The sequence below is a fragment of the Ferrimonas sp. genome (genome assembly GCF_048263965.1).
Taxonomy (GTDB): domain Bacteria; phylum Pseudomonadota; class Gammaproteobacteria; order Enterobacterales; family Shewanellaceae; genus Ferrimonas.
Genome location: NZ_JBLXDO010000023.1, coordinates 1 through 57,671, shown reverse-complemented (window position 1 = coordinate 57,671; position 57,671 = coordinate 1). Strand labels below are relative to the sequence as shown.

At 58.1% G+C, this 57,671-nt stretch carries 51 protein-coding genes (1 of these 51 running past the window's edge); 37 read left to right on the top strand and 14 right to left on the bottom strand.

Features of this window, described 5'->3' with window-relative positions; all coding sequences use genetic code 11:
* Both trkA and ACN0RV_RS16705 read left to right on the top strand, forming a co-directional pair.
* Positions 1-1,377 carry the 3' portion of a Trk system potassium transporter TrkA gene (gene trkA / locus ACN0RV_RS16710; RefSeq protein WP_028110338.1) on the top strand. The gene continues 24 nt to the left of window position 1, outside the view, so only the last 1,377 of its 1,401 coding nucleotides appear in the window; its start codon lies beyond the left edge, outside the window; the stop codon is at positions 1,375-1,377.
* Between the two features lie 9 nt (positions 1,378-1,386).
* The gene (locus ACN0RV_RS16705; protein ID WP_417349358.1) at positions 1,387-2,829 is read left to right on the top strand and encodes a TrkH family potassium uptake protein; all 1,443 of its coding nucleotides are present in this window, start codon (positions 1,387-1,389) and stop codon (positions 2,827-2,829) included.
* 23 nt (positions 2,830-2,852) lie between these two features.
* Here the strand turns inward: ACN0RV_RS16705 and hemG (ACN0RV_RS16700) are convergent, their stop codons facing one another.
* A complete protein-coding gene (gene hemG, locus ACN0RV_RS16700; protein WP_417349356.1) occupies positions 2,853-3,392 on the bottom strand; it encodes a menaquinone-dependent protoporphyrinogen IX dehydrogenase in 540 nt (179 codons plus the stop codon).
* 189 nt (positions 3,393-3,581) lie between these two features.
* On the opposite strand from hemG (ACN0RV_RS16700), the gene ACN0RV_RS16695 reads away from it, so the two are divergent.
* On the top strand, positions 3,582-3,896 hold the full coding sequence (locus ACN0RV_RS16695) for an ArsR/SmtB family transcription factor (RefSeq protein WP_084644024.1): 315 nt from the start codon (positions 3,582-3,584) through the stop codon (positions 3,894-3,896).
* Positions 3,897-3,944: 48 nt separating this feature from the next.
* Here ACN0RV_RS16695 and hemG (ACN0RV_RS16690) read toward each other — a convergent pair whose 3' ends face one another.
* From hemG (ACN0RV_RS16690) to pepQ, 4 genes are all read right to left on the bottom strand, one after another.
* Positions 3,945-4,469, bottom strand: coding sequence for a menaquinone-dependent protoporphyrinogen IX dehydrogenase (gene hemG, locus ACN0RV_RS16690; protein ID WP_417349354.1), 525 nt, complete (start codon positions 4,467-4,469; stop codon positions 3,945-3,947).
* A gap of 75 nt (positions 4,470-4,544) precedes the next feature.
* Positions 4,545-6,002, bottom strand: a complete 1,458-nt coding sequence (locus ACN0RV_RS16685; RefSeq protein WP_417349352.1) for a TrkH family potassium uptake protein — start codon at positions 6,000-6,002, stop codon at positions 4,545-4,547.
* A gap of 27 nt (positions 6,003-6,029) precedes the next feature.
* Entirely contained in the window at positions 6,030-6,641 is a 612-nt protein-coding gene (locus ACN0RV_RS16680) for a YigZ family protein (RefSeq protein ID WP_417349350.1), read from the bottom strand.
* Positions 6,641-7,960, bottom strand: a complete 1,320-nt coding sequence (gene pepQ / locus ACN0RV_RS16675) for a Xaa-Pro dipeptidase (RefSeq protein ID WP_417349348.1) — start codon at positions 7,958-7,960, stop codon at positions 6,641-6,643. Before pepQ ends, ACN0RV_RS16680 begins: the two co-directional genes overlap by 1 nt.
* A 196-nt stretch (positions 7,961-8,156) precedes the next feature.
* Between pepQ and fadB the strand changes: the two genes are divergently transcribed.
* The 4 genes from fadB (at position 8,157) to ACN0RV_RS16655 (ending at position 15,285) form a co-directional block, all read left to right on the top strand.
* Positions 8,157-10,310, top strand: a complete 2,154-nt coding sequence (fadB, locus tag ACN0RV_RS16670; protein WP_417349346.1) for a fatty acid oxidation complex subunit alpha FadB — start codon at positions 8,157-8,159, stop codon at positions 10,308-10,310.
* A gap of 11 nt (positions 10,311-10,321) precedes the next feature.
* Positions 10,322-11,485 carry an acetyl-CoA C-acyltransferase FadA gene (fadA, locus tag ACN0RV_RS16665; protein WP_417349344.1) on the top strand — a complete coding sequence of 388 codons (1,164 nt, stop codon included), beginning with the start codon at positions 10,322-10,324 and terminating at the stop codon, positions 11,483-11,485.
* A 147-nt stretch (positions 11,486-11,632) separates the two neighbouring features.
* Positions 11,633-11,878 (top strand): sulfurtransferase TusA, encoded by a 246-nt coding sequence (gene tusA, locus ACN0RV_RS16660; protein WP_417349343.1) that lies wholly within the window; start codon positions 11,633-11,635, stop codon positions 11,876-11,878.
* A 230-nt stretch (positions 11,879-12,108) separates the two neighbouring features.
* Positions 12,109-15,285 carry an amidohydrolase family protein gene (locus ACN0RV_RS16655; RefSeq protein WP_417349341.1) on the top strand — a complete coding sequence of 1,059 codons (3,177 nt, stop codon included), beginning with the start codon at positions 12,109-12,111 and terminating at the stop codon, positions 15,283-15,285.
* Between the two features lie 47 nt (positions 15,286-15,332).
* Here the strand turns inward: ACN0RV_RS16655 and ACN0RV_RS16650 are convergent, their stop codons facing one another.
* Positions 15,333-15,911 carry a DNA-3-methyladenine glycosylase I gene (locus tag ACN0RV_RS16650; RefSeq protein ID WP_417349340.1) on the bottom strand — a complete coding sequence of 193 codons (579 nt, stop codon included), beginning with the start codon at positions 15,909-15,911 and terminating at the stop codon, positions 15,333-15,335.
* Positions 15,912-16,033: 122 nt separating this feature from the next.
* Between ACN0RV_RS16650 and glyQ the strand changes: the two genes are divergently transcribed.
* The 3 genes from glyQ to ACN0RV_RS16635 all read left to right on the top strand — a co-directional run bounded on the left by glyQ (position 16,034) and on the right by ACN0RV_RS16635 (position 20,290).
* Positions 16,034-16,945: a glycine--tRNA ligase subunit alpha gene (gene glyQ, locus ACN0RV_RS16645; protein WP_417349338.1), complete on the top strand. Its 912-nt coding sequence runs from the start codon at positions 16,034-16,036 to the stop codon at positions 16,943-16,945.
* A 6-nt stretch (positions 16,946-16,951) separates the two neighbouring features.
* Positions 16,952-19,024, top strand: coding sequence for a glycine--tRNA ligase subunit beta (glyS, locus tag ACN0RV_RS16640; RefSeq protein ID WP_417349337.1), 2,073 nt, complete (start codon positions 16,952-16,954; stop codon positions 19,022-19,024).
* Positions 19,025-19,252: 228 nt separating this feature from the next.
* Positions 19,253-20,290, top strand: coding sequence for a GMP reductase (locus tag ACN0RV_RS16635; RefSeq protein WP_417349335.1), 1,038 nt, complete (start codon positions 19,253-19,255; stop codon positions 20,288-20,290).
* Positions 20,291-20,550: 260 nt separating this feature from the next.
* On the opposite strand, the gene gyrB is transcribed toward ACN0RV_RS16635, so the two are convergent.
* The 4 genes from gyrB to dnaA are packed head-to-tail and all read right to left on the bottom strand — an operon-like array spanning position 20,551 to position 26,536.
* Positions 20,551-22,965: a DNA topoisomerase (ATP-hydrolyzing) subunit B gene (gyrB, locus tag ACN0RV_RS16630; protein WP_417349333.1), complete on the bottom strand. Its 2,415-nt coding sequence runs from the start codon at positions 22,963-22,965 to the stop codon at positions 20,551-20,553.
* A 14-nt stretch (positions 22,966-22,979) separates the two neighbouring features.
* Entirely contained in the window at positions 22,980-24,044 is a 1,065-nt protein-coding gene (gene recF / locus ACN0RV_RS16625; RefSeq protein WP_417349331.1) for a DNA replication/repair protein RecF, read from the bottom strand.
* Positions 24,044-25,144 carry a DNA polymerase III subunit beta gene (gene dnaN / locus ACN0RV_RS16620; protein ID WP_417349329.1) on the bottom strand — a complete coding sequence of 367 codons (1,101 nt, stop codon included), beginning with the start codon at positions 25,142-25,144 and terminating at the stop codon, positions 24,044-24,046. The genes recF and dnaN overlap by 1 nt, the downstream gene beginning before the upstream one ends.
* 15 nt (positions 25,145-25,159) lie before the next feature.
* Positions 25,160-26,536 (bottom strand): chromosomal replication initiator protein DnaA, encoded by a 1,377-nt coding sequence (gene dnaA, locus ACN0RV_RS16615; RefSeq protein WP_417349327.1) that lies wholly within the window; start codon positions 26,534-26,536, stop codon positions 25,160-25,162.
* A gap of 415 nt (positions 26,537-26,951) precedes the next feature.
* On the opposite strand from dnaA, the gene rpmH reads away from it, so the two are divergent.
* The 19 genes from rpmH to ACN0RV_RS16520 all read left to right on the top strand — a co-directional run bounded on the left by rpmH (position 26,952) and on the right by ACN0RV_RS16520 (position 43,578).
* Positions 26,952-27,086 (top strand): 50S ribosomal protein L34, encoded by a 135-nt coding sequence (rpmH, locus tag ACN0RV_RS16610; protein ID WP_028110358.1) that lies wholly within the window; start codon positions 26,952-26,954, stop codon positions 27,084-27,086.
* 26 nt (positions 27,087-27,112) lie between these two features.
* A complete protein-coding gene (rnpA, locus tag ACN0RV_RS16605) occupies positions 27,113-27,505 on the top strand; it encodes a ribonuclease P protein component (RefSeq protein WP_157509243.1) in 393 nt (130 codons plus the stop codon).
* On the top strand, positions 27,457-27,675 hold the full coding sequence (gene yidD, locus ACN0RV_RS16600) for a membrane protein insertion efficiency factor YidD (protein ID WP_417349324.1): 219 nt from the start codon (positions 27,457-27,459) through the stop codon (positions 27,673-27,675). The genes rnpA and yidD overlap by 49 nt, the downstream gene beginning before the upstream one ends.
* A gap of 19 nt (positions 27,676-27,694) precedes the next feature.
* Positions 27,695-29,308: a membrane protein insertase YidC gene (gene yidC / locus ACN0RV_RS16595; RefSeq protein ID WP_417349322.1), complete on the top strand. Its 1,614-nt coding sequence runs from the start codon at positions 27,695-27,697 to the stop codon at positions 29,306-29,308.
* 78 nt (positions 29,309-29,386) lie between these two features.
* Positions 29,387-30,754, top strand: a complete 1,368-nt coding sequence (gene mnmE, locus ACN0RV_RS16590) for a tRNA uridine-5-carboxymethylaminomethyl(34) synthesis GTPase MnmE (protein ID WP_417349320.1) — start codon at positions 29,387-29,389, stop codon at positions 30,752-30,754.
* 327 nt (positions 30,755-31,081) lie between these two features.
* Positions 31,082-31,522 (top strand): FMN-binding protein MioC, encoded by a 441-nt coding sequence (gene mioC, locus ACN0RV_RS16585; RefSeq protein ID WP_417349318.1) that lies wholly within the window; start codon positions 31,082-31,084, stop codon positions 31,520-31,522.
* Positions 31,523-31,942: 420 nt separating this feature from the next.
* Positions 31,943-33,832 (top strand): tRNA uridine-5-carboxymethylaminomethyl(34) synthesis enzyme MnmG, encoded by a 1,890-nt coding sequence (mnmG, locus tag ACN0RV_RS16580; protein ID WP_417349316.1) that lies wholly within the window; start codon positions 31,943-31,945, stop codon positions 33,830-33,832.
* Between the two features lie 84 nt (positions 33,833-33,916).
* Complete coding sequence (gene rsmG, locus ACN0RV_RS16575; RefSeq protein WP_417349315.1) at positions 33,917-34,540, top strand: 16S rRNA (guanine(527)-N(7))-methyltransferase RsmG; 624 nt, start codon at positions 33,917-33,919, stop codon at positions 34,538-34,540.
* Positions 34,541-34,558: 18 nt separating this feature from the next.
* Positions 34,559-35,350 (top strand): ParA family protein, encoded by a 792-nt coding sequence (locus ACN0RV_RS16570; RefSeq protein WP_417349313.1) that lies wholly within the window; start codon positions 34,559-34,561, stop codon positions 35,348-35,350.
* Between the two features lie 9 nt (positions 35,351-35,359).
* Positions 35,360-36,271 carry a ParB/RepB/Spo0J family partition protein gene (locus tag ACN0RV_RS16565; protein ID WP_417349311.1) on the top strand — a complete coding sequence of 304 codons (912 nt, stop codon included), beginning with the start codon at positions 35,360-35,362 and terminating at the stop codon, positions 36,269-36,271.
* A gap of 396 nt (positions 36,272-36,667) precedes the next feature.
* Positions 36,668-37,084: an ATP synthase subunit I gene (locus ACN0RV_RS16560; protein ID WP_417349310.1), complete on the top strand. Its 417-nt coding sequence runs from the start codon at positions 36,668-36,670 to the stop codon at positions 37,082-37,084.
* Between the two features lie 3 nt (positions 37,085-37,087).
* The gene (atpB, locus tag ACN0RV_RS16555; RefSeq protein ID WP_028110368.1) at positions 37,088-37,897 is read left to right on the top strand and encodes a F0F1 ATP synthase subunit A; all 810 of its coding nucleotides are present in this window, start codon (positions 37,088-37,090) and stop codon (positions 37,895-37,897) included.
* Between the two features lie 43 nt (positions 37,898-37,940).
* Positions 37,941-38,162 carry a F0F1 ATP synthase subunit C gene (gene atpE / locus ACN0RV_RS16550; RefSeq protein ID WP_028110369.1) on the top strand — a complete coding sequence of 74 codons (222 nt, stop codon included), beginning with the start codon at positions 37,941-37,943 and terminating at the stop codon, positions 38,160-38,162.
* 77 nt (positions 38,163-38,239) lie between these two features.
* Positions 38,240-38,710 carry a F0F1 ATP synthase subunit B gene (atpF, locus tag ACN0RV_RS16545; RefSeq protein ID WP_286340981.1) on the top strand — a complete coding sequence of 157 codons (471 nt, stop codon included), beginning with the start codon at positions 38,240-38,242 and terminating at the stop codon, positions 38,708-38,710.
* Positions 38,711-38,725: 15 nt separating this feature from the next.
* Positions 38,726-39,259, top strand: coding sequence for a F0F1 ATP synthase subunit delta (atpH, locus tag ACN0RV_RS16540; RefSeq protein ID WP_286340980.1), 534 nt, complete (start codon positions 38,726-38,728; stop codon positions 39,257-39,259).
* Positions 39,260-39,272: 13 nt separating this feature from the next.
* Entirely contained in the window at positions 39,273-40,814 is a 1,542-nt protein-coding gene (atpA, locus tag ACN0RV_RS16535) for a F0F1 ATP synthase subunit alpha (RefSeq protein WP_417349305.1), read from the top strand.
* A 16-nt stretch (positions 40,815-40,830) separates the two neighbouring features.
* Positions 40,831-41,691, top strand: a complete 861-nt coding sequence (atpG, locus tag ACN0RV_RS16530; protein ID WP_417349304.1) for a F0F1 ATP synthase subunit gamma — start codon at positions 40,831-40,833, stop codon at positions 41,689-41,691.
* Positions 41,692-41,724: 33 nt separating this feature from the next.
* Entirely contained in the window at positions 41,725-43,128 is a 1,404-nt protein-coding gene (gene atpD, locus ACN0RV_RS16525; protein WP_028110374.1) for a F0F1 ATP synthase subunit beta, read from the top strand.
* A gap of 21 nt (positions 43,129-43,149) precedes the next feature.
* The gene (locus tag ACN0RV_RS16520) at positions 43,150-43,578 is read left to right on the top strand and encodes a F0F1 ATP synthase subunit epsilon (protein ID WP_286340977.1); all 429 of its coding nucleotides are present in this window, start codon (positions 43,150-43,152) and stop codon (positions 43,576-43,578) included.
* A 63-nt stretch (positions 43,579-43,641) separates the two neighbouring features.
* Here the strand turns inward: ACN0RV_RS16520 and ACN0RV_RS16515 are convergent, their stop codons facing one another.
* Positions 43,642-44,529, bottom strand: a complete 888-nt coding sequence (locus ACN0RV_RS16515) for a DMT family transporter (protein WP_417349301.1) — start codon at positions 44,527-44,529, stop codon at positions 43,642-43,644.
* 67 nt (positions 44,530-44,596) lie between these two features.
* Complete coding sequence (gene xapA / locus ACN0RV_RS16510; RefSeq protein ID WP_417349299.1) at positions 44,597-45,421, bottom strand: xanthosine phosphorylase; 825 nt, start codon at positions 45,419-45,421, stop codon at positions 44,597-44,599.
* Between the two features lie 132 nt (positions 45,422-45,553).
* On the opposite strand from xapA, the gene ACN0RV_RS16505 reads away from it, so the two are divergent.
* The 5 genes from ACN0RV_RS16505 to ACN0RV_RS16485 all read left to right on the top strand — a co-directional run bounded on the left by ACN0RV_RS16505 (position 45,554) and on the right by ACN0RV_RS16485 (position 51,487).
* Positions 45,554-46,462, top strand: coding sequence for a LysR substrate-binding domain-containing protein (locus ACN0RV_RS16505; RefSeq protein ID WP_417349297.1), 909 nt, complete (start codon positions 45,554-45,556; stop codon positions 46,460-46,462).
* 60 nt (positions 46,463-46,522) lie between these two features.
* Complete coding sequence (glmU, locus tag ACN0RV_RS16500; protein WP_417349295.1) at positions 46,523-47,884, top strand: bifunctional UDP-N-acetylglucosamine diphosphorylase/glucosamine-1-phosphate N-acetyltransferase GlmU; 1,362 nt, start codon at positions 46,523-46,525, stop codon at positions 47,882-47,884.
* A 115-nt stretch (positions 47,885-47,999) separates the two neighbouring features.
* On the top strand, positions 48,000-48,773 hold the full coding sequence (locus ACN0RV_RS16495) for a DeoR/GlpR family DNA-binding transcription regulator (protein ID WP_286340971.1): 774 nt from the start codon (positions 48,000-48,002) through the stop codon (positions 48,771-48,773).
* A gap of 13 nt (positions 48,774-48,786) precedes the next feature.
* The gene (gene glmS / locus ACN0RV_RS16490) at positions 48,787-50,619 is read left to right on the top strand and encodes a glutamine--fructose-6-phosphate transaminase (isomerizing) (RefSeq protein ID WP_417349293.1); all 1,833 of its coding nucleotides are present in this window, start codon (positions 48,787-48,789) and stop codon (positions 50,617-50,619) included.
* Positions 50,620-50,692: 73 nt separating this feature from the next.
* Complete coding sequence (locus ACN0RV_RS16485; protein WP_417349292.1) at positions 50,693-51,487, top strand: Mut7-C RNAse domain-containing protein; 795 nt, start codon at positions 50,693-50,695, stop codon at positions 51,485-51,487.
* A gap of 5 nt (positions 51,488-51,492) precedes the next feature.
* Here the strand turns inward: ACN0RV_RS16485 and ACN0RV_RS16480 are convergent, their stop codons facing one another.
* Together ACN0RV_RS16480 and ACN0RV_RS16475 are read right to left on the bottom strand one after the other, a co-directional pair.
* A complete protein-coding gene (locus ACN0RV_RS16480) occupies positions 51,493-52,476 on the bottom strand; it encodes a S41 family peptidase (protein WP_417349290.1) in 984 nt (327 codons plus the stop codon).
* A gap of 79 nt (positions 52,477-52,555) precedes the next feature.
* Positions 52,556-52,948, bottom strand: a complete 393-nt coding sequence (locus tag ACN0RV_RS16475; RefSeq protein ID WP_417349288.1) for a hypothetical protein — start codon at positions 52,946-52,948, stop codon at positions 52,556-52,558.
* 197 nt (positions 52,949-53,145) lie between these two features.
* Here ACN0RV_RS16475 and ACN0RV_RS16470 point away from each other — a divergent pair, with 197 nt between their 5' ends.
* From ACN0RV_RS16470 to ccoG, 3 genes are all read left to right on the top strand, one after another.
* Positions 53,146-54,324, top strand: coding sequence for an MFS transporter (locus tag ACN0RV_RS16470; RefSeq protein ID WP_417349286.1), 1,179 nt, complete (start codon positions 53,146-53,148; stop codon positions 54,322-54,324).
* A gap of 65 nt (positions 54,325-54,389) precedes the next feature.
* Positions 54,390-55,826, top strand: a complete 1,437-nt coding sequence (locus ACN0RV_RS16465) for an NAD-dependent succinate-semialdehyde dehydrogenase (RefSeq protein WP_417349285.1) — start codon at positions 54,390-54,392, stop codon at positions 55,824-55,826.
* A gap of 122 nt (positions 55,827-55,948) precedes the next feature.
* Complete coding sequence (gene ccoG / locus ACN0RV_RS16460) at positions 55,949-57,370, top strand: cytochrome c oxidase accessory protein CcoG (RefSeq protein ID WP_417349283.1); 1,422 nt, start codon at positions 55,949-55,951, stop codon at positions 57,368-57,370.
* The last annotated feature ends 301 nt before the right edge of the window (positions 57,371-57,671 follow it).

Sequence of the window (57,671 nt, the reverse complement as noted above, 5' to 3'; positions counted from 1 at the left end):
GGCCAGGTGGGCGGCACGCTGGCCGAAAACCTGGTTGGCGAAAACAACGACATCACCATAGTCGACAACGACCAGGTCACCCTGCGCTCTTTGCAGGATAAGTACGACCTGCGGGTGGTTCATGGTCACGCAGCCCACCCAGGTGTACTGCATGAAGCAGGCGCGGAGGACGCGGACATGCTGATTGCGGTGACCAACTCCGACGAAACCAACATGGTGGCCTGCCACCTGGCCTACACCCTCTACGGCACGCCGACCAAGATCGCCCGCATCCGCTCAGAGCAGTTTATGGCTCGCCAAGACGCTCTGTTTCAGCGCAGCGGCCAGGGCAACGACTGCCGGGGGCGCTTCTTCATCGATGAACTGATCGCCCCGGAGCAGTTGGTGACCCACTACATTCGCCGCCTGATTGAGTACCCGGGAGCCCTGCAGGTGGTGGAGTTCGCCGAAGGCCGGGTCAGCCTGGTGGCAGTAAAGGCCTACTATGGCGGCCCTCTGGTGGGGAACGCCCTCTCGGCGTTGCGGGAGCATATGCCCAACATCGACACCCGGGTCGCCGCCATCTTCCGTCAGGGGCGCCCCATTCTGCCTCGGGGCACCACGGTGATCGAAGCGGATGATGAGGTGTTCTTCGTCGCCGACTCCAAGCACATCCGAGCGGTGATGAGTGAGATGCAGGAGCTGGAGTCCAGCTACCGTCACATCATGATTGCCGGCGGCGGCAATATCGGTTTCGGCCTGGCCAAGGCCCTGGAACCCTACCATGAAGTAAAACTCATTGAGCGCAATGGCGAGCGTGCATCCGCCCTGTCGGAGTGGCTGGATTCCACCACGGTATTCCATGGCGACGCCTCAGATCAGGAGTTGCTCAATGAGGAGCAGATCAACCAGACCGATGTATTTATTGCCGTCACCAACGACGATGAAGCCAACATCATGTCCGCCCTGCTGGCCAAGCGCCTGGGCGCCAAAAAGGTGATGGTGCTGATTCAGAGGGAAGCCTACGTGGACCTGGTGAAGGACGCCAACATCGACATCGCCATCTCCCCTCAACAGGCCACCATCAGCTCACTGCTGACCCATGTGCGCCAGGGAGACATCACCAACGTCTACTCCCTGAGGGGCGGAGCCACAGAAGCCATCGAAGCTGTGGCCCATGGAGATGAGAACACCTCCAAGGTGGTGGGCAAGCAGATTCAGGACATCAAACTGCCCCCGGGCACCACCATTGGTGCCGTTGTCCGCAAGGAACAGGTACTGATCGCGCACGATCGCACCGTCATCGAGGCGGACGACCATGTGATCATGTTCCTGGTGGATAAGAAGTACATCACGGAAGTCGAGAAACTGTTCCAGCCCAGCGCGCTGTTTATCTAGACTTTAATCATGATCAATATCAGGCCACTCTCCTTCCTGCTGGGGCTCTTTCTGGCGGTGGTTGCCGGATTGATGCTGGTCCCGGCAGGAGTGTCTCTCTATCACGGTGAAGGACTGGCCGAGGACTTCTTTAAATCCGCTTCCCTGACCGCCATCGCCGCCCTGATGGCGGTCAGCAGTGGCTACCGAAGTCATCTGACCCTGAGCACCAGGGATCTCTACCTGTTCACCACCCTGACCTGGATCATCGTATCCATGTTTGCGGCGCTGCCCTTTACCTTCTACCACGGCATCAGCTACACCGACGCCTTCTTCGAGACCATGTCGGGAATCACCACCACAGGCTCTACGGTACTGTCCGGGCTGGATGACACCGCCTGGTCCATCCTGATCTGGCGCTCGCTGTTGCAGTGGCTGGGAGGCATCGGATTCATTGTGATGGGGGTGGCCATCTTCCCCATGCTGAACGTCGGCGGCATGCGGCTGTTTCGCACCGAATCCTCCGACTGGTCCGATAAATGGATGCCACGCACCCAGCTGATTGGCCGGGGTCTGGTGAAGGTCTACCTGCTTCTCACCGTCCTGTGCTGCATCGGCTATCTGCTGGCAGGCATGACCCCGTTCGAAGCGATAAACCACGCCATGACCACCCTGTCCACCGGCGGCTACTCCACCACCGACAGCTCCATGACCCACTTCAGCACCCTGGCCCACTGGAACGGCACCCTGTTTATGTTCCTCGGCGGCCTGCCGATGCTGATCTACCTGCAGATGGTGCATATGCGTTCCTTCAGCGTCTGGAACGATCAACAGGTGAAGGGGTACCTGAGTTTCGTGGTACTGGCCTCCCTGGCTCTGGGCTGGTGGCTGAGCAACGAGCAGCAGTTGCCCTTCTTCGACGCCCTCACCCTGGCCAGCTTCAACCTGGTGTCCGTGGTCACCACCACCGGCTTTGCCTCCACCGACTACAGTGCCTGGGGGCCGGCAGCCTGGGTGATCTTCTTCTTCCTGATGTTTGTGGGCGCCTGTTCCGGCTCCACGTCCGGCGCCATCAAGATCTTCCGCTTCCAGTTGGCCGGAGCCATCCTGCACAAGGCGCTGAAGCAACAGATTCACCCGTCGGCACTGTTTCCCCAGCGCTATAACCGGCGCACCATCAGCGAAGACATTGTCCGCTCGCTGGTGAGCTTCTCCATCCTGTTTATCGCCACCATCATAGTGCTGGCCCTGTTCCTGGTACTGGTGGGGGTGGATCCTGTGTCCAGCCTGACGGGCTCCATTACTGCGGTCACCAATGTGGGGCCGGGACTGGGAGAGGTGATTGGCCCGGCTGGCAACTTTGCCAGCCTGCCGGATTCGGCCAAGTGGGCACTCAGCCTGGGAATGTTGCTGGGAAGGCTGGAGATCATCACGGTGGCCGTGCTGTTCCTGCCCTCCTTCTGGCGTTACTAAGGGTACCAGCGCCCTTTAGGCACTTAGCCCGCCAAGGTGATCAGGTGGCGGCCATAGGCCTTCACATCCTCCCAGTCGGTGTAATCGATCACCGAATTCTTATCCGTGGGACCGTCGGTCATCTTCATGATCATCTGAATCATCAGGGTGTCCAGGGTTCCCCAGGAAGGGTAATCCACCTTACCGGCAATCACCTTCAGGTCCTGAGGCTTCCAGGGAGACAGCTCCAGGAACTTCTGCATGTAGCGATTGCCCTCTACCGTGGATTTCTCCGGTGTCCGCGCCACCACAGACAGGTTAAAGAAGCTGTTGGGCTTCGCCTGAATCAGCTCCTTATGATCGGCCACGAACTGCATAAAGCGCTTATCGTAATTGCCGTAGAGAACGGGTGCCCCCAGGACCACGGCATCATAGCTGTCCCAGGCCACCGGCTCATGAGTCGCCTCGACGATATCCATCATGTCGCATTGGTGCCCCTGCTCACGGACAGTATCCATGATCACTCTGGCTACCCGTGCGGTGTGTCCACCACGGCTCATATACAAAATTAAAAAACGCTTCACTTGGCCTCCGCCTTTATGGGCAAATCTCGACTAATGGATGATATAGGTCTGCCCACCTTCGCATCTATGGAGGAAGATCACACTTTTTTAAGGAGAATTTGTAAGAATTGGTTGAATCGGGATCTAGCACTGCTTAACAAAACGCCGCGTTCGGATTAATATTAGTCTCTTCTAAAGCCGAGGTAGATTATGGCACTGACAATTGACCTGGAGAATATGACAACGAACGCTCAGGAAGCGTCGAAGTTGTTAAAGACCATAGCCAACCCACACCGGCTGATGCTGCTGTGCCTGATCGGCAAGCAGGAGCTGACCGTGGGAGAGTTGAACGAGCAGGTACCCCTGAGCCAATCAGCCCTGTCTCAGCATCTGGCCGTGCTACGCAATGAAGGTCTAGTGAAGACCCGAAAGGAAGCGCAGCTGGTTTGGTACAGCCTGGACAGCAAAGAGGTCGAAGCGATCATCAACCTGCTGTACGACCTGTACTGCGGCGCCGAACAGTAATCCCTCCCGTAGCCCACCCTGTGGTTACCGGAGCGGATTGCTCCTCCTCTATTCGCCAGCCACCCTATCAGCGAACGCCTCTACTCTGCCCCAGTCGGTAAACTCCCGCACCGTCGACGGTTTCGTTGGTCCCTTGGTGATCCACATGATGAAACGGATGATGTTGCGGTCCCAGAACCCCAGTGCCGGGTAGTTCAGTGAACCGGCAAATACATCCAGCAGCTGAGGCTGCCAGGGCACCATCTTCAGAAACTTGGCCACATAGGGATTGGTGTCGGCACTGTTCTTCTCCGGCTTGCGTGCCACCAGGTTGACCGAGAAGAAGGCACTGCGCTTATGCTCCAGCATCCCCTGATTGGCCTTAACGAAATCGATGACCGAAGGGCGGTACTTGCCGTATCGGATGCTGGCCCCTATCACCAGGGTATCGAAGCCGCTCATCTCCTTCGGTGGATGATCGATCTCCGCCAGTTGCACCTGGTTTTCCGTGGCCTGCAGCCGTGACTGCATCCGTTGGGCTATCTTGCGGGTCTGGCCGTCCACGGTGGAGTAGAGAATCAGTATCCGCCTCACAACCTCTCCTTAGGGTCTGTTGACCTCTCGTGACTATCTTTGCGCCAAAACTTCACCACCGAAGGCCAACGCACCCTAGCTCTTCCAGAATGCCGGAGTAAACAGCACCAGCAGGGTAAAGATCTCCAGTCGGCCAAACAGCATGGCCAACACCAGAATCCATTTGGCAACGTCGCCAACATCACCGTAATGAGACGACACCGCGCCCAGGCCCGGGCCCAGATTATTGAGACAGGCCGCCGTGGCACTGAAGGCGGTGATGTCGTCCAGTCCAGTGGCCAACAGCGCCACCAGGCAGATGGCAAACACCAGGGCATAAGCCGCAAAGAAACCCCACACCGCATCGATAACCCGGTCCGGCACCGCCTTGTTATTCAGGCGGATGGAGAACATCGCCCTGGGATGGACCAGACGCTTGAGTTCACGGCCGCCCTGCAGCAGCAACAGAATAAAGCGCACCACCTTCATGCCACCGCCCGTGGAGCCGGCACAGCCCCCCACAAAGCTGGAAAGAATCAGCAGCACCGGCAGGAACAGCGGCCACTCGGAGAAGCTGTGGGTACCAAAACCGGCGGTGGTGGAGATGGAGACCGCCTGGAACAGGGCATAATCCAGGGTCGATTCCGGCGAATCGTAGATGCCACTGTCCAGCAGCACCATAAAGCAGAGCAGGGTCAGGATCAGCTGAAACAGCAGGAACACCCGCACTTCCGCATCACACCAGTAGTTCTTCAGATTGATGCCGCGACGGCTGAAAGCACCGAAGTGGAGGCTGAAATTCACCCCGGCGATCAGCAGGAACACCACACAGATGGTGTTGATCAGCTGGCTGTCAAAGGCGCCCATGGAGTCGTCGTAGCTGGAGAAACCACCGATGGAAACGGTGGAGAAGCTGTGCCCCAGGGCATCGAACGGGGTCATCCCCGCCAACCAGTATGCGCCGGCACAGGCCAGGGTCAGTGCCAGGTAGATGTACCACAACGCCTTGGCGGTCTCGGCGATGCGGGGGGTCATCTTGTTGTCCTTGACCGGCCCTGGGGTTTCGCAGCGATAGAGCTGCATGCCGCCAATGCCCAGCATCGGCAGTACTGCCACCGCCAGTACAATGATCCCCATGCCACCCAGCCACTGCAGCAGATGACGATAGAAGAGTATCGCCTTGGGCAGGTCCTCCAGGCCGGTGATCACCGTTGCCCCCGTTGTGGTCAGGGCGGAAAAGGCTTCGAAGAAGGCATTGGTGACCGTCAGGTCCGGCTCTGAGGAGAGCAGGAAGGGGATGGCCGCAATGGACCCCAGCACCGTCCAGAACAGCACCACGATCAAGAACCCTTCACGGGCCTTGAGCTCCTCCCTGGTATTGCGGTTCGGATACCAGGCAATCAGCCCTATCACCAGGCTGATCACCAGCGCCTGCATGAAGGTAGCACCCTCTCCATCCTTGTAGATAACGGCAACCAGGGCCGGTGGCACCATGGTGAGGCTAAAAAGCATCACCAACAGGCCGATGATTCGAATTATCGATCGATATTGCATCAGTGTGTCAGCTGTTCTTGTCCGGGGTCAGTCCCACTCAACCTGCAGTCGGCCCTGACTACTCTGGGCCAGTTGTAAAGCGAAGCGCTGCCTCTGTTCCTCGGGCAACGCCAGGCTATAAGTTACTTGCTGTTCAAAATCTTGGGAAATAATTTTGCCATCAAAGTGACCCAGCCAATGTTCCAGGGTGGGTTGATCGGCGTAATCCACCCTGATTCTGCCCTGCACCATGGGCACAAAGGCACAGGTGGGTAAGGTGTCCAGGGCCAGCTTTACCCCACCAGAGTAAGCACGTACTAACCCGCCAACCCCCAGTTTGGTGCCGCCGTAGTAGCGGATCACCACCACCGCCAACTGGCCCACGTCGGCGCCCAACACCACATTGAGCATGGGGCGCCCGGCGCTTCCCGCCGGTTCGCCATCGTCACTGGCTCCGATGTCCCTGGTATCCCCAGGGGGGCCCGCATTAAATGCCAGGCAGTGATGGCTGGCCTCCGGGTGCAGCTCACGGGCCCGTTGTTGCAGCTCACGGGCCTGTTTGCCCTCGGTGACATGGGCCACCCAGGTGATAAAGCGGCTGCGCTTAATCACCTCCTCCACCTCATAAAAGCGGGCGGGCACCTGAAATCCGGCGCTCATCAGGCCAGCCCAAGATCCCGGGTCAGGTTTTCGATTCGGTCGCCATGGACCACCACATCGTCTTCGATGCGGATGCCGCCATAGGGGCGCAGTTCATCGATCACCGAGGTGTTGAGCATCCCCTTGGCGCTGTCGTTCAGGCCACTGAGCAGGGAATCGATGACATAGAGGCCGGGCTCAATGGTCAGCACCATGCCGGGCTCCAACACCCTGGTGCAGCGCAGGGCCGGATGGGCATCCGGTGCCGCCAGGTGGGTGCCCTGCTCGTCCCGCATGAAGCCGCCCACATCGTGTACCTGCAGGCCAATCTGGTGACCCAGACCATGGGGGAAGAAAGCCGCGGTCACCCCTTCGGCGATCAGGGCTTCGGCTGAGCCTGTGGCCAGCTCAAACCGGCTCAACAGCTGGGCCACCCGCTGGTGCATATCCAGGTGCAGTTCGGTATAAGCCATCCCCGGCCTGATGGTGTCGATGATCGCCAACTGCTGCTCATTCATGGCCGCTACCAGCTCGGCAAAACGGCTGCCTGGCTCAAAGGCGTAGGTCCGGGTAATGTCGGACGCATAGCCGTGGAAGCTGGCGCCGGCATCCAGCAGGAAGCTGCGCATCTGCTTCGGCGCAACCCGCTCCAGGGCGGTGTAATGCAGGATGGCGCTGTTCTCATTGAGGGCAACGATGTTGCCGTAGGGCACCTCGTTTTCCCCCTGGGCGGTGGCGCTCAGGTAGGCCAACTGAATGTCGAACTCACTCTTCTGACCGAAGAAGGCATCACGGGCCGCCTCATGGCCGCATACGGCGATCTCACTGGCAATGCGCATGCAGGCCAGCTCATAGTCGGTCTTATAGGCACGGTGGTAGTGCAGATAGTCCATCACCGGCTGAGGGTTCACCTCTCCCATACCCCATTGACTCGCCAGCTCGGCGGGCTCGCCAATAAAGGCATAGGCGGACAGGTTGTCGGGCAACAAGGCTCTCGCCTGTTCCGGTTTCTCTATCACCTTGATGTCAAACGCATCGGTCCAGAATCCCTGAGGCAGCGGCGGTACCTTGTGCCAGAAGTCCACCGGACGGTAGAACAGCAGGGTCGGCCTCTCTGAAGGACGAATCAGCAACACACAGTGAGGGTTGTCGGTCACCGGCACCCAGTGTTTGAAATGGGGGTTCGCCTTGAACGGGTAATCCATGTCATCCAGGAAGATTCTCTGGGGCACACCGGCGTGTATCACCAACCCCTGCAGCCCTTCCCTGTCCAGCAGGGTTTCTGTGCGTCGGGTCAGGGTGGCCAGGTGATCCTGATAGAGGGGAGCGAAACGGTCCATGACTCTCTCTGTTGTTGTGATTGTGATCTGTGGCGGCAGTGTAACACAGTCCCCGTGGCAGCTCAGGAACTGAGCAGCCACAGATATCAAACAGGTGTTTTAAATAGGTGTTGCAATTTACTGTGACGCAGGACACACTTTGAGTAATCGGTCACCAAATCGGACGTGACCCCCCGCGGTAAAAAGGAAACCAAGCATGATTTATCAAAGCAGCACCATTAAGGTCAGCTGGCTGGAGCCCGGTATCGCCAACCTCTGTTTCGACGCTGAGGGTTCAGTGAACAAGTTCGACCGAACTACACTGAACGATTTCGATCAGGCCCTCACCGCACTGCAGCAGGAATCTGGCCTAAAGGGGCTGGTGGTCAGCAGCGGCAAGGATGTCTTTATCGTTGGCGCCGACATCACCGAATTCCTCGGCCTGTTTGCCGAGTCGGAAGAGGTTCTCGGCAACTGGCTGGTGGAAGCCAACGCCATCTTCAACAAACTGGAAGACCTTCCGGTACCCACAGTGGCGGCGATCCGCGGCTTCGCCCTGGGTGGTGGTTGTGAAGCGATTCTGGCCTGTGACCTGAGGGTGGGCGACATCAGTGCCCGCATCGGGCTACCGGAAACCAAGCTGGGGATCATCCCGGGTTTTGGCGGCACCGTCCGTCTTCCCCGCATCATCGGTGCCGACAATGCCATGGAGTGGATCACCACGGGTCAGGAAAACCGTGCCGATGCCGCCCTGAAGGTCGGCGTGCTGGACGCGGTCACCTCGCCCGAGAAGCTGATGGAATCCGCCGTTAAGATGGTGCAACAATCCATCGAAGGCGGCATCGACTGGCTGGCGCGCCGCCAGCGTAAGCAATCCCCGCTGAACCTGTCCAAGATTGAGGCCGCCATGTCCTTCACCACCGCCAAAGGGATGGTGGCCATGAAGGCCGGACCTCACTACCCTGCCCCACACGCCGCGGTAAAACTGCTCGAGCAGGTAGCTGGCTGTGGCCGTGCCGAAGCCCTTCAGGGCGAAGCAGCCGCCTTCATCAAGCTGGCCAAGAGCGACGTTGCCCAGGCCCTGGTGGGCATCTTCCTCAACGACCAGTATGTAAAGGGCAAAGCCAAGAAAGCAGGCAAACAGGCTCGTCCAGTCAACAGTGCCGCCGTGCTGGGTGCCGGCATCATGGGTGGCGGCATAGCCTACCAGTCTGCCCGCAAAGGGGTGCCTGCGGTGATGAAGGATATCGCCCAGCCCGCCCTGGAACTGGGTCTCAACGAAGCCTCCAAGCTGCTGGCCAAGCAAGTGGAGCGTGGCCGCATGAAGCCTGCCCAGATGGCCGGTGTCCTCAACAACATCGTCCCCAGCCTGGACTACTCCGCCATCAAGCACGCCGACGTCGTCGTGGAAGCGGTGGTGGAGAATCCCAAGGTGAAGGGGATCGTGCTGGCGGAGGCGGAGGAGATTCTGCGTGATGATGCGGTGCTGACCTCCAACACCTCCACCATCTCCATCAATGCCCTGGCCAAGAATCTGAAACGCCCTGAGAACTTCTGCGGCATGCACTTCTTCAATCCGGTGCATCGCATGCCCCTGGTGGAGATCATCCGTGGCGAGCACAGCAGCGAAGAGACCGTCTCCACTGTGGTGGCCTACGCCGCCAAGATGGGCAAGACCCCCATCGTCGTGAACGACTGCCCCGGCTTCTTCGTCAACCGGGTGCTGTTCCCCTACTTCTTCGGCTTCAACCTGTTGCTGCGCGACGGCGCCGATTTCCAGCAGGTGGACAAGGTAATGAGCAAGCAGTTTGGCTGGCCCATGGGCCCCGCCTACCTGTTGGATGTCGTCGGCATCGATACCGCCCACCATGCGGTGGCGGTGATGGCCGAAGGCTTCCCCACCCGCATGAGCAAGACCTTCCGCGACGCCGTGGACATCATGTTCGAGGCGGAGCGCTTCGGCCAGAAGAACGGCAAGGGCTTCTATCAGTACGCCCCTGACCGCAAGGGCAAGCCTAAGAAGAGCGTGGACGAGTTCACCATTGCCGCCCTCAAGGAGGCCTATGGCGACACCAAGGCGTTTGAGGCGGAGGAGATCATCGCCCGCACCATGATCCCCATGATCAATGAAACCGTGCGCTGCCTCGAAGAGGGCATTGTGGCCACCCCGGCAGAAGCGGACATGGCCCTGGTCTACGGCATCGGTTTCCCTCCCTTCCACGGTGGCGTCTTCCGCTACCTGGATACCCTGGGGCTGGACAAGTTCGTGGCCATGGCTGATCGCTTTGCTCACCTGGGCGAGATGTACCAGGTTACCGACAAACTGCGCGAGATGGCCGCCGCCGGCGACCGTTTCTACCCCGCTAAATAAGGAGATTGGCAATGAAACATGCGGTAGTCGTCGATTGCATCCGCACCCCCATGGGACGATCCAAGGGTGGGGTGTTCCGCAACGTTCGTGCTGAGACCCTGTCAGCGGAACTGATGAAACAGCTGCTCAAGCGCAACCCCAAGGTGGATCCCAACGAGATTGAGGATGTGATCTGGGGCTGTGTGCAGCAGACCCTGGAGCAGGGGTTCAACATTGGCCGCAACGCCGCCCTGCTGGCGGGTCTGCCCAAGAGCGTTGGCGCCGTCACCGTCAACCGACTGTGTGGCTCCTCCATGCAGGCGATTCACGATGCAGCCCGGGCCATCATGCTGGACCAGGGCGACATCTTCATCGTCGGTGGTGTCGAGCATATGGGCCATGTGCCCATGAACCACGGCGTGGACTTCCACCCCGGCCTGGCCAATAACGTGGCCAAGGCTGCGGGAATGATGGGCCTGACCGCCGAGATGCTGGGTAAGATGCATGGCATCAGCCGCCAGGCTCAGGATGAGTTCGGTGCCCGCTCCCACCAGTTGGCCCATCAGGCCACCCTGGAGGGGCGCTTCGCCAAGGAGATCGTGGCCATCGAGGGACACGATGGCGACGGGACCCTTGTCCAGGTCACTCAGGATGAGGTGATTCGCCCGGAAACCACCGTCGAAAGCCTGTCCGCTCTGCGTCCGGTGTTTGACCCGGTCAATGGTACCGTCACCGCAGGCACCTCCTCCGCCCTGTCCGATGGCGCGTCCGCCATGCTGCTGATGAGCGAAGAGAGGGCCAAGGCCCTGGGCCTGCCCATTCGCGCCCGCATCCGCGCCATGGCCATCGCCGGCTGCGATCCCTCCATCATGGGCTACGGCCCGGTGCCCGCCACTCAGAAGGCGCTCAAACGCAGCGGCCTGACCATGGCGGACATTCAGCAGGTTGAGCTCAATGAAGCCTTTGCCGCCCAGTCCCTGCCCTGTGCCAAGGACCTGGGGCTGCTGGATAAGATGGATGACATGGTCAACCTCAACGGTGGCGCCATCGCCCTGGGGCACCCTCTGGGTTGCTCCGGTGCGCGCATCTCCACCACCCTGATCAACCTGATGGAGCACCGCGACGTCCAACTGGGCCTGGCCACCATGTGTATCGGCCTGGGTCAGGGGATCGCCACCGTCTTCGAGCGGGTATAACCGCCAACTCAGACCCTAGGGGAAGCCTGTGCTTCCCCTTTTTTTGTGATCCCTCTGCACAAATTATGTGCAGCCGGCCGCCATCTCTTGCGTCATCACGCCAGCGGCGTATCATTACCGCCCTGTTTATTGAATTTGGTAGACCCCATGTCCGACACCTTCACCGACGCCAAACACACTCTGGATGCCATCGGGCTGCGCTGCCCTGAACCGGTTATGATGGTGCGTAAGACGGTGCGGAATATGGCTCAGGGTGAGACCCTGCTGATCACCGCGGACGATCCCTCCACCACCAGGGACATCCCCAGCTTCTGTCGTTTTATGGACCACACCCTGGTGGCCAGCCAGACCGACCAAGCCCCCTATCAGTACCTGATTCGCAAGGGCGGTTAGTCCCAGCGCTCCTGAGAACACACCCCCTTGCAAAAAAGCCGTTTATCACGGCTTTTTTTGTGCCTGCTCAACAAAACCACCAGCCACACTCCAGTATTGAGCACCATAAATGGTGGATCTGGGGCACACCAGAGGATCTCCCTGAACCACCAACGACTCCTTGGTATTCACCATCCCGGCCATTCAGTAGACTCGGTCTCCAGCGAATAAAGACAAAGACAGGGAACCCTATGTCAGCTCTCAAACCCCTCTATGCCGCCCTGCTGGCGGTCGGCCTGACCTGCACCGGACCGGTCCTGGCCAATGAATCCCCTGGCTGGGAGGTCAATCAGCCCCAAGGGCCTCTGCAGAAGATCAACATCGATGTCACCCAGGGTACCTGGATGAACCTGGACATCAGTCCGGACGGTAAGACCCTGGTGTTCGACCTGCTTGGGGACATCTACGCCATGCCGATTGCTGGAGGGGAAGCCACCCCGCTGATGAAGGGCATTGCCTGGCACATGCAACCCAGATTCAGCCCAGACGGCAACTACATCGCCTTCACCTCAGACCAGGATGGCGGTGACAACCTGTGGATCATGAAGGCGGATGGCAGCGACCCTCGTCCGGTCTCCGAGGAATCCTTCAGGCTGCTCAACAGTCCGGCCTGGAGCCCCGATGGGCAGTATCTGGTGGGCCGAAAACACTACACCGCAGCCCGCAGCCTGGGGGCCGGCGAGGTGTGGATGTATCACATCCAGGGCGGCAGCGGGATACCACTGACCGAGCGTCCCAACGACCAGAAAGACCTGGGCGAACCCGCCTTCTCCCCCGATGGCCGCTACATCTACTTCTCTCAGGATGCCACCCCGGGCAAGACCTTCCACTACTCCAAGGATTCGGTCCAGGGGATCTACAAGATTAAGCGCTACAACCGCGAAAGCGGCGAAATCGAAGTGCTGCTCAGCGGCACCGGGGGCGCCATCCGCCCCACCCCGAGTCCGGATGGCAAGACCCTGGCCTACATCAGCCGGGATGGTTTCCAGTCCAGCCTCTATCTCTATGACCTGGCTTCCGGGGAGAAGCGCAAGGTTTACGGTAATCTGGACAGGGATATGCAAGAAACCTGGGCCATCCACGGGGTCTACCCCACCCTGGCGTGGACCCCGGACAGCGAAGCCCTGGTGTTCTGGGCCGGCGGCAAGATCCACAGGCTGGATCTCGACGATGGCGACAGCCAGGTGATCCCCTTCCACGTCAGTACCCACAAGCAAGTTCAACCGGCGGTGCGATTTGCCCAACAGCTGGATCCGGACCAGTTCCAGGTGAAAATGCTGCGCCAGGTTCAGGTGTCTCCAGACGGCAAGCGGGTGGTGTTTGAGGCCCTGGGCAAACTCTGGCAGCGCAGCCTGCCCGATGGCAAACCCAAGCGCCTGACCCGCGAGAAGGAGGCCTTCGAGCTGTTCCCCCGTTTCTCCCGCGATGGCAAATCCCTGGTGTTCGTCACCTGGCAGGATGACAAACAGGGCGCCATCAAAGTGATGAATCTGCGCCGGGGCAAGATCACCACCCTGACCGAGGAGCCGGGCAAGTACGTGGAACCCGCCTTCAGCCCGGATGGCAACAGCGTAGTATTCCGTAAAGCGACCGGCGGTTACATCACCTCCCCCACCTGGGACAGAGACCCCGGCATCTACGCCATCCCGGTCAAGGGCGGCACCCCCCGCCTGGTCAGCGACAGCGGCAGCATGCCTCACTTCGGTGCCAATTCAGACCGACTGTTTCTCACCGATCTAGCAGAGGGCAAACCCGCCCTGGTATCCATCAACCTCCAGGGGTTCGACAAGCGGGTGCACTTTACTTCCGACCACGCCACCGAGTTCCACGTTTCCCCCAATGGTGATCGCCTCGCCTTTGCCGAGCGATTCAACGTCTTTGTCACCCCCTTCGGCCAGCATGGTGAAACCCTGCACATCGGCCCGGATGGCGGCGGACTGCCGGTAAAGCAGCTTTCCCAGCGAGCCGGCGAGAACATCAACTGGAGCGGCGACAGTCAGTCTCTCTACTGGTCCCTGGGGCCGGAGTTGTACCAAGTGGGCATCTCCGAGCTCTTTACTCCGGGTTTCGAGGGTGACACCCAGGCTCAGATGACCGAGATCGGCTTTAGCTCGGACACCTATGTTCCACGTGGAACCATCGTCTTTTCCGGCGGCCGAGTTGTCACCATGGAGGGGGATAAGGTCATTGAAGATGGCGTGGTGGTGGTGAAAGACAACACCATCATCGCCGTAGGCCAACGCAGTGAAGTTCCAGTCCCCGAGGATGCCCAGGTGATCGACATCCGGGGGAAAACCCTGATGCCCGGACTGTTCGATGCTCACGCCCACGGAGGTCAGGGCAGCAACGAGATCATCCCCAGACAGAACCGCATCAACTACGCCAGTCTGGCTCTGGGAGTCACCAGTATCCACGACCCCTCCAACGACACCACCGAGGTGTTCTCCGCCAGTGAGCTGCAGAAGGCCGGCGAAGTGACCGGGCCCCGAATCTTCTCCACCGGCACCATACTCTATGGCGCCAACATCCCGGGCTACACCTCTCATGTGGACAGCCTGGATGACGCCAAATTTCACCTGGAACGCCTGAAAAAAGTAGGCGCCTTCTCGGTGAAGAGTTACAACCAGCCCAGGCGCAACCAGAGGCAGCAGATCATCGCCGCGGCCCGTGAACTGGAGATGATGGTGGTCCCGGAAGGGGGCAGTCTGCTGCAGCACAACCTGTCGATGATTGCCGACGGTCACACCGGCGTGGAACACGCCATACCCGTGGCAGCGGTCTATGACGACATCAAGCAGTTCTGGAGCCAGACCGAAGTCGGTTACACCCCCACCCTGGTAGTGGCTTACGGCGGCATCTGGGGCGAACACTATTGGTACGACAAGACCGAAGTGTGGAAGCACCCTCGCCTGTCCAAGTATGTGCCCCAGGAGATTCTCCGACCCAGATCCATGCGCCGCACCACGGCACCGGATGAGCATTACAACCACTTCAATGTGGCCCGAATAGCCAATGAGCTTGGCCAGCTGGGTGTTCATGCCAACATCGGTGCCCACGGCCAGCGTGAAAGCCTCGGGGCCCACTGGGAGATCTGGATGTTCGCCCAGGGAGGGATGAGCAACCTGGAGGCCCTCAAGACCGCCACCATCAACCCGGCGATGCACTTCGGCATGGACCATCAGCTGGGCAGCATTGAGCCCGGAAAGCTAGCGGACCTGATCGTTATCGACGGCAACCCACTGGAAAACATCCGCCACAGCGACAGGGTGACTCACACCATGGTAGGCGGCCGACTCTATGATGCGGTGTCGATGAATGAGCTCAATGGGCACAAACGGGAAAGGGCCCCCTTCTACTTTGAAAAGTAGAGACTCAAACTAAGACCAGAGGGCTCATCTGAGCCCTCTCTTTTTGGCTATCTCGCCAGCGTCAGGCACTCCTCATAGGAGGGACAGGTCACCAGGTGATCGTTCACCATCCCCACCGCCTGCATAAAGGCGTAGCAGATGGTGGTGCCCACGAACGAGAACCCCGCTTTCTTAAGTGCCTTGCTCATGGCGTCCGATTCCGGACTGGAGGTGGGGTAAGGCTGACCCGACTCCAAGGCATTCACCAGGGTCTTGTGACCGGTAAAGGACCAGAGAAACTCTGAGAAGTCGATGCCCTGCTCCTGCATTGTCAGGTAGGCCCGGGCGTTCTTGATGATGGAGTTCACCTTAAGCCGGTTGCGGACGATGCCCGGGTCCAGCAGCAGCTGTTCGACCCGCTCCTCATCGAACTGGGCGATGCGCGCCGGTTCGAACTGCTCAAACACCTCATAATAGCGTGGCGTCTTGCGCAGGATGATCAGCCAGGAGAGTCCCGCCTGTTGACCATCCAGGCACAATTTGGCAAAGAGTTCCCGACCATCGGTGACCGGCCTGCCCCACTGAGTGTCGTGATACTCGACATATTGGGGGTCCTCTCCACACCAGGAGCAACGTTGCTTATCCATCGATTCCCTATTCCTTACTCAAGACGACAAAATTTAGCCTACATACCCGGCCTCTAGGAAGGTATACTATTGCCCATTTCGCGCAAGTTTCACGCCATTTAGACGTATCCAGGTGATACCCCATGCAAAAGTTTGACGTCAAGACCTTCCAGGGTCTGATCCTGCAGTTGCAGGACTTCTGGGCTCGCCAGGGTTGCACCATCGTGCAGCCACTGGACATCGAAGTGGGTGCGGGTACTTCCCACCCCATGACCTGCCTGCGTGCCATTGGCCCCGAGCCAATCGCCACCGCTTATGTGCAGCCTTCCCGCCGTCCTACCGACGGTCGTTACGGCGAGAACCCAAACCGCCTTCAGCACTTCTACCAGTTCCAGGTGATCATCAAGCCCTCTCCGGCTGAGATTCAGGAGCTGTATCTGGAGTCCCTGCGCGAGCTGGGTCTGGACACCGAAGTGCACGACATTCGCTTCGTTGAAGACAACTGGGAGAACCCCACCCTGGGTGCCTGGGGTCTGGGCTGGGAAGTGTGGCTGAACGGCATGGAAATCACCCAGTTCACCTACTTCCAGCAGGTGGGCGGCCTGGACTGTCGTCCCGTCACCGGCGAAATCACCTACGGCCTGGAGCGTCTGGCCATGTACCTGCAGGGCGTAGACAACGTCTATGACCTGGTGTGGTCCGATGGTCCTCTGGGCAAGACCACCTACGGAGATGTGTTCCATCAGAACGAGGTGGAGCAGTCCACCTATAACTTCGAACACGCCGATGTGGACTTCCTGTTCACCCTCTTCGACCAGTGCGAGAAGGAAGCCAAGCACCTGCTGGAGCTGGAGGCGCCTCTGCCACTGGCAGCCTATGAGCGCATCCTCAAGGCGGGTCACGCGTTCAACCTGCTGGACGCCCGCAAGGCGATCTCCGTGACTGAACGTCAGCGCTATATCCTGCGTATCCGCACCCTGACCAAGTCCGTCGCAGAAGCCTATTACGCCTCCCGTGAGGCCCTGGGCTTCCCCATGTGCCAAAAGGAGCAGTAAGAGACAATGGCTACTGAAACATTTCTGGTAGAGCTGGGCACCGAAGAGCTGCCACCAAAGGCACTGCGACAGCTGGGCGAAGCGTTTCGCGACAACCTGGTAGAGCTGCTGGCCAAGGCGGAACTGCCCCATGGTCAGGTTGAGTGGTTTGCCTCCCCTCGCCGCCTGGCGGTCAAGATCGCCGAGATGACCCCGTCCCAGGCGGACAAGGTGGTTGAGAAGCGCGGCCCGGCGGTGAAAGCCGCTTTCGACGCCGATGGCAACCCCACCAAAGCCGCCGAAGGCTGGGCCCGCAGCAACGGCATCACCGTTGCCGAGGCCGACCGCATGGTCACCGATAAGGGTGAGTGGCTGCTGCATAAGGCCGAGGTTAAGGGCCAGGGCGCCGACGCTCTGCTGCCACAGCTGGTCAAGGAAGCCCTGTCCAAGCTGCCTATCCCCAAGGCGATGCGCTGGGGCAGCTCCGAGACTCAGTTTATCCGTCCTGTGCACACCCTGACTCTGCTGCTGGGTAACACCTCCCTGGACGCCGAGATCCTGGATGTGAAAAGTGGCCTGACGCTTAAGGGGCACCGTTTCATGGGCCAGCAAACCCTGACCATTGCCGACGCAGAGCAGTACCCGGCTTTGCTCGAGGAGCAGGGTAAGGTGATTGCCGACTACGAGGCGCGTAAAGCCAAGATCAGGGCCGACCTGACCGCCGCCGCCGCCGAGATTGGCGGTAACCCCGACATGGATGATGAGCTGCTGGAAGAGGTTACCTCTCTGGTGGAATGGCCGGTGGTGATGATGGCCTCCTTCGAAGAGAAGTTCCTCAACGTCCCAGCCGAAGCCCTGGTCTACACCATGAAGGGTGACCAGAAGTACTTCCCCCTCTATGACAACGACGGCAAGCTGATGCCCCGTTTCCTGTTTGTTGCCAACGTGGACTCCAAGGATCCCCGTCAGGTGATCGAGGGCAACGAGAAGGTGGTGCGTCCCCGCCTGGCAGACGCGGAGTTCTTCTTCGAGACCGACAAGAAGCAGCAGCTGGTGGATCAGCTGCCCCGCCTGCAGAGCGTGCTGTTCCAGAAACAGCTGGGCACCCTGCGCGACAAGACCGATCGCATCCTGGCCCTGTCCGAGTACATCGCCGGACAGATTGGTGCCAACACCGAGCACGCGGCCCGCGCCGGCCTGCTGTGCAAGTGTGACCTGATGACCTCCATGGTGTTCGAATTCACCGACACCCAGGGCATCATGGGCATGCACTACGCTCGCCACGACGGCGAGGCGGAAGAGGTGGCCATCGCCCTGAACGAGCAGTACATGCCACGCTACAGTGGTGACGATCTGCCCGCCTCCGGCGTGGCTCAGGCCCTGGCCCTGGCCGACAAGATGGACACCCTGGTGGGCATCTTCGGTATCGGTCAGGCCCCTAAGGGTGCCGCCGACCCCTTCGCCCTGCGCCGTGCCGCCATCGGTGCTCTGCGCATCATCGTAGAGAAGGCCCTGCCCCTGGATCTGGCCGATCTCATCGCCAAGGCCAAGGAGCTGTTCGGTGACAAGCTGACCAACGACAAGGTCGCCGATGACGTACTGGAGTTCATGCTGGGTCGCTTCCGCGCCTGGTACCAGGATGAAGGCTACCCGGTGGATGTGATTCAGGCGGTACTGGCCCTGCGTCCCAGCCGTCCACTGGAGTTCGATCGCCGCGTGAAGGCGGTTCAGGCCTTCCGTCAGCTGGATGCGGCCCAGGCTCTGGCCGCCGCCAACAAGCGGGTAGGTAACATCCTGGCCAAATCCGACGCCGCCATTGCCGACAGCATCGACGAAGCCCTGCTGCAAGAAGCCGCTGAGAAGGCCCTGGCTGCCGCCATCAGCGATACCAAGGGCAAAGTTGAGCCTCTGTTCGCCCAAGGCAACTACGGCGATGCCCTGGCCATTCTGGCCGGCCTGCGTGATACCATCGATAACTTCTTCGAAGAGGTGATGGTGAACGCCGAAGATCCAGCCCTGAAGGCCAACCGCCTGGCGATGCTCAAGCAGCTTCGCGGTCTGTTTATGCAGGCTGCCGATATCTCTCTTCTGCAGCAGTAAAACGCGGATTCAATCACACAGAGGGGCGCCCAGTGGGCGCCCCTTTTTTAATTGTTCCTGAACGGGAACGCTGTGTTCGAACGAATTTAGTTGTCTTTGGCGCAACTCGACATAGAATGTCGAAAACCGGTGCGTACGACCAATTTCATGGGTCAGTGTATCGGTGCACTCCTCAAAAGATCCCACCGATTCCTGTCCCCCCAATTTCGTAGTATTCGGGAATCGATCATGCATATTGAAGCTGACATCAAACTGGGTTTTAAAGACGTCCTGTTCCGCCCCAAGCGCTCTACTCTGGCCAGCCGTTCCCAGGTCAATATTGAACGTACCTTTATCTTCAAACACGCCCCACAACCCTGGACAGGTGTGCCCATCATTGCCGCCAACATGGACACCGTAGGCACCTTTGAGATGGCCGAAGCCCTGGCCCGCCATAAGATGCTCTGTGCGGTGCACAAACACTACAGCGAAGAGGAGTGGCAGCAATGGCTGGCTGACAAGGAAAGCGGCTTCTTCGAGCACATCATGGTCTCCACCGGTGTCTCCGATAACGACTTCGGCAAGCTGCAGCGCCTCCTTTGCCAGCACCCCGCGCTGAGGTTCGTCTGCATCGACGTGGCCAATGGTTACCAGCAGAGCTTTGTGGACTTCGTGCGCAAGGTGCGCCAACACTATCCAGACAAGGTGATTGTGGCAGGCAACGTGGTCACCGGCGAGATGGTGGAAGAGTTGCTGATAAGCGGCGCTGATATCGTCAAGGTTGGTATCGGCCCGGGGTCGGTATGCACCACTCGGGTAAAGACCGGTGTCGGCTACCCCCAGTTGTCCGCGGTGATCGAGTGCGCCGACGCGGCTCACGGCCTGGGCGGCCAAATCATCAGCGACGGTGGCTGCACCTGTGCCGGCGATGTCTCCAAGGCCTTTGGTGGCGGCGCCGACTTCGTGATGATAGGCGGTATGTTGGCCGGTCACGATCAGAGTGGCGGCGAAGCCGTGGAAAAAGATGGCAAACAGTACCGTGCCTTCTACGGAATGAGCTCGGCCACTGCCATGGGTAAATACGCCGGCGGTGTGGCCAATTACCGAGCCTCCGAAGGCAAGACGGTGATGGTTCCCTACCGGGGTGACGTAGAGGCGACCGTCCAGGATGTGTTGGGGGGCGTGCGCTCCACCTGCACCTATGTGGGCGCCGCCAAGCTCAAAGAGCTGTCAAAGCGCACCACCTTTATTCGGGTTCAGGAACAGGAAAACCGGGTCTTCAACTGATGTTCCACGTGAAACAATGATCAGAGAACAGGGGACAAATCGTCCCCTTTTTCATGGTCCTTTTTGGAAACTCTATTGCCCACTTCCATGTTCCACGTGGAACACTCCTTAGCCAATTTTCGCCATGTCCTGCAAAGTGACTCGTCGCCGTCGGCGACAGATCAGCGGTTGACGCCATAGGCCAGGGCTACCAGCGACGCCTAAGACCAATAAAAAAGGGCGCCATCGAGGCGCCCTTTTCTTTACTCTGTCGTGTGCGGTTACACGTCCAGGTTTGCCAACAGTGCGTTCCTTTCTATGAAGTCACGACGTGGTTCAACCTGGTCACCCATCAAGGTGGTGAACAGCTGGTCACAGGCGATGGCGTCCTCAATGGTCACCTTCAGCATACGACGGGCTTCCGGATCCATGGTGGTTTCCCAGAGCTGCTCAGGGTTCATCTCGCCCAGACCCTTATAACGCTGGATGTAGAGGCCACGCTTGGACTCGGTCATCAACCAGGTCAGCGCTTCTTCGAAGGAGGTCACCGGACGGGTACGCTCACCACGACGAACATACCCCCCCTCTTCCACCAGATCGGCAATCTCATTGCCCAGGGCAACGATGGCCTGGTAATCCGGGGACTGGAGGAAGTCGTAGGTCAACAGGTACTCGTGATCGATACCGTGCTGGCGCAATACCAGTTTCGGCTGCTGAACATTACGCTCGGCATCGAACACCACCTCGGCTCGGTAGTAGGAACCGTCACTGGTCTTGTCGTTAACCGCTTCGGCGACCGCATCACCCCAAGCCTTCATATCAGACTCAGACTGGAGTTGGGCCTCGGCAACGCCACCGGCGTAGATCAGCGCTGCCAGCAGCTCACGGGGGAAACGACGGCTCTGGCGATCCATCACCGCCTCAACGCCACGGTACTGGTTGACCAGAGATTCCAGGGCGGTGTCGGCGATACCAGGGGCCTCGGCATTCACATGCAGGGAGGACTTCTCCAGCGCCAGTGTGGTCAGATATTCGGTCAGGGCTGGCTCATCCTTGATGTAGCGCTCCTGCTTGCCCTTTTTCACCTTGTAGAGAGGTGGCTGGGCAATGTAGACGTAACCGCGCTCAATCAGCTCTGGCATCTGACGGTAGAAGAAGGTCAGCAGCAGAGTACGAATGTGAGAACCGTCCACGTCAGCATCGGTCATGATGATGATGTTGTGGTAGCGGGTCTTTTCAGGATTGTAGTCTTCCCGGCCAATGCCACAGCCCAGGGCGGTGATCAGGGTCGCCACCTCCTGGGAGGAGAGCATCTTGTCAAAGCGCGCCTTCTCGACGTTCAGGATCTTACCCTTCAGAGGCAGGATAGCCTGGGTCTTACGGTTACGGCCCTGCTTGGCGGAACCGCCGGCCGAGTCACCCTCCACAATGTAGATTTCAGAAAGTGCAGGATCCTTCTCCTGGCAATCCGCCAGTTTACCGGGCAGTCCGGCCAGATCCATGGCGCCCTTGCGGCGAGTCATTTCACGCGCCTTACGGGCGGCTTCACGAGCGCGGGCGGCATCGATGATCTTGTTGACCACCGACTTGGCGTCGTTGGGGTTCTCCATCAGGTAGTCGCTGAGCTTCTCACCCATGGTCTGCTCCACCGCAGACTTCACCTCGGAGGAGACCAGTTTGTCCTTGGTCTGAGAGGAGAACTTGGGATCCGGAACCTTCACGGAGATCACCGCGGTCAGACCTTCACGGGCATCATCGCCTGTGGCACTGGTCTTGTTCTTCTTATTGAAGCCCTCTTTCTCCATGTAGGAGTTCAGGGTCCGGGTCAGCGCGGCACGGAAACCGGCCAGGTGAGTACCACCATCGCGCTGAGGAATGTTGTTGGTAAAGCAGTAGATGTTTTCCTGGAAACCATCGTTCCACTGCATGGACACTTCAACAGAGATGCCATCTTCACGCTCACTGTTGAAGCTGAACGCGGTGGGGTGGATAGGCGTCTTGTTCTGGTTGAGATACTCAACAAACGCCTGAATGCCACCTTCATAGCAGAAGTGGTCACTCTTGTCGTCGCGCTCATCCACCAACCTGATGGAGACGCCGGAGTTCAGGAAGGAGAGCTCGCGCAGTCGCTTCGCCAGGATATCGTAGTGGAACTCGATATCGGAGAAGGTACCTGGGCTCGGCCAGAAACGGATGGCAGTACCCGTCTTGTCTGTTTCGCCGATGGCGCCCAGGGGCGCCTCAGGCTCACCCAAGTGATAGATCTGCTGGTGTACCTTACCCTGACGTCGAACCGTCAGTTCCAGCTTATCGGAGAGTGCGTTTACAACGGACACACCTACGCCGTGCAGACCACCGGACACCTTATAGGAGTTATCATCGAACTTACCCCCGGCGTGCAGCACGGTCATGATCACCTGTGCGGCGGACACCCCTTCTTCAGGGTGAATATCCACAGGAATGCCTCGGCCGTCATCCTGGACCGACACAGAGCCATCCATGTGGATGGTCACGATGATGTCGTTACAGTGCCCTGCAAGCGCTTCGTCGATGGAGTTATCCACCACTTCGAACACCATGTGGTGCAGGCCGGTGCCGTCATCCGTATCACCAATGTACATACCCGGACGCTTACGAACGGCGTCCAGACCCTTAAGGACCTTAATGCTCGAGGATCCGTAACTTTGCTCTGACATACGCTTGTCTCTGGTTAACTATCCTTTGTCGTGACCTTGCCATGTTCCACGTGGAACTTGCGCTGCCAACCTATCATGGTCAACTGCTCGGGATCGATGGCGGTCACAAAGACCTGGCTGCCGGTCTGCTCCAGTTGCCTGAGCAACAGAGTACGCTTCTCAGCGTCCAGCTCGGAGGCCAAATCATCAACTAAATAAATGCATTGCTTGTTGTGCTGTTTACTGAGCAGTACGCCTTGGGCAATCTTTAAGGCGCAGACCAGCAGTTTCAACTGGCCCCGGGACAGCACATCTTGTACCGGAATGTTGTTGACCCTGAGTCGCAGATCCGCCTTATGGGGACCGGACACCGTATACCCCAACTGTTTATCACGTTGGAGTTGCTCAGTAAGTAATTGTTCTATATCGGATTTAGAATCCCATCCCTGGCTGAACGATACACGAACAGGCACCTGGGGTAAAAACGTTCCTATTATACCCTCCAAGACGCCATTTAACGAATTTACCCACGACCTTCGCATCTCGGTCAAGGTCTGGCTGTATTGAGCTAACTGCTTATCCCAGATGGCGATCTGTCTGTCTTCCACCTGGTTTCTCAGAAGTTGGTTGCGTTGCTTCAGCAATCGGCGGCAACGAGCCCAAACAAGGTGAAACTGCGGATCGCTGTGGAAGGCCCCCCAGTCGATGTATTCACGCCTGGCCTTGGGGCCATCCAGCAACAGCGCGAAGCTCTCCGGGGTGATCAACTGCAGCGGCAGAAGCTTGGCAAGCTCAGCCATTCGTTCCGGTCGTTCGCCGTTGATTCTGACTTCCGCCTCTCCCTGGCGGTTACGTTGCAGCCCTACCCGCTCATCGCCAATGCGGGCGAACAGGGTAAAGGCGTCCTGTTGGTACTGAATCACCCTGTGGGACTGAAGGCTGCGAAAAGAGCGTCCCAGCCCCAGGAACCAGATCGCCTCCAGCACGCTGGTCTTGCCGCTGCCGTTGGCGCCGTGGATAAGATTAAGACCGCCGGCGGGTTGCAGGTCGGCGGCCTCGATATTGCGGAAGTGGGTTAGCCTTAGCTGACTGAGGGCCATTACAACCGCATCGGCATCACGACATAGAGGGCCTCATCGTCCTCCACGTTCTCAAACAGGGCACTGGAGTTTGCATCACTCATGATCAGCTTCACCTGCTCCCGCTTCAGGGCGTTGAGTACATCCAGCACGTAGCTGACGTTAAAGCCGATCTCCAGCTCGCCATGGGGATACTGAACGTCCAACATCTCCACCGCCTCCTCCTGCTCGGGGTTGTTGGCGGTGATCTTCAGTTCGTTGTTGTCCAGGTTCAGGCGAACACCACGAAACTTCTCGTTGGAGAGAATGGCCGCCCGGGCAAAGGCACTGCGAAGCACCTCCCGGTCCGCGATCAGTACCTTGTCTCCTCCCTGAGGCAGGACTCGCCGGTACTCGGGGAAACGACCATCCACCAGTTTGGAGGTAAAGATGGCGTCCTCGGTCACGGCACGAATGTTGCCGTTACCGATGCACAGGGTGATGTCGGCATCCTCTTCGTTAAACAGGCGAACCAGCTCGATCACCCCTTTACGCGGCACGATAACCTGCTTTTCGGGGAGGTTGGCGTCAATATTCCGGTAGGCCACTGCCAACCGATGACCGTCAGTGGCCACCGTCCTGAGGACGCTGCCCTCAGTCTCGAACAGCATGCCGTTCAGGTAGTAACGCACATCCTGATTGGCCATGGAGAACTGAGTGGCTTCAATCAACTGCTTCAGCACCCCTTGCTTCAGGGTGAACTGCTGCTCTTCATGCCAGTCCCCCATGTTGGGGTAATCTTCGGCGGGAAGCGTGGTCAAATTAAAGCGGCTACGACCAGAGCGAATCATCAGCCGGTTGTCCTGCTGCTCGATCTGAATCTCCACCAGATCAGGCAGACTGCGGCAGATATCGAGGAACTTGCGCGCGGGCACCGTGGTGCGACCGGGGATCACCTCACCTTCCAGGGCACACTGCCCCACCAGTTCCACTTCGAGGTCGGTGCCGGTCAGTTTAAGTAAGTGGTCACTTACTTCCATCAGCACATTGGAGAGGATTGGCAGGTTATGGCGCCGCTCAACGGCTCCGGAAACCAGCTGCAGAGGCTTTAACAGGGCTTCGCGGTTAATGGAAAATTTCATCTTTGTCTCTCTGGATTAAGAGGAAAGTGTCCGGATGAGGTTGGCGTAATCCTCTTTGATGTCGTGGCTCTCTTCCCGCAGTTGCTCAATCTTGCGGCAAGCGTGCAGCACCGTGGTATGGTCCCGGCCACCAAAGGCATCGCCGATCTCGGGCAAACTGTGGTTGGTCAACTCCTTGGCCAGGGCCATGGCCACCTGACGCGGACGGGCCACAGAACGGGAGCGACGCTTAGAGAGAATGTCCGCCACTTTAATCTTGTAGTATTCGGCCACTGTCTTCTGAATATTGTCGATGGTCACCAACTTCTCCTGCAGGGCCAGCAGATCACGCAGGGCCTCGCGGACGAAATCGATGGTGATGGGACGACCGGTGAAGTTGGCGTTGGCAATCACCCGGTTCAGTGCCCCTTCCAGCTCCCGCACGTTGGAGCGCAGACGCTTGGCAATGAAGAACGCCACCTCATCAGGCAGGTGAATCTTGCTCTCCTCCGCCTTGCGCATCAGGATCGCCACCCGGGTTTCCAGCTCCGGTGGCTCGATGGCCACGGTCAGACCCCACCCGAACCTGGACTTCAGTCTGTCCTCTACCCCATCGATCTCCTTGGGATAGCGATCCGAGGTCAGGATGATCTGGTGGTTGCCCTCCAACAGCGCGTTGAAGGTATGGAAGAACTCCTCCTGGGAGCGATCCTTGTTGGCGAAGAACTGGATGTCATCGATAAGCAGTGCATCCACACTGCGGTAGTAACGTTTGAATTCTGCGATGGCGTTATTCTGCAGAGCCCGCACCATATCCTGCACAAAACGCTCAGAGTGCATGTAGATCACCTTGGCGTTGGGGTTGTTCTTCAGGATGCCGTTGCCCACGGCGTGCAACAGGTGGGTCTTACCCAGGCCGGTTCCCCCATAAAGGAAAAGGGGGTTGTAGGCACCACCGGGGTTATCGGAAACCTGAGTGGCGGCCGCGCGGGCCAGCTGGTTGGATTTACCCTCAACAAAGTTGTCGAATTGGTAAGTGCGGTTGATGTTGCTGCGGTTGCCACCGGCCACAGGGGTCACCTGAGGTGGCTCCACATGACCCACCGCCGGGACGGGCACCGGAGAAGCGGGCTGAACGGGCTTGGGCACACTGGTCTTTGCCGCAGAGGGGCGACTGCCGATATCAAACTTCAGGGTGGGAGCCTGATCGCCCATGGCCCCCTGGAGATAGCTGTTGATCTGATCCAGATATTTGTCCCGGACCCAGTCGAGCACAAAGCGGTTTGGGGCATACAGAGTCAGTGTCTGATCTTCAAATTCAGCCTGAAGTGGACGTATCCACATGCTGAACTGTTGAGCCGGCAGCTCCTCCTGAAGGGTTGCTACGCATTGCTGCCAAACAGACAAAGTCACCGTAATTACTCCGAAAAAATTATCACCCAAGGGCGACAATTCTACCCTTCCTAAAGGGTGATCGCCAGCCATTTACCTAAGTTATCCCCAATTTTGATCCTTGATCTTTCACCCAAAGATCTGCCGCAAAGGATCCCGGAGATCCCTGCTCAATTGCCTGAGCCACAAGGACTGGAAAGGGATCGCAAAAAACACTATACTCCGCGTCCGCAGGATCCGATCGCGATCGTGCTGTCTATATCTTGGGGTGAGAACACAGTTTTATCCACAAGACATGGGGGTGAGGAGATTTATTGAAAAATACCCATCTCCAGATTGACTAAGTAGGTCGACTTTTTGTAGAATTCGGCCTCTTTTTTGAACCGATTCCACCGCCTTGTGCGGGAGTCGAAGCTTAACTAAACGGTAAGAAGCTATGAAACGTACTTTTCAACCGAGCGTTCTGAAGCGTAAGCGCAACCACGGCTTCCGTGCTCGCATGGCCACCAAGTCTGGCCGTCAGGTGCTGGCTCGTCGCCGCGCCAAAGGCCGCGCTCGCCTGTCTGCTTAATCGTTAAGATTATGCAAAGCGCATCAGTGGTGCGTTATACCTTTGAGCGGGAGTTACGTCTGTTAACTCCCGCCCAATTCAAATCTGTCTTTGCTAACCCTGTCCGGGCAGCACATCCCCATATGACCCTTCTAGCTGTAGTCAACGATCTGAACCATCCTCGGTTAGGATTGACTGTGGCCAAAAAGCATGTCAAAAAAGCGTGTCAACGCAATCGTATCAAGCGTATAGTCAGAGACGAATTCCGCTTGCATCAGCATAACCTTCCCGGCGTGGACATTGTTGCCATTGCCAAAAAGGGCGTTGATGACCTGGACAATGCCACTCTCCACAAGCTGGTAGAGAAGCTACTAAAAAAGCTTTCTAAACGATGCAAAAGTTGCTCATCGGATTCATCCGACTCTACCAAAAGCTGCTGAGCCCACTTCTGGGGCAAAATTGCCGCTTTCAGCCAACTTGCTCTCAATATGCGATTGAGGCCATTACTGTTCATGGCTGTTTGAAGGGAAGTTGGTTAGCATTAAGACGAATATTGAAATGCCACCCCCTGCACCCGGGTGGCCGTGACCCCGTACCTCCAGCGAAATAAAGGTAGAGCTAAACCGGCCATGGACTCTCAACGTAATCTTTTGCTGATCTGTCTCCTGTTTGTCAGCTTCCTGCTGTGGCAACAGTGGAATGCAGATCACAACCCTCAGCCTCAGCCTGTTGCTCAGCAGAGCAGCACCCAGGTATCTAATGAGGTGCCCACCGGCACCGGTGTCGAACCCCTGCCGGAGCAAGTCTCCACCTCAGGCAAACTGGTCACCGTGACCACCGACACCCTGAAGCTGGTTATCGACACCCAGGGTGGCGATGTTATCGAATCCTCCCTGCTGAAGTACCCCGTAACTCAGGACTCTGTCGAGCCCCTGAAACTGCTTCAGCGTCACAACGGCTACAACTACGTGGCTCGTAGCGGTCTGATCGGCGCCCAGGGCCCTGATTCTGCTGCCCAGCGTCCCGTTTACCAGGTAAGCGGTGACAGCTTTACCATGGGTGAGCAGGGCGAACTGGTGGTGCCCATGACCTTCGTGGACGCCAACGGCATTCGCTTCGAGAAGCGCTTTGTCTTCACCCGTGGACAATATGATGTCCGGGTCGAATATAAAGTGGACAACCCGACCGCGAACAACGCCTCCATGCAGCTGTTCACCGAACTGCGTCAGAGCATCACTGCCGATGAAAGCAGCATGATGATGCCCACCTATCGCGGCGCGGCCTACAGCACTTCCGAGACTCGCTACAGTAAGTACGACTTCGATGACATGAAGGATCGTAACCTGGGCCAGGTCACCCCTGGTGGCTGGGTAGCCATGCTGCAGCACTACTTTGTGACCGCCTGGGTTCCCTCCGCCGACAGCCAGAACGACATCTACTCCAAGGTGTACGGCAGCAGCGAAGGTGCCATCGGTGTGAAGCAGCCTGTGACCACCGTGGGTGCCGGCCAGACCGCGACCTTCGACGGTCATTTGTACATCGGCCCCAAAGATCAGCAAGCCCTGTCCACGCTGTCAGAGACTCTGAACCTGGTGGTGGACTACGGCTGGCTGTGGTTTATCGCCGTGCCTCTGCACTGGCTGCTGACCGCCCTGCAATCCGTTGTGGTGAACTGGGGTGTGGCCATCATCGGCATGACCCTGCTGGTTCGTGGTGCCCTGTACCCCCTGACCAAGGCCCAGTACACCTCCATGGCGAAGATGCGTAAGCTGCAGCCCAAGCTGGAGGAGCTGAAGAAGAAGTATGGCGACGACCGTCAACGTCTGAGCCAGAGCATGATGGAGTTGTACCAGAAAGAGAAAGTGAACCCCATGGGTGGCTGTCTGCCTCTGCTGCTGCAATTCCCCATCTTCATCGCCTTCTACTGGGTACTGTTGGAGAGCGTAGAGCTGCGTCAGGCCCCCTTCATGCTGTGGATCACCGATCTGTCCGTGAAGGACCCCTACTACATCCTGCCTCTGCTGATGGGTGCCTCCATGTTCCTGATGCAGAAGATGCAGCCTGTAGCGCCTGGCATGGACCCCATGCAACAGAAGATGATGCAGTACATGCCGGTTATCTTCACCGTGTTCTTCCTGTGGTTCCCCTCCGGTCTGGTTCTGTACTGGCTGGTGGGTAACCTGGTGGCCATTGCTCAACAGTGGTACATCTACCGCTCCCTGGAAGTTCAGGGCCTGAAGTAACCCACCCTCTCTCTGAAAAGGCGGCATCGATGCCGCCTTTTTTTGTACAATACAGAAAACCCTTTAAAACCTATCCCAATGACCATCACCACAGACACTATCGTGGCTCAGGCTACGGCCACAGGTCGTGGCGGCGTCGGCATCATCCGCGTCTCCGGCCCCAACGCCGAGGCTCTGGCCAAGGCCCTGCTGGGCAGAGTGCCCAAGGTTCGCCAGGCAGAGTACCTGCCCTTCAAGGATGACCAGGGCCAGCAACTGGATCAGGGCATCGCCCTGCTGTTTAAGGCCCCCAACTCCTTCACCGGTGAGGATGTGCTGGAGCTGCAGGGACACGGCGGCCCCGTGGTGCTGGATATGCTGCAGCGAGCCATCATCGCCACTGGACTGGCGCGCTCCGCCCGGCCTGGTGAATTCTCCGAGCGGGCCTTTCTCAACGACAAGATGGATCTGGCCCAGGCGGAAGCCATTGCCGATCTCATCGAGGCCTCCTCGGAGCAAGCCGCCCGCAGTGCCCTAAAGAGCCTGCAGGGGGAGTTCTCCGGTAAGGTGACCGAACTGGTGGAGCAGCTCACCGTGCTGCGCATCTATGTGGAGGCGGCCATCGACTTTCCCGACGAGGAGGTGGATTTCCTCTCCGACGGCAAGATTTCGGCGGATCTGCAGCAGGTGCAGGATGCCCTGGCCCAGGTTCGTGCCAGCGCCCGTCAGGGTGCCCTGATGCGGGAGGGGATGAAGGTGGTGATCGCCGGTCGTCCCAACGCGGGCAAGTCCAGCCTGCTCAATGCCCTGGCCGGCAGAGAGTCAGCCATCGTCACCGACATCGCCGGCACCACCCGGGATGTGCTGCGTGAACACATCCACATCGATGGTATGCCCCTGCACATCATCGATACCGCCGGACTCCGTGAAGCCAACGATGAAGTTGAGCGGATCGGTATCGAGCGCGCCTGGGAAGAGATCCAGCAAGCGGATCGGGTACTGATGATGGTGGATGGCACAGAAACCAGCGACACCGATCCTCACAAGATCTGGCCCGAGTTCATGGACAGGCTTCCCAAGGAGATGGGACTGACCATCATCCGCAACAAACTGGACCTGACCGGGGAACACCAGCTCACCGAGCAGAACCAGGACTACCCGCTGTTCAAACTCTCTGCCAAGACCGGAGAGGGGATGGAGCCGCTGCGTCAGCACCTCAAGGCCTGCATGGGCTACCAGGGTGCCGGTGAGGGGGGCTTCATGGCCCGTGGACGCCACCTGGAAGCCCTGGCCAGGGCCGATGAACACCTGGTACTGGGTCGCGAGCAGCTGGAGGTGTTCCAGGCGGGCGAACTGCTGGCGGAGGAGCTCAGGCTGGCCCAGCAAGCCCTGTCAGAGATCACCGGTGAGTTCAGCTCCGACGATCTGCTCGGCCGGATCTTCTCCTCCTTCTGCATCGGTAAGTAGTTGCAGGAGAGTCATAAGATTGAACTCGGAGAGGCGCCAATAGGTGCCTCTTTTTTTTAACTAAATTAAGAAACCGGTCATCAAAATAGCCTGCGGGAGAAGCCGATTCCCATCTCATTAGGTCACTGTTCTGTCCTGTACGCCAGAGTAAGGGGGCCCATCAGGGCATGAAACGAAGCTGCCAGTGGCTCTGACCCTCAGTCTCACAACGCCGAATGGGACAATTCTAGCCGGCAGCAGTGATCAGAGATTTCCTGAAACTGCTATAAGACTGCCTTTCCTCTCACTCTCCGTATAATGGTCGCCAGAGACAACAAGGAAACCCCTATGACCCAACTCGCCCTGATAGTCGGCACCACCATGGGTGGCGCCGAGGCCGTCGCCGATGAACTGGCAGAGAAACTGCAAGCCCAGGATATCGAAGCCGAGATCCACTTGAGCCCGGATCTGGACACACTGAAACAGACGCAAAACTGGCTGATTGTCACCTCCACCCATGGCGCCGGAGAGCTGCCAGACAACCTCCAACCCCTGGCAAAAACCCTGGAAGATGCCGATCTTTCCAGCATTCGATACGCCATTTGCGGCATTGGTGACAGCAGTTACGACACCTTCTGTGGTGCGGCCAGAACCGTTAAACAGCTGCTTCAGCAAGGGGGCGCCACCGAGCTTGTGAATAAGATCGAGATCGATGTGCAGAGCCTGGAACTCCCTGAAGACAAGGCTTTGGTGTGGATCGATCAGCTGATCCCGATCCTCACCTCCTGATCCTTATACACATCTGATCCAAGGTTACCCACAGAAAAGATCTATATTCACAGATCTATGTGAGTAACTTTGGATCAAACTGGGATCTAACCTTGGATTAATCCACTCCCCTAGCGAACTCAAGATCTGCCTGTGTATAAAACCCCGATCTGATCCCAGCTTATACGGAAGTAGATCGCGATCTATTCACAGGGATCGATCGCACTTAAGATCCTGATGATCAAACGTAATTCCGGGTTAACCACAGAGATCGGCTCCCTTAAAAAGAGTAATAACAAAGATCTTATATAAAGATCTTTATGATCTATTAGTCGTCAGCCTGATCGCCGAGACTAAAAAATGACCATTTATCTCCGCTTCTGGCAATGCTAGAATGTCGCGCTTTTTCCAGGCTGAGTGACTAAAGGGGTAGTAAGGCAGATGCAGTCTCAGGATCAATATGACGTCATTGTTGTAGGTGGTGGTCACGCCGGCACCGAGGCCGCACTGGCCAGTGCCCGCATGGGAGTAAGGACTCTGCTCCTCACCCACAATCTGGACACCCTGGGTCAGATGTCCTGCAACCCCGCCATCGGAGGCATTGGTAAAGGCCATCTGGTCAAAGAGATCGATGCCCTGGGTGGTGCCATGGCTCGCGCCACCGATCGCGCCGGGATCCAGTTCCGTACATTGAATGCCTCCAAAGGCCCAGCTGTACGAGCTACCCGTGCCCAGACTGACCGTGCCCTGTATCGTCAGGCCATTCAAAACATCCTGTTTGCCCAGCCCAATCTCACCGTATTCCAACAAGCGGTGGATGATCTGGTGGTGGAACAGGATCGCGTGGTTGGGGTGATCACCCAGGCGGGGGTCCGTTTCGATGCCCGCAGCATCGTGCTGACCGTGGGCACCTTCCTGGGTGGCCAGATCCACATTGGTCTGGATCACTATCAGGGAGGCCGTGCTGGCGATCCTCCATCCAATGCCCTGGCGCGTCGCTTACGCGAACTGCCTTTCCGGGTCGATCGCCTGAAGACCGGAACCCCTGCTCGTCTGGACAGCCGCACCCTGAACTTCGATGTGATGCAGGAGCAGCCTGGGGATACCCCCATCCCTACGGTGTCTTTCATCGGCAAGGCGGAAGAGCACCCTCGTCAGATCTCCTGTTTCATCACTCACACCAATGAGCAGACCCATGAGATCATCCGATCCAACCTGGATCGCAGCCCCATGTATGCCGGGGTGATTGAAGGGGTGGGCCCTCGCTACTGCCCCTCCATCGAAGACAAGGTGATGCGTTTTGCAGACAAGAACAGCCATCAGATCTTTGTCGAGCCTGAAGGACTGAACAACATAGAGATCTACCCCAATGGCATCTCTACCTCCCTGCCCTTCGATGTTCAGCTGAAACTGATCCGCTCCATCCATGGCTTCGAGAAGGCGGAGATCCTGCGTCCCGGCTATGCCATCGAGTACGACTTCTTCGATCCCAGGGACCTGAAATCCAGCCTGGAAACCCGCTTTATCGAGGGGCTGTTCTTTGCGGGACAGATCAACGGCACCACGGGTTACGAAGAGGCGGGTGCCCAGGGGCTGCTGGCAGGCACCAATGCTGCGCTGATGGTGCAGGAGCGTAAGCCCTGGTCTCCTAAGCGTGACCAAGCCTATCTGGGCGTTCTGGTGGATGACCTTTCCACTCTGGGCACCAAAGAGCCCTACCGGATGTTCACTTCCCGCGCCGAATACCGCCTGCTTCTGCGTGAAGACAATGCGGATCTGCGCCTGACCCCCGAGGGGCGCGAACTGGGGCTGGTGGATGATGAACGTTGGGCTGCGTTCAACCACAAGGTGGAGGCCATTGAGCAGGAGAAACAGCGTCTGCGCGCCACCTATGTGCAGAAAACCGGTATCCAGGCGGAGGAACTCAACCCTCAGTTGAAAACCCCCCTGTCCCGGGAGGCCAACCTGGAAGAGCTGATTCGACGTCCTGAACTGACCTATGGTCAACTGATGCAGGTGACGGATCTCGGTCCAGGCCTGGAGGATCTCAAAGCCGCAGAACAGGTGGAGATTCAGATCAAGTACGCTGGATACATCGAGCGTCAGAAGGACGAGATTGCCAAGGCCCAGCGCAATGAGCAGACCCTGCTTCCGGAAGACATGGATTTCAGCCAGGTGTCCGGCCTCTCCAACGAGGTGGTCGCCAAGCTCAAGGAGCACAAGCCCGAAACCCTGGGGGCCGCTTCCCGCATCTCCGGCATCACTCCCGCAGCCATCTCGCTGCTGCTGGTATATCTCAAAAAACACGGTCTGCTGCGAAAAACCGCATAACCGCCAAACGCGGGGCTTTCCAAGCCCCGCTCATCACCGCATAATACCCTATTCTCTATTTTCCAAATCTGAAGGTACCTACACGTGTTAGCCACAAGGCTGGCCGAACTGGTGGCGCAAACCGATCTGCAGCTCAGCGATAAGCAGATGGGTCAGCTTGTGCAACTGGTCGAGCTGCTGAACAAATGGAACAAAGCCTATAACCTCACCTCGGTCCGTGACCCCCAGGAGATGCTGGTACGTCACATCATGGACAGCGTGGTGGTAGGCCCCCATCTTCAGGGTGAGCGTTTCATCGATGTAGGTACTGGTCCCGGATTACCTGGTTTGCCTCTGGCGATCTGCAATCCGGACAAATCCTTTGTCCTCCTGGACAGCCTGGGCAAGCGAATTCGTTTCATTCGAACCGTAGTGCATACTCTGGGGCTGGAGAACGTCACTCCGGTGCAGAGTCGGGTGGAGGAGTATCAGCCGGAACAGGGCTTTGATGGAGTGCTCAGTCGCGCCTTCGCCTCCCTGTCCGACATGCTGGAGTGGTGTCATCACCTGCCCGCTCCGCAAGGACGGTTCTACGCACTGAAGGGGCAGCTGGACGCTGAAGAGCTGGCAGCCATTCCAACAGGGTTCGAGATTCTGGGCCAGCAGGCGCTGCATGTGCCTGAACTGGATGCCCAGCGTCACCTGGTATTTGTCAAAAACCATTCGTAGATTTTTGGGGAACAGTCGATGGCAAGAGTGATTGCGGTAGCCAACCAGAAGGGTGGAGTCGGTAAGACCACCACCTGTGTCAACCTGGCCGCCTCCCTGGCCGCCACCCGTCGCAAGGTGCTGCTGGTGGATCTCGATCCCCAGGGGAATGCCACCATGGGCAGTGGTGTGGACAAGTACGAGGTGGAGTACAGCGCCTACGACCTGCTGGTGGAGGAGACCCCGGCCGAACAGGTGATCGTTCGCGATACCAGTGGCAAGTACGACCTGATTGCCGCCAACGCCGACGTGACGGCCGCTGAAATCAAGCTGATGGAGTTCTTTGCCCGGGAGGTTCGTCTGCGTAACTCCCTGGAGTCGGTGAAGGACCAGTACGATTTCATCTTCATCGACTGCCCGCCATCACTGAACATGCTGACGGTGAACGCCATGGGGGCCGCCGATTCGGTGCTGGTGCCCATGCAGTGCGAATACTACGCCCTGGAAGGGCTAACGGCCCTCATTGACACCATCACCAAGCTGGCGGCGGTAGTGAACCCCGATCTGGTGATCGAGGGGATCCTGCGGACCATGTACGACCCGCGTAATCGCCTGGCCAATGATGTGTCCGATCAGCTGAAACAGCACTTTGGCGAGAAGGTGTACCGCACCGTGATTCCGCGCAATGTGCGACTGGCCGAGGCCCCCAGCTTTGGGGCGCCTGCCATCTATTACGACAAGAGCAGTGCCGGCGCCAAGGCGTACCTGGCACTGGCCGGAGAGATGTTGCGTCGCGCCGAACGCAACGAGCCGGTCACCGAAGAGGTTTAAGGGGAAAGCATGTCAGCTAAGAAGCGCGGATTAGGCAAGGGACTGGATGCCCTGTTGGGAACCAGCCGATCTGTGGTGGAGAAGCGGGAGCAGCAGGCGCAGAGCGCCCCCCGTCCGGAGCCGGTAGCCCAGATTCAGCAGGATGGGTCTTTGGTGCACCTGAGGCTGGAGCTGCTGCAGCGCGGCATCTATCAGCCTCGTCGGGATATGTCCGAAGAGGCCCTGGAGGAGCTGGCGGAATCCATTCGTCGCCAGGGGGTACTCCAGCCTGTGGTGGTTCGTCCCATCGACGCCGGTCAGTATGAGATCCTGGCGGGCGAGCGTCGCTGGCGTGCTTCCCAGATCGCCGGTCTGGATACCATCCCCTGCATCATCAAGCCGGTGGCCGACGAAGCCGCCGTGGCCATCGCCCTGATTGAGAACATTCAGCGCGAAAACCTCAACGCCATGGAGGAGGCCATTGCCCTGCAGCGCCTGGCTGACGAGTTTGATATGACCCACGCCGAGGTGGCTGAAGCGGTAGGCAAGTCCCGAACCACGGTGACCAACCTGCTCAGGCTGAACAACCTCAACGACGAGGTGAAGATCCTGCTGGAGCATGGGGACATCGAGATGGGTCATGCCCGGGCCCTACTCAGCCTGGACGGTGATGCCCAGACACTGGCGGCCCGAGCCGTGGTGGCCAAAGGGATGACGGTTCGTGAAACCGAAAAGCTGGTCAGCAAGCAACTCGAGCCCAAACCGGTGAAACCACTCAAGGTGGAGGATCCGGATGTGACCCGCCTGAGAAACGAGTTAACCGACCGTCTCGGTGCCCAGGTCGCCATCCAGCAAGGCAGTAAGGGCAAGGGAAAGCTGGTGATCAGCTATGACAGCCTCGACCAATTAGACGGGATCATAAGTCGCGTTCTGGAAAGCTAGCCATAAAAACCTCCTTCGGGAGGTTTTTTTCTGCTTGTGATCATTTGCACAAACTAAATTTTTTTCGTACGGCAGGCAGGAGCAAAAAATCGCTCAACTCACAGAATTTGTCATTTTTTATGCATTGTAAAACCGTTAATTCTGTACTTTTGAATTCAATAATTAGATTAACCTAGCCAGTAGTGGTGGCGATCTGGGTGGTTTTTGACAGGTTATAACCAGCTCTTGTTGATCAATAACAAATATGCCCACCAACATGTGAGAAGCCTAGGGTTTTCAAGGTTTCAGCATCCGTTCGAGATCACAGTTTTCCAACCTCCGTTTGGTTGCATCGGCAAGGTAAGTAGGTATACTTTCGCTTGCTTTTAGGCAGATTAAGGGTTTTCGGACCCTCTCTTGAAAGATTACGGAGTCAAGGCGTTGAAACGAGACCCCAGACGCAAAGGCCGAATGACCGCACTGCGGTTAGTGGCCGCTCAAGCAATAGTGGTAGCTCTGATCAGTACGCTTTGTTTCGTACTTTGGGGAGAACAGCTTGCCTTGTCAGCCCTTATGGGCGGCAGTGTGGCGGTTATCCCCAACCTCGTTTTCGCAACTCTCACCTTCTCCCGCTTGTGGGAAAAGGTAACTGGTAGCATGGTTAACGCCTTCTACCGGGGAGAAGCGATTAAGCTGATGCTGACCGTAACGCTGTTTGTGCTGGCATTTGCGGTAGTTAAATCTGACCCTAGGGCCGTTTTTGGCTGCTACATTTCCGCCCTCATGGTGTTATGGATGGCACCTTTGTTGTTTCAACGAAAACATTTGGGATGAATCATGGCTGCAAATCCGCAGGAGTATATTCTGCACCACTTGCAGAACTTGCAGTATCGCGCTGGTAGTTGTAGCGCTGATGCGAGCGAGTACTGTTTTTGGACTTGGAACGTGGATTCATTGCTGTTTTCGGTTGGACTCGGCGTTTTCTTCCTTTGGTTGTTCCGTTCCGTTGGTAAAAAGGCCACTACTGGCGTTCCCGGCAAGCTCCAGTGCTTCGTCGAGATGCTGGTTGAGTTCGTCGATACCAGCGTTAAGGAATCCTTCCACGGCAAGAATAAGCTGATCGCCCCCCTGGCTCTGACCATCTTCGTCTGGGTTTTCCTGATGAACCTGATGGATCTGATTCCGGTTGATTGGCTACCCGCAGCAGCAGGCGCCGCTGGTGTTCACTACCTGAAAGTGGTTCCCTCCACTGACTTGAACATCACTCTGGCGATGAGCTGCAGCGTCTTCTTCTTGATGATCTTCTACAGCATCAAGGTGAAAGGCGTGTCCGGGTTCGTTAAGGAGTTGACGCTCCAGCCGTTTAACAACAAGTTAATGATTCCTTTTAACTTCCTGCTTGAGATTGTAGGACTGATCTCTAAACCTGTGTCTCTGGGCCTTCGTCTGTTCGGTAACATGTATGCAGGTGAGCTGATCTTTATTCTTATTGCTCTTATGTACACCGGTAACGTGGCTATCGGCGCGCTCGGCGGCTTTGCGCAGCTGGCGTGGGCGATCTTCCACATCCTGGTGATTACATTGCAGGCGTTTATCTTCATGATGCTGACTATTGTGTACCTCAGCATGGCTCATGAAGATCATTAATTTTTAAGACTAAGTAACAAATTAAGAGAAACTGGAGAATACGATGACTGCTATTGCTGTTGCTCTGCTGATTGGCCTGGGTGCTCTGGGTACTGCTATTGGTTTCGGTCTGCTGGGTGGTAAGTTCCTGGAGAGCGTTGGTCGTCAGCCTGAAATGACCCCTGCCCTGCAAACCAAGATGTTCATCATGGCCGGTCTGCTGGATGCGGTACCTATGATCGGTGTAGGTATTGGTCTGTACATCCTGTTCGTTGTTGGTGTTTAAGGCGACCCTTTAATCCAATGTCTTGGAGTTCCGGATACCCGGAGCCGACTTTGAATGGGTTTTGAGGAGGAGCCGTTGTGAATCTCAACGCGACTTTTATCGGTCAGACCATCGCCTTTATTGTCTTCGTCTGGTTCTGCATGAAGTATGTGTGGCCACCTTTGATGGCTGCCATCGAAGAACGACAGAAGGCAATCGCGGATGGCCTGTCAAACGCTGACCGAGCTTCCAAGGATCTCGAGCTGGCACAGGCAAAAATCAGCGATCAGCTGAAAGACGCCAAAGTGCAAGCCGGTGAGATCATTGAGCAAGCAAACAAGCGTAAAGCGCAAATTGTCGACGAAGCTAAAGTTGAGGCGGAAGCCGAGCGTGCCAAGATCATCGCTCAGGGCCAAGCCGAAATCGAAGCCGAGCGTAACCGTGCCAAAGAAGCTCTGCGTAAGCAGGTTGCTGTTCTGGCCGTCGCCGGTGCTGAGAAGATTATTGAGCGTTCCATCGACGTTGACGCGCATAGCGACATCGTTGAGAAATTGGCTGCGGAGCTTTAACAGGGGAGAGGGCATATGTCTGAACTGACTACTGTTGCACGCCCCTATGCCAAAGCTGCCTTTGAGTTTGCAGCGGAGCATCAGGCTATCGACAAGTGGCAGGGCCAATTGGACTTTGCTGCCGCGGTAGCTCAGAACGATGCGATTGCTGAGCTGTTGAATGGCGCCATTGCCGTCGATCAACTCGCGGAGATCTTTATCAAGGTCTGCGATGAGAACCTCGACGAGTTTGGCCAGAACCTGGTGAAGGTGATGGCTGAGAATGGTCGTCTGGCTGTTCTGCCTCAGGTTGCCACTCTGTTTAAACAGATGGCCGATGAGCAAGCAAGCCTGGTGGAGGCCGATGTGGTTTCCGCAACAGAACTTAGTGACGAACAGAAGCAGAAGATTGCCGAGTCTCTAGAGAAACGTCTCGAGCGCAAGGTAAAGCTGAACTGCACTGTTGATCCGCAGCTAATTGCTGGTGTTGTTATCAACGCTGGTGACTTGGTCATTGATGGCTCGGTTCGCGGTAAATTAAACCGCATGGCCGATACGCTGCAATCCTAACGGGGATTTAAGCATGCAACTGAATTCAACCGAAATCAGTGAACTGATCAAACAGAGAATTGAGAAGTTCAATGTTGTCAACGAAGCTCGCAACGAAGGTACCATCGTATCTGTAAGCGACGGTATTATCCGCATCCACGGCCTGGCCGACGTGATGCAGGGTGAAATGATTGAGCTTCCTGGCAACCGTTACGCAATCGCACTTAACCTGGAGCGTGACTCCGTAGGTGCGGTAGTAATGGGTCCTTACGCCGATCTGGCTGAGGGCGTAAAAGTTAAGTCCACTGGCCGTATTCTAGAAGTGCCAGTTGGCCGCGGTCTGCTGGGCCGTGTGGTTAACACCCTGGGTGAGCCCATCGACGGTAAAGGTCCTATTGAGGCCGAAGGCTTCGGCCCCGTTGAAGTAATTGCTCCCGGTGTAATTGACCGTCAGTCTGTATCTCAGCCTGTACAAACCGGTTATAAGTCCGTTGACTCCATGATCCCAATCGGTCGTGGCCAGCGTGAACTGATCATCGGTGACCGTCAGACTGGTAAGACTGCGATGGCCGTTGACGCCATCATCAACCAGAAAGACTCCGGCATTAAGTGTGTGTACGTTGCGATTGGCCAGAAGGCCTCCACCATCGCCAACGTAGTGCGCAAGCTGGAAGAGCACGATGCCCTGAAGAACACCATCGTAGTGGTTGCCTCCGCTTCTGAAGCGGCTGCTCTGCAGTACCTGGCTCCCTACTCCGGTTGTACCATGGGTGAGTTCTTCCGTGACCGCGGTGAAGATTCTCTGATCATCTACGATGACCTGTCCAAGCAGGCCGTAGCTTATCGTCAGATCTCCCTGCTGCTGCGTCGTCCCCCAGGCCGTGAAGCCTTCCCTGGTGACGTATTCTACCTCCACAGCCGTCTGCTGGAGCGTGCAGCCCGCGTAAACGCCAACTATGTTGAGCGTTTCACCAACGGTGAAGTGAAAGGACAGACCGGCTCTCTGACCGCTCTGCCAATCATTGAAACCCAGGCTGGTGACGTATCTGCGTTCGTACCTACCAACGTGATCTCCATTACCGATGGTCAGATCTTCCTGGAAACCGATCTGTTTAACGCCGGCCTGCGTCCTGCGGTAAACCCCGGTATCTCCGTATCCCGTGTAGGTGGTTCCGCGCAGACCAAGATCATCAAGAAGCTGTCCGGTGGTATTCGTACCGCACTGGCACAGTACCGCGAACTGGCGGCCTTTGCTCAGTTCTCATCTGACCTGGATGACGCCACCCGTGCCCAGCTGGAGCATGGTGAGCGCGTTACCGAGCTGATGAAGCAGAAGCAGTACGCGCCTCTGAGCGTGGCTGACCAGGCCGTTGTCATCTTCTCTGCAGAGAAAGGCTTCCTGTCTTCCGTACCAGTTAACAAGATTGGTGACTTCGAAGCGGCTCTGCTCTCCTACGTGAACGCCGAACATGCTGACCTGCTGAAGCTGATCAACGATTCCGGAGACTACAACTCCGACATCGAATCTCAGCTGCAAGCTGCTCTGGACAAGTTCGTAGCGACTCAAACCTGGTAACAGGGGGAGATAGAAGATGGCCGGCGCTAAAGAGATCCGTACCAAGATCGCGAGTGTAAAAAACACTCAGAAGATCACTTCTGCCATGGAGATGGTGGCTGCTTCGAAAATGCGTAAAGCGCAGGATCGCATGCACGCCAGCCGTCCCTACGCAGAGAATATGCGAAAGGTGATTGGTCACGTAGCGCAGGGCTCTCTGGAATATAAGCATCCCTACCTGGAAGAGCGTGAGGTGAAGAACGTCGGTTTTATCGTCGTTTCCACCGACCGCGGACTGTGTGGTGGTTTGAACATCAACATGTTCAAGCAGGTGGTGAAAGCCGCCACCGAGTGGACTGAGAAGGGCGCAACTGTGTCCTACGCAGCCATCGGTTCCAAAGGCGCAGGATTCTTCCAGAGCTTTGGTGGTGACGTTGCTGCACAGGCCACTGGCCTGGGCGACGCCCCCAGCCTCACTGACCTGATTGGTTCTGTGAAGGTAATGCTGGATGCCTACAACGAGGGCAAGCTGGACCGCCTGTACGTGGTGTACAACAAGTTTGTGAACACCATGAAGCAGGATCCGGTGATCGATCAGCTTCTGCCGTTGCCAAAAGATGACACCCAAAAACGAGCTCACGCTTGGGATTATATCTATGAGCCCGATCCGAAAGCTCTGCTGGATAAGCTGCTGGTTCGCTACGTCGAATCTCAGGTTTATCAGGGTGTAGTTGAAAATGCCGCGTCTGAACAGGCCGCCCGTATGGTTGCAATGAAGTCCGCAACCGACAACGCAGGCAACCTGATCGACGATCTGCAACTGGTGTACAACAAAGCCCGTCAGGCTGCGATTACGCAGGAACTGTCGGAGATTTGTGCCGGTGCAGCGGCGGTTTAAGGCAGCGGAAACGAGATAATCAGAGGATTAATCATGAGCACAGGTACTGTCGTTCAAGTGATCGGTGCGGTAGTTGACGTGGAGTTCCCACAAGACGCCGTACCACAGGTATACGACGCCCTGCACATCGACAACGATGGCGCTAAGCTGGTGCTGGAAGTTCAGCAGCAGCTCGGTGGCGGTGTTGTTCGTACCATTGCAATGGGTGCGTCCGAAGGTCTGCGTCGCGGACTGGTAGCTACCAACACCGGTAGTGCAATTAAGGTTCCAGTGGGCACTGCCACTCTGGGCCGTATCATGAACGTTCTGGGTGATCCCATCGACGAGTGCGGTGAGATCGGCGAGGAAGAAACGTGGGAAATCCACCGTGAAGCGCCCAGCTACGAAGACCAATCCAGCGCTACCGAGCTGCTGGAAACCGGCATCAAGGTAATCGACCTGGTTTGCCCATTCGCTAAGGGTGGTAAAATCGGTCTGTTCGGTGGTGCAGGTGTAGGTAAAACCGTAAACATGATGGAGCTCATCAACAACATCGCGAAGGCACACTCCGGTCTGTCCGTATTCGCCGGTGTAGGTGAGCGTACTCGTGAAGGTAACGACTTCTACTACGAGATGGCCGAATCTGGCGTAGTTAACCTGGATGACAAAGTTCAGTCCAAGGTAGCCATGGTTTACGGTCAGATGAACGAGCCACCAGGAAACCGTCTGCGTGTAGCACTGACCGGTCTGACTATGGCTGAGAAGTTCCGTGACGAAGGCCGTGACGTACTGTTGTTCGTGGACAACATCTACCGTTACACCCTGGCTGGTACCGAGGTATCTGCACTGCTGGGTCGTATGCCTTCTGCGGTAGGTTACCAGCCTACTCTGGCGGAAGAGATGGGTGTTCTGCAGGAGCGTATTACCTCCACCAAGACAGGCTCCATTACTTCTGTACAGGCGGTATACGTACCTGCGGATGACTTGACTGATCCATCCCCAGCAACCACCTTTGCTCACCTGGATGCAACTGTAGTACTGAGCCGTGACATTGCGGCCCGTGGTATCTACCCTGCGATTGACCCACTGGATTCCACCTCTCGTCAGCTGGATCCTCTGGTAATTGGTCAGGAGCACTACGACGTGGCTCGTGGCGTTCAGTCCAACCTGCAGCGCTACAAAGAGCTGAAGGACATCATCGCCATTCTGGGTATGGATGAACTGTCTGAGGAAGATAAGCAGACCGTTGCCCGTGCTCGTAAGATTGAGCGATTCCTGTCTCAGCCGTTCTTCGTAGCCGAAGTATTTACCGGTGCTCCTGGTAAGTACGTTTCGCTGAAAGACACCATCTCTGGCTTTAAGGGCATTCTGTCCGGCGAGTACGATGAACTGCCTGAGCAGGCGTTCTACATGGTTGGTGGCATCGACGAAGCCGCCGAGAAAGCGAAGAAACTGTAATCCGGTTGCGGAGAGGATGAGATGGCAGCTATGACACTTCATTTGGATGTAGTCAGTGCGGAAGAAAGCATTTACTCTGGCCGCGTTCAGTACCTGCAAGTTACAGGTGTTGAGGGCGAGTTGGGTATTATGCATGGCCACACTCCATTGCTCACCGCCATTAAGCCCGGTATGGTTCGCATCAAAAAGCAAGACGACAGTGAAGAGGTAATCTACCTGTCTGGTGGCATTCTCGAGGTTCAACCCGATAATGTCAGCGTGCTGGCTGATGTGGCCATTCGTGGTGAAGATATTGACGTTGAAGCTGCGGAAGCAGCCAAGCGTTCCGCCGAAGAGCATATGGCGAAAGCCTCTGCTGACCTCGACTACGAGGCCGCGGTTATCGAGCTGGCGAAGGCGATGGCGCAACTCCGAGTTGTTGAGACCATCCGCAAAGGCGTGGGCAGATAAGCTCCCGCTACGCTATGAAAAAGGGCGCCCTAGGGCGCCCTTTTTATTTTGATTCCATTCTGTCTAGCCGCGGCGATCCAATTGCAGCAGCATCAGCAAACTGATGACGATCAGCAGGACCGCCGGCAGTACCCACAGGCTGGGCCAGGGCTTGCCCAGAAGGGCATTGATCACCAGCACCAGGGCCGGACTCAGCAGGGCGTAGGCGTTGGCGGAGCTGCCGCCCACCACCAGGCTGGCGGACTGAAACAGGAAGAAGGTGAGCATGGTGGTGGCCGTGGCCAGCCACAGGATGGCGCCACTCTGGGCCAGGGTTGGCCAAACCCACTCCGGTTGCACCAGCAGCAGCGCCAGGGTCAGCCAGCCGGTCCCGGTGATCAGCGACCAACCGGTGACCGTGAGCATGGGCTCACCCCGGTGCAGGGTCTTGAGCACCAGGGGATAGCCTCCCATCAGCAGACAGGCCAGCACATAGAGGCTGTTGCCCGCGGGCCAGCCGTCCTGCATCAGCATCGACAACTCCCCCTCGGTCAGTACCCACAGCGCCGCAGCGACCCCCAGACACAATGCCAGTATCCGGATGGGATGAGGCGCCTGACGGCTTACCAGCCAACCCAGCAGACAGCTGAGCAGAGGGACCAGGGTGGTGAGGCTGCCCATGGCCAGGGCCGAGGCGGTTTCGCCGGCGAAGAACATCAGCAGGAAGAAGCCGGTCATCGGCAGGCTGATCAGGGCAAAGCGGCCCACGGACCGCCAGCCGGGCCAGCTCAGTTGGCGGTAGCGGGCCAGCAGCAGGGTGAAGCCCACCGAGGCGATGGCAAAGCGGCCCCAGGTGGTCCACAGAGGCGAAAACCCCTGCCCCATAAAGGCGGCGATGGGGAAGGAGGTGCTGATCAGCACCGCATAGAGCAGCAGGCCCAGGTGGGCCCGGACGACGGGGTGGTGCGGCATTGGGTGTTCCGGTGGCGGTCAGAAAACGGCGGAGCCAAAGCGGCTCCCTCGTTGTTATAGCATGGACTCAGAAATGCGCGCGAAGAAATGACTGAATAAGCTTGATAAAGTCCGCCTGGGCCAGCTTTGCACAGCTCAGGGTCTGCTCATGGGACAACTGGGTATCCCCCAGACCCTCGGCCAGGTTGGTGATGGCGCACACCGCCAGCACCGGCAGGCCACAATGGGCGGCGGAGATCACCTCAGGCACCACCGACATGCCCACCACATCCCCGCCGATGACCTGCATCATGCGGATCTCCGCCGCGGTTTCGAAGCAGGGACCGGGATAGGAGACAAACACCCCCTCGTTGAGATGAATGTCGTTGAACTGGGCCACCTGGTGCAGTTCACTGCGCAGCTCTTTGTCATAGGCGTTGGCCAGACTGAAAAAACGTTCGCCATAGGCGTCGTCGTTGGCGCCCACCATGGGGGTGCCGGGCATGGTGTTGATGTGGTCATTGAAAGCCACCAGGGAGCCTACCTCGATGCGCTCTGGCCTCAGTGACCCGGCGGCGTTGGTGACAAACAGCATCTCACACCCCAGCAGCTTGAAGGTGCGCACCGCGGTGGTCATCACCGACATCCCCTTGCCTTCGTAGAAGTGTCCCCTGCCCTTCATGCAGATCACCTCCACCCCTTCCAGGGTGCCCAGCACCAGCTCACCGCTGTGGCCCTCTACACCACTGACGGGAAAGTCGGCGAGATTCTGGTAGGGAATGACCACTGGGTCATCAATCTGGTCCGCCAGCACCCCCAGGCCGGAGCCGAGAATCAGGGCGCAACGGGGACGGAATCCGGGTTTGCGTTGGAGAATGGTGGCTTTGGACAGCTGGGGTGCATCCGGGGACATGGCGGGACTCCTCTGGGTTGGTGTGGATTCACTATAGGGAAGGGAGCTTGCCGGGGATATCGACATCTTTGGGTCGTATGTTTTGGAAAACAGAACGATAATAACCAGAAACCCTTAACACTTGAGCTGTCGATGACCCTGCTGACCGATACTGGCCGCATCAGCCTGAAGATGCTGCGTTACTTCGATGGGGTGGCCCGTCACCTGCATTTCGGCCGGGCCGCCGAGGAGATGTGCATGTCCAAGTCGGCCCTGAGCACTCAGGTTCGGGAACTGGAGCAGATCCTCGGCACCACGTTGCTCAGCCGTGAGCATAAACGGGTGACGCTGACCGAGACCGGGCGGCTGTTGCGGCAGGAGTGCGGCCAGTTGCTGGCGGCCATGGAGCGCTCTCTCAACGAGGTGCGTCAGGCTGCGCGTGCCCGCGGGCACAGCCTCACCATAGGCATCATCAGCTCTGCCCTGTGGGATGGGCTGTTCGATGCCATTGAGCGATTGCGTCAGCAGTGTCCGGAGCTGTCCATCCAGTTCCTGGAGCTGGCGCCTTCGGAACAGCGTCAGGCGTTGATGGACAGAAAGATTGATCTTGGGCTGTGCCGCATCGGTGACCGCCCGGCCATGAGCCCGCTGCAGGTGAAGCCAGTATTGGAGGAGCCGTTTTGGGCAGCCTTGTGGCAGGGACACCCCTTGGCCGATGAGTCCGAGGTGTCGCTGAGGCAACTGGACCGGCAACCCCTGGTGGGGTTTGATCCTGAGCATTCGGGCACCACCGCCAGCCTGATGGAGCAATGTCGGTTAACGGGGATCAGCCTGCCGCTGCGTTTCAAAGTGCGCGAGCCCCAGACCATGATGGCCTTTGTGGGGGCCGGCCAGGCGGTGGCTGTGGTGCCAGAGTGCTTTCGCCGTCAGCATTGGCACCGGGTTCAGTTCCTGCCTCTCAAAGAGCCGTTGGCGGCGGATCTCTGTGTGGTGTTTGATTCCGCGGCCGGTCATCCACTGCTGCAGCCCTTTATCCAGGCCCTGGAGGCGCAGCGGAGCTGATTTTCCCGTCATGAGTGGGTATACTTTTGCGCCTTAGCGACCAATATTGAACGGAACCCCATGACTCTGGAAATCGTCATCCTTGCGGCGGGCAAGGGAACCCGCATGCGCTCCTCTCTGCCTAAGGTGCTGCACGGCATCGCCGGCAAGCCTATGGTGCAGCATGTTATCGATGCGGCGGCGGCCCTCTCCCCCGTGGCCACTCACCTGGTGTATGGCCATGGTGGTGAGCTGCTGCAATCGGCCCTGTCCCATAATCCGGTGAACTGGGTGCTGCAGGCGGATCAGCTGGGCACGGGTCATGCGGTGGATCAGGCGTCCGGTGACTGGAGCGACGACAGCAAGGTGCTGGTGCTCTACGGTGATGTGCCGTTGATTCGCACTGAAACCCTGGAGCGACTGCTGGCGGTGCAGCCTGACAATGGCATCGGCCTGCTGACCGTCAATCTGGATGACCCCAGTGGTTATGGCCGCATCGTTCGTGATAACGGCAAGGTCAGCGCCATCGTCGAGCACAAGGATGCTTCCCCGGAGCAGTTGGCCATCGATGAGGTCAACACCGGTATCCTGGTGGCCCCAGGGGGTGCCCTCAAGCGCTGGTTGGCCAACCTGTCCAACGACAATGCCCAGGGCGAGTACTACCTCACCGACGTCATCGCCATGGCCGCCGCCGAAGGTGGCGTGGAGACCGCCCAGCCCGAGACCGCCATCGAGGTGGAAGGGGCCAACAACCGGGTGCAGCTGGCCACCCTGGAGCGCGCCTTCCAGGCACGTGCCGCCGAGCAGGCGATGCTTGCCGGTGCCACCCTGGCCGATCCGGCCCGCTTCGATGTCCGTGGTGAACTGACCGTGGGTCAGGATGTTTTTATCGACGTCAATGTGGTGATCCAGGGTAAGGTGGAGATTGGCAACAACGTTACCATTGGTGCCGGTTGCGTACTCAAGGACTGCCGCATCGGCGATGGTTCCGTCCTCAAACCCTATACCCTGGTTGAAGAGGCCAGCGTCGGTGAGATCTGCACCGCGGGTCCTTTTGCCCGTCTGCGTCCCGGCGCCGAACTGGTCCACGACAGCCACATCGGCAACTTTGTTGAGATGAAGAAGGCGACCCTGGGCAAGGGGTCCAAGGCCAACCACCTGGCCTACATCGGTGATGCCAAGGTTGGGGAGAAGGTGAACATAGGCGCAGGCACCATCACCTGTAACTACGACGGGGCCAACAAGCACCTGACGGTGATAGAGGATAACGCCTTTATCGGTTCCGACAGCCAGTTGGTGGCGCCGGTGACCGTTGGCAAGGGCGCCACCGTGGCTGCCGGCTCCACCGTCACCAAGGACGTGGGCGAGGGAGAGCTGGTGCTGACCCGCACCAAGCAGCGCCACATCAGCGACTGGCAGCGCCCGGTGAAGAAGCCGAAGTAGTATTTCAGTTTGATTAAGAAGCGGCCTTTAAGGCCGCTTTTTTATTGGGGTCTCTTGCATATTTCGTAACCTAACTTATACTTCGAAACTTTCGTTGCGAAACTTTTAGGTTGTCATGTCGAAACGTAATACCCAACAACGGCGCCATACCATCATCACTCTGCTCAATGAGCTGGGGGAGGTCAGTGTGGAAAGCCTGGCCCGGGAGTTTCAGACCTCTGAAGTGACCATCCGCAAGGATCTCGCCACCCTGGAAGCCAGCGGTTTGCTGCTCAGACGCTACGGCGGCGCGGTGCCTGTGCCCCAGGAGATCGTCAGTGACGATCCGGCCCATAAAGTTTCCAAGCGAAAGTTGGCCATTGGCCAGGCCGCGGCGGCGCTCATTGGTGACCACCAGAGGATCATCATCGACTCCGGCCGAACCACCGCTGCCATGATCTCCCAGCTGGGCAGTAAGCGTGGCCTGGTGGTGATGACCAACTCCCTCAACAGCGCCAACGCCATTCGTGAACTGGAGAACGAGCCCACCCTGCTGATGACCGGCGGCACCTGGGATCCTCACTCCGAGTCGTTCCAGGGGCAGGTGGCGGAGCAGGTATTGCGCTCCTACGATTTCGACCAGCTGTTTATCGGCGCCGATGGCATCGATGTTTCACGTGGAACGACCACCTTTAATGAGCTGATTGGCCTCTCCAAGGTGATGGCGGAGGCGGCCCGCGAAGTGGTGGTGATGGTGGAGTCCAACAAGGTGGGGCGCAAGATCCCCAACCTGGAACTGCCTTGGGAGAAGGTGAGCGTATTGATTACCGACGATGAGCTGTCCGATGAGGCGACGGCTCAGATAGAAATTCATGGAGTCCGGGTGATCCGGGCTTCCAGCCAAAGTTAATGGAGAAACGATTATGTGTGGCATTGTAGGGGCGGTAGCCCAACGTGATGTGGCCGAGATCCTGGTAGAGGGTCTGAAGCGCCTGGAGTACCGCGGTTACGACTCCGCCGGTATTGCGATCATCAACGACGGCAGCGAGCTGTCCCGGATTCGTCGTGTGGGCAAGGTTCAGGAGCTGGCCAACGCCCTGGCTGAGCAGCCTCTGAGTGGCGGCACCGGCATCGCCCACACCCGCTGGGCCACCCACGGTGAACCCAACGAGCGTAACGCCCACCCTCACCAGTCCAGCGGCGACATCGCCGTGGTGCACAACGGCATCATCGAAAACCACGGTCCCCTGCGCGAGCGCCTCAAGGGACTGGGGTACGTATTTGAGTCTGACACCGACACCGAGGTGATCGGCCACCTGGTTCACCATGAGCTCAAGTCCCACGACTCCCTGCTGGCGGCGGTACAGGCCACGGTGAAGCAATTGGAAGGCGCCTATGGCACGGTGATCACCGATCGCCGTGACCCCTCCCGGGTGGTGGTGGCTCGCTCCGGCAGCCCCCTGGTGATCGGCTATGGTGTGGGTGAGCACTTTATCGCTTCCGATCAGCTGGCCCTGTTGCCGGTAACCCGCCGTTTCGCCTTCCTGGAGGAGGGGGACGTGGCCGAGGTGACCCGTCGTGAAGTGAACATCTTCGACGCCGAGGGCAACCCGGTTGAGCGTGAGGTGAAGGAGTCCGAAGTGTCTCACGAGGCCAGCGACAAGGGGCCTTACCGTCACTACATGATGAAAGAGATCTACGAGCAGCCTCTGGCTCTGCAGCGTACCCTGGAGAACCGCCTCCAGGCCGGCATCGTTGCCCCCGATGCCTTCGGCGAAGGGGCCGATGAGCTGCTGGCCAATGTGAAGCATGTGCAGATCATCGCCTGTGGTACCAGCTACCACGCCGGCATGGTGGCCCGCTACTGGCTGGAGCAGCACGCCGGGGTTTCCTGCAACGTGGAGATCGCCTCCGAGTTCCGTTACCGCAAATCCCATGTGTTCCCCAACAGCCTGCTGGTGACCATCTCCCAGTCCGGTGAAACCGCCGATACCCTGGCTGCCCTGCGCCTGGCCAAGGAGATGGGCTACGAGTCCAGCCTGACCATCTGTAACGTACCCGGCTCCTCTTTGGTGCGAGAGTCCGACATGGCGTACATGATGAAGGCCGGTGCCGAGATCGGCGTGGCGTCCACCAAGGCGTTCACCGTGCAGCTGGCGGCCCTGTTGATGCTGACCGGCGCCATCGGCCGCCACAACGGCATGGATGAGACCAAGCTGGGCAACCTGGTGCACAGCCTGCAATCTCTGCCCACCAAGGTGGAGCAGGCCCTGAGCCTGAACGAAGAGATTGAGGAGCTGGCGGAGGATTTTGCCGATAAGCACCACGCCCTGTTCCTGGGCCGTGGCGATCAGTACCCCATCGCCATGGAGGGTGCCCTGAAGCTGAAGGAGATCTCCTATATCCACGCCGAAGCCTATGCTTCCGGTGAGCTGAAGCACGGTCCGCTGGCGCTGATCGACGCCGACATGCCGGTGATTGTGGTGGCGCCCAACAACGAACTGCTGGAGAAGCTCAAGTCCAACGTGGAAGAGGTGCGCGCCCGTGGTGGTCTGATGTACGTCTTCGCCGACAAGGAAGCCCAGTTCGAGTCCGACGACACCATGAAGGTGCTGCCGGTGCCACACTGTGATGAGTTCATCGCCCCGGTGATCTACACCCTGCCCCTGCAGCTGCTCTCCTACTACGTGGCGCTGATTAAGGGAACCGACGTGGACCAGCCTCGTAACCTGGCCAAGTCCGTGACCGTAGAGTAAGACCTAAGGTTGGAGAAAAGGCGCCCAAAGGGCGCCTTTTTTGTTGGCTTGGCCGCGGACTATCCTTTGAACTATGGATTCCGATCCCCATGCGCCCCTGTGGCGTCACGTCACCATCCGTTGTTACCGGGAGCTGAATGACTTCCTGCCCGTCGCATCCAGGGAGCGTCGTTTTCAGTTCAGATTCAGTGGCCAGGCCTCTCTGAAGAGTGTGCTGGAAGGGGCTGGCGTGCCCCAGGCTGAGATCGATCTGGTTCTGGTGGGTGGCCATCCGGCGGCACTGGACCACCCCATTACCGGGGGCGAGCGGCTGGAGGCGTTTCCTCTGCTCGAATCGCCGGCCCTGGATTCATTCACGCCTCTGCGCCCCAGGCCTTTGCCCGACACCTTTATCTTGGATGTGAACCTGGGCCGACTCGCCAGACTGTTGAGATTATCCGGCCTGGACTGTCTCTATCGTCGTGACTTGGACGATGGTGAGATTGTTCACCTGGCCGGCGAGCAGGGGCGGGGCATCCTGACCCGGGACAAGGGGATTTTGCATCGAAGTGCGGTGATTCACGGATACTGGGTTCGCAGTACCGATCCTGAGCGACAGCTGATTGAGGTGATCCATCACTTTGGTCTCGAGCGGCGGCTCAGGTTCTTCAGCCGCTGCATCCGCTGCAATGGGCTGTTGCACACCATCAGCCGGGACGATGTTCGTGATCGAGTACCCACCGGAGCCTGGCGGGAACATCGGCACTTCTTTGTCTGTGACGGCTGTGGTCAGGTCTACTGGCGTGGCAGTCACTATAGATCCATGACCCAGACTCTGACGCGGTTGGGGTTACTGTCGAAGACGCAGGGGCCAGAGAGTGGCCCCTGAAGGGGTTAGGACTTAGGCGCCATCTGGGTACGCAACCAGTGTTGCGCCCTGTCCAGGGCATCCATGGCTGGGACCTTGATGTCCGGTGCGACCCCGGAGCCTTCCCAGTTGAGTCCATTGGCGGAGACCACGGGTTTCATCAGGGAGAGTCGCAGCACCAGACGGTCGGTCACCTCCCGGACTCCTGCGTAGAAGCCGGCGCCACCTGTGTTGTCACCGATGACGGTTGCCCTGCCCCCGGCCTGCATGGCTGAGACAAAGAGTTCAGAGGCGCTGGCGGTGTTATCGCTGGTCAGCAGCACTATGGGCATTTTCTGCTGAAAGCGCGACAACTCAACAGGTTCGGCGTTGACCACATCCAACAGTTCATGGTCACGACCATAGAGTCGCCACAGTTCGGCGCCCTCCTTGAAGAAGTGACTCAGCAGGTAGCGCGCCAGATCCGGCGAGCCGCCTACGGTGTCTCTCATGTCGATGATCAGCGCGTCAGCCCGGGAGAGAAACCCCAGGGCCTGTTCCACCACCCCTTTGGCGTTCGGGTTGGGATGAAACTTGTTGAACTTGAGGTAACCGATGTTGCCCGCAAGGTAGCTCACCTGTTCGAAAGCATAGTTGTGGGTCAGCTTGCCGGGCGGATGGCTGAGTATGTGGCTGGCCTGAACTTGAGGCTGTTTCACATAGAGGCTGACGTGGGCATCTCCGGTGATCAGTCGGATCTCCTGCCCCAGGGTCTGAGCGAACTGGTCCAGTGTGGTGATCTGGTCATAGTGGCCAGCGTTGCGGCGGGCTTTTAGGAAACTCTCCACCTCGTCCACCCTGTCCGGGTTTAGGTAGTGATCCCTCATTACCGTCAGGGTCTGGGTTATCAATGGATCGATGGCGTCTGCCGTCAGTTTCTCAGACGACGCGGCAAAGGCCGGCAGACAGAACAGGAGCATCAGAAACAGTATCAGTGCCCGGGACATAATCCGGGCGAGTTTTTTTTTCAAAGTCATAAGTCACCAAAGTAGTAAGACAGATACAAGGAGCCACGCTCATCAAGGTGGCCAGGGTCCGGGCTGTCGGTGTTCAGACTTCGAAGGTGAGTCGGCTGCGATAGAGCAGGTTGGATTCTCGCCAGCCTGAGACTCTGCTGGGAGGCCAGGCGGTGACCTGGAACCAGGGGGGCGGCAGTGGCTGGGGAGTCAGGTAGCCATTGGCGGTCAGGGAGTGAGCTTGCCACGGCTGGGGTAAGGTCGGCTGTTCGTCTCTGTCGAGCTGACGAGGATGATTGAAGCTGGAGGCTCTGGGGGGCACCGCAGACACCAGCACCTTTGCTTGCTCCGTCTGCTGCCACTGCTGTGGACTGCTGATCCCGCCGTGATCCGGTGTGTCGGCCAACAGTAGGGCACACAGCAGCACCATCAACATGGTTAGCATGCCGCTGGTCAGCTGTCTCTGAATGCCTGATGCCTGGGTCACAATCGTCTCACCTCAACGGGTTACTTCTTCAGCATGGGGGGCCTCGGCCAGGATTTCAATAGCAGACTGGATTCGATAGAAAGCGCTTATCCTGACCATAAAAAGGTTTCGTTTTACTCCACAAGGCTTCGGCCTCACCATGCCGCCGATCGCCGGGAATGGGTCCTGGTGGCGACAGGGTGAGGTTGGAGAAGGTAGTGACCGAGTCTGTGTCCTCCCGGGTGGAATCCGGGGTACTGGCTCCCATCGGGGGGCTGTTTCTGTTTGCTGTGGCAACCGGCTATCTGATGAGTCTACTGCCCTTGTCGATCCCCGCGCTGAAGATGCCCGGTGAGATGGCCGCCTGGCTGGCCAGCGCCCTCTATGGCGGGCTACTACTGGGAGCGCTGTGGGTTGAGCCGCTGATCAACCGTTTGGGGCATCGTCTTGCCCTGATGCTGTCCTTGCTGCTGCTGTCCGCCACTGTGGCTGCCATGGCTACCCTGCCCCATCCGTTCCTTTGGTTGGTGATGAGGCTGCTGGCGGGCATGGCCACTGCCGGGGTGTTTGTGGTGGTGGAGTCCTGGTTGCTGTTGGTGGAGGATGAGCGCCAGCGGGCTGGCCGGCTCGGTCTGTATATGGCTGCTCTCTACGGAGGCAATGCCCTGGGTCAGTTGATGATCAATCTTCTGGGGTTCGAGGGGGCCTGGCCGATGCTGATGGTGATGGGGCTGATGTTGCTGGCAACAGTGCCGCCTCTGCTGAGCCGGGCCAAGGTCGGTTCGAGCGTCGAGGCCGAGTCTCACTCAGCACCTCTCTCCCTGAAGAGCCTCAGTATGCCTTCGATTTTGGGCTGCCTGATCTCCGGGTTGGTGTTAGGGCCACTCTATGGACTTATGCCGGTTTACCTCCATCAGCAGGCGCTGGTGTCAGAGCTGACCGGGGTGATGATGGCTCTGTTGGTTCTGGGCGGGATGGCGGTACAACCCCTGGGAAGTTGGCTGTCTGCTCGCTTTAGCAAGACCCTATTGATGGCTCTGTTCAGCCTGGCCGGGGCCATGGCGGCGGTGGTGCTGGTGTTGGCATCCACTCCCTTTGAGTTTGGCCTGGGGATGCTGCTGTTGGGGGCTTCGGCCTTTGTCCTCTACCCGGTGGCCATCAATCAAGCCTGTGAGGGGCGGGCCTCGGCTCAGATCGTCCGCATCACCCAGTTGATGCTGGTCAGCTACAGCCTGGGTTCGGTTGTGGGCCCCTTACTGGTTCAGGCCGTCGGTGCCCTCTCCATCGGGTTGCTTCAGTATCTTGGGGTGATATTTCTGGCCACCTCGCTCTATATGCTGGTCAGTGCGGCACGCCGCACTCCCGCCATCATGGAGCCGCCTGCTGGAATGGAGTGAGACCCTGTTCTGTATCTGGGTTCGGTGCTACCGTGGAGAGAACAGAGTAATGGCAGGGACAGCGTATGACCAAGCTGCACAAGGCGTATATCGGCGGCCAGTGGCTGGCGGGTGACCAGGGAAGCTTTGAGGTGGACGACCCCGCGACCGGAGAGGCCGTGGCCACCGTGGCCGATGTGAGCCTGGAACAGGTGAATCAGGCCATAGAGGCGGCGGACCAGGCCTTTCAATCCTGGCGCCGCCTTTGTGCGCAGGAGCGCGCCGACAGGGTGTTGGCCTGGTACCACCAGGTCCGGGACAATCGGCAACGGTTGGCGGAGATGATCACCCTGGAGTCGGGCAAACCGATCGTCGAAGCCATGTCCGAGGTGGACTATGGCGCCAGCTACCTGCGCTGGTACGCCGAAGAGGCGGTACGAGTCCATGGTCAGACCCTCCCTACTCTGCCCGGTGGCCGACGTCCCATGACGTTAAAGCAACCCGTGGGGGTGGTGGGTGTGATCACGCCCTGGAACTTTCCCCTGGCGATGATTGCCCGCAAAGCGGCGCCGGCGCTGGCGGCGGGCTGTACCCTGGTGATCAAGCCTGCGGCGGAAACGCCCCTGACTGCGCTGATGTTGGCCGAACTTGCCGAGCAGGCGGGGCTGCCCTGCGGGGCGATCAACCTGGTACCCGGCACCGATGCCGCTGCCATAGGACGGCGCCTGTGCACCCACCCCAAGGTTCGCAAGCTCTCCTTTACCGGTTCAACGGCTGTGGGAAAAATCCTGATGGCCCAGAGCGCTCAGGGGATCCAGGGGCTGTCGTTGGAGCTGGGGGGCAATGCCCCCTTCCTGGTGTTTGATGATGCCAACCTGAAGGCGGCGGTGGAGGGACTGATCGCCTCCAAGTTTCGAAACAGCGGACAGACCTGCGTCTGCGCCAACCGCATCCTGGTTCAGCGAGGCATCTATGACAAATTCATCGCACGACTGAAAACCCGTATGGCCTCCCTGACCCTGGGCCCGGGCTCCCTGCCTGGTGGCGACCTGGGCCCATTGATCAGCGACCGGGCCATCGCCCGAGTCGAGGAGCTGGTCGAACAGGCGGTGGCGGCCGGTGCGGTTCAGACCCTGGGGGCCGGTCGGGTCGGAGGGGCAAGCCGGTACTACTCCCCTACTCTGTTGGAGTCGGTGACCCCGGAGAACCCCATCTGGTCTCAGGAGATATTTGGTCCCGTTGTAGCGGTGACGCCATTCGACAGTGAAGAGGAAGGGATTGCCCTGGCGAATCACACCGAGGCCGGGCTGGCCAGTTACCTCTTCAGCGATACCCTTTCCCGGGCAATGCGGGTGGCCGAGTCTCTGGACTTCGGCATGGTGGGCATCAACGAGGGGATCATCTCCAGTGCCACCGCCCCCTTTGGCGGCATCAAGAGTTCAGGCCTGGGCCGTGAAGGCGGTCAGGAGGGGATGGATGAGTACCTGGAGACGAAATATCTTTGTCTCGGAGGCATGGGGTAAGTGTGATCCGGCTAACGGTTGTTCCACGTACCTAGCATACCTGGTTCTCAATTAATAATGGTTTGTTAGAAAAAACTGATATAATCCGCACCGAGTTGTAAACATGGAAAGGTTTTGCAGTTATGGCCCCTCGTAATAGCGATGCGCAAGCCAAGCCCATAAAGGTGCAGGCGGCGGATCCCCGCAAGATGGACAGGTTCAACCCCCGTAATCGGATCTACGTTCGAAAATCCCTAGGTCAGTGGACCACCTTGCGCCGTCAGATGGGCTGGGTCTTCATGATCCTGTTCCTGGGCATGCCCTGGCTCCCCTGGGGGGAACGCCCCGCGGTGCTGTTTGAGCTGGCCCAGAGAAAGTTCTATGTCTTCGGCCTGGTGATCTGGCCTCAGGATCTGCTGCTGTTGGCCTTCCTGTTTATGATTGCCGCCTTTGCCCTGTTCTTCTTTACCACCTATCTGGGCAGGGTGTGGTGTGGCTATACCTGTCCGCAGACGGTGTGGACCTTCATCTTCATCTGGATTGAGGAGAAGATGGAGGGCGGTCACAACAAGAGGATTAAGCTGGATAAGGCGCCCTGGAGTGTCGACAAAATCAAACGCAAAGGTGCCAAACATGGATTGTGGCTGCTGGTGTCACTGATCACCTCTCTGACCTTCGTCTCCTACTTCTACCCGGCCACTGAGCTCTACCTGGACTTCTTTACCGGCAACGCCAGTGGCGGCGCTTACTTCTGGGCCGCTTTCTTTACCCTGGCCACCTACGGCAATGCGGGCTGGATGCGGGAGATCATGTGTCTGCATATGTGTCCCTATGCCCGCTTCCAGTCGGTAATGTTCGACAAGGACACCTTCTCCGTGGGGTATGACGCCACCCGAGGCGAAACGCGTGGCCCGCGAGGTCGTAAGCAGAACCCCAAAGAGATGGGGCTGGGAGATTGTATTGACTGCAATCTCTGTGTTCAGGTGTGCCCCACCGGCATCGACATCCGTAATGGCCTGCAGTATGAGTGCATCAACTGTGGTGCCTGTGTGGAGACCTGCGACGATGTGATGGCCAAGATGGGCTACGACAAGGGGCTGATCGCCTACACCACCGAGCGCAAGCTCGAAGGGGGCAGCAGCAACGTGATGCGTCCCAAGCTGATAGGCTATGGCATCGCCATGGCGGTAATGTGTGTGGCTTTCGGGGCGATGGTCAGTGCCATCAAACCCCTGGAGGTGGACGTCATCCGCGACCGCAACATGCTCTACCGTGAAACCAATGAGGGACTCATCGAAAACGTCTATACACTCAAGGTGCTCAACAAGAGTGAGGCTTCGGTAACCTTCGACCTGAAGGTTGAGGGGCTGGAGGAGTATGAGTGGGGTGGGCCTCAGCAGGTGGTTGTGGGCGGTGGCGAGGTCGCCAGTGTTCCTGTGGCCCTGTCGGTGGACCCCTACTATCTTAAAGATGCGGTTATCGATATCGACTTCGTTGCCAGCGGCGATGTGGACCAGGCCTTGGTTACCGACACCCAGGGTTCCCGTTTCATCAGTGTGAGATAAAACGGATAAAAGTGTAAGAAAACGGGCCTTGTGCCCGTTTTTTATTCGAAAGGAATATTTTTATAATTTTCCTCTTGCGTAACGAATTCAGCTCCCTATAATGCGCTCCCTGTCGACGGGGCAAAGCGGGTCATCAAACACCGCGCTGAGCAAAACGTCGACACCCGGAAAAACCTTTAAAAATAGGGCTTGACGGGGGATGAGGAAAGCGTAGAATGCGCAGTCTCAGCAACGAAAACAACGTTGCACTGCTCTTTAACAATTAGTCAGACAATCTGTGTGGGCACTCGCGCAGGATTGA

Coding starts and splice junctions, on each gene's coding strand:
- ACN0RV_RS16635 (WP_417349335.1), top strand. CDS start 19,253: ATGCATATTGAAGCTGACATCAAACTGGGTTTTAAAGACGTCCTGTTC.
- ACN0RV_RS16695 (WP_084644024.1), top strand. CDS start 3,582: ATGGCACTGACAATTGACCTGGAGAATATGACAACGAACGCTCAGGAA.
- tusA (WP_417349343.1), top strand. CDS start 11,633: ATGTCCGACACCTTCACCGACGCCAAACACACTCTGGATGCCATCGGG.
- mioC (WP_417349318.1), top strand. CDS start 31,082: ATGACCCAACTCGCCCTGATAGTCGGCACCACCATGGGTGGCGCCGAG.
- ACN0RV_RS16505 (WP_417349297.1), top strand. CDS start 45,554: ATGACCCTGCTGACCGATACTGGCCGCATCAGCCTGAAGATGCTGCGT.
- ACN0RV_RS16570 (WP_417349313.1), top strand. CDS start 34,559: ATGGCAAGAGTGATTGCGGTAGCCAACCAGAAGGGTGGAGTCGGTAAG.
- ACN0RV_RS16495 (WP_286340971.1), top strand. CDS start 48,000: ATGTCGAAACGTAATACCCAACAACGGCGCCATACCATCATCACTCTG.
- ACN0RV_RS16485 (WP_417349292.1), top strand. CDS start 50,693: ATGGATTCCGATCCCCATGCGCCCCTGTGGCGTCACGTCACCATCCGT.
- atpE (WP_028110369.1), top strand. CDS start 37,941: ATGACTGCTATTGCTGTTGCTCTGCTGATTGGCCTGGGTGCTCTGGGT.
- xapA (WP_417349299.1), bottom strand. CDS start 45,421: ATGTCCCCGGATGCACCCCAGCTGTCCAAAGCCACCATTCTCCAACGC.
- atpG (WP_417349304.1), top strand. CDS start 40,831: ATGGCCGGCGCTAAAGAGATCCGTACCAAGATCGCGAGTGTAAAAAAC.
- ACN0RV_RS16685 (WP_417349352.1), bottom strand. CDS start 6,002: ATGCAATATCGATCGATAATTCGAATCATCGGCCTGTTGGTGATGCTT.
- atpB (WP_028110368.1), top strand. CDS start 37,088: ATGGCTGCAAATCCGCAGGAGTATATTCTGCACCACTTGCAGAACTTG.
- pepQ (WP_417349348.1), bottom strand. CDS start 7,960: ATGGACCGTTTCGCTCCCCTCTATCAGGATCACCTGGCCACCCTGACC.
- ACN0RV_RS16680 (WP_417349350.1), bottom strand. CDS start 6,641: ATGAGCGCCGGATTTCAGGTGCCCGCCCGCTTTTATGAGGTGGAGGAG.
- gyrB (WP_417349333.1), bottom strand. CDS start 22,965: ATGTCAGAGCAAAGTTACGGATCCTCGAGCATTAAGGTCCTTAAGGGT.
- glyS (WP_417349337.1), top strand. CDS start 16,952: ATGGCTACTGAAACATTTCTGGTAGAGCTGGGCACCGAAGAGCTGCCA.
- atpA (WP_417349305.1), top strand. CDS start 39,273: ATGCAACTGAATTCAACCGAAATCAGTGAACTGATCAAACAGAGAATT.
- ACN0RV_RS16655 (WP_417349341.1), top strand. CDS start 12,109: ATGTCAGCTCTCAAACCCCTCTATGCCGCCCTGCTGGCGGTCGGCCTG.
- ACN0RV_RS16465 (WP_417349285.1), top strand. CDS start 54,390: ATGACCAAGCTGCACAAGGCGTATATCGGCGGCCAGTGGCTGGCGGGT.
- glmU (WP_417349295.1), top strand. CDS start 46,523: ATGACTCTGGAAATCGTCATCCTTGCGGCGGGCAAGGGAACCCGCATG.
- ACN0RV_RS16520 (WP_286340977.1), top strand. CDS start 43,150: ATGGCAGCTATGACACTTCATTTGGATGTAGTCAGTGCGGAAGAAAGC.
- glmS (WP_417349293.1), top strand. CDS start 48,787: ATGTGTGGCATTGTAGGGGCGGTAGCCCAACGTGATGTGGCCGAGATC.
- fadB (WP_417349346.1), top strand. CDS start 8,157: ATGATTTATCAAAGCAGCACCATTAAGGTCAGCTGGCTGGAGCCCGGT.
- yidC (WP_417349322.1), top strand. CDS start 27,695: ATGGACTCTCAACGTAATCTTTTGCTGATCTGTCTCCTGTTTGTCAGC.
- dnaN (WP_417349329.1), bottom strand. CDS start 25,144: ATGAAATTTTCCATTAACCGCGAAGCCCTGTTAAAGCCTCTGCAGCTG.
- glyQ (WP_417349338.1), top strand. CDS start 16,034: ATGCAAAAGTTTGACGTCAAGACCTTCCAGGGTCTGATCCTGCAGTTG.
- ACN0RV_RS16515 (WP_417349301.1), bottom strand. CDS start 44,529: ATGCCGCACCACCCCGTCGTCCGGGCCCACCTGGGCCTGCTGCTCTAT.
- rpmH (WP_028110358.1), top strand. CDS start 26,952: ATGAAACGTACTTTTCAACCGAGCGTTCTGAAGCGTAAGCGCAACCAC.
- recF (WP_417349331.1), bottom strand. CDS start 24,044: ATGGCCCTCAGTCAGCTAAGGCTAACCCACTTCCGCAATATCGAGGCC.
- atpD (WP_028110374.1), top strand. CDS start 41,725: ATGAGCACAGGTACTGTCGTTCAAGTGATCGGTGCGGTAGTTGACGTG.
- ACN0RV_RS16705 (WP_417349358.1), top strand. CDS start 1,387: ATGATCAATATCAGGCCACTCTCCTTCCTGCTGGGGCTCTTTCTGGCG.
- mnmE (WP_417349320.1), top strand. CDS start 29,387: ATGACCATCACCACAGACACTATCGTGGCTCAGGCTACGGCCACAGGT.
- yidD (WP_417349324.1), top strand. CDS start 27,457: ATGCAAAAGTTGCTCATCGGATTCATCCGACTCTACCAAAAGCTGCTG.
- ACN0RV_RS16565 (WP_417349311.1), top strand. CDS start 35,360: ATGTCAGCTAAGAAGCGCGGATTAGGCAAGGGACTGGATGCCCTGTTG.
- ACN0RV_RS16650 (WP_417349340.1), bottom strand. CDS start 15,911: ATGGATAAGCAACGTTGCTCCTGGTGTGGAGAGGACCCCCAATATGTC.
- atpH (WP_286340980.1), top strand. CDS start 38,726: ATGTCTGAACTGACTACTGTTGCACGCCCCTATGCCAAAGCTGCCTTT.
- mnmG (WP_417349316.1), top strand. CDS start 31,943: ATGCAGTCTCAGGATCAATATGACGTCATTGTTGTAGGTGGTGGTCAC.
- fadA (WP_417349344.1), top strand. CDS start 10,322: ATGAAACATGCGGTAGTCGTCGATTGCATCCGCACCCCCATGGGACGA.
- ccoG (WP_417349283.1), top strand. CDS start 55,949: ATGGCCCCTCGTAATAGCGATGCGCAAGCCAAGCCCATAAAGGTGCAG.